Here is a 56289-nt window from a genome sequence, read left to right as displayed (position 1 = left end):
AGCAGCGAGGAGTGGCCGCCGGAGACCAGCAGCGCGATGGCGGGCTCGGGCAGCGGGCCGTGTTCCAGCGTGTCCACCGCCACGTGCGCGGCGAGGTGGTTCACCCCGTACACCGGCTTCTCCGCCGCCACCGCGTACCCCTTGGCGGCGGCGACCCCGACGAGCAGCGCGCCCGCGAGCCCCGGCCCGGCGGTCACCGCGATCGCGTCGATGTCGGCGAGGGTGACGCCCGCCTCGCGCAGCGCCCGGTCCATGGTCGGCACGATCGCCTCCAGGTGGGCGCGGCTGGCCACCTCGGGCACCACGCCGCCGAACCGGGCGTGCTCCTCGACGCTGGAGGCGAGCGCGTCGGCGAGCAGCGTGTGCCCGCGCACGATGCCCACACCGGTCTCGTCGCAGGAGGTCTCGATGCCGAGGATCAGGGGTTCGTCAGCCATGCTCGTCAGTCCTCGTTGCGCTGCATGACCAGCGCGTCGGTGTTGCTCGGTTGGTAGTAGCCGCGCCGTACGCCGATCGGCTCGAAGCCGTAGCCGGCGTAGAGCCGCTGCGCCGGGGCGTTGTCCGCGGCGACCTCAAGCAGGGTGCTGCGGACGCCGCGCCGGGCGGCCTCGGCGAGCAGCGCCTCCAGCAGCAGCCGGCCGATCCCCCGGCGGTGGGCGTCCCGGCGGACCGCGACGTTCTGCACCCACGCCTCGTCGGGCGGGGCCACGGCCAGCCCGGCGTAGCCGAGCACGACGCCGTCGTCGTCGGTGGCGACCAGGTAGAAGTGGCCGTTGGCGAGTTCGTTCCAGAACATCGCCGCCGACCACTGCTCGGCGCCGAACAGGTCCGCCTCGATGGGCAGCACCTCCTCGACGTGCCACCAGCGGAACCGGCTCAGCCTCATGGCAGGACCGGCTTGTGGCCGGTGGCCGCGACCGCGTCGGGGCGACGCAGGTAGAGCGGGGTCAGCGTCTCGCCGGGCGCGCCCGCGCGGATCCGCGGCGCGGCGAGACCCGCCAGCGCCAGCGGGTCCGGGTAGCGCGGCTCGTCCCGCACCGGCAGGCCGAGCACGTCCGCGTACCGGTGCGCGCCGTCGCCGACCGCGGCGGTGACCGCCAGGTCGCGCGCCCGCTGCGCGACCACGGCCGGGGCGGCGACCTCCGGCCCGACGAGGCGCTGGCCGGCGCCGTCGTAGACGGCCCAGTAGATTTCCCGCCGCCGCGCGTCGCTCGCGGCCAGCACCGGCTCGCCGGCGGCCGCCGGGTGGCCGAGCCCGTCGAGCGAGCAGACACCGTACGTGGGGACGCCGAGCACCTGACCCATGGCGGCGGCGGTGACCAGCCCGACCCGCAGCCCGGTGAACGGGCCCGGGCCCAGACCGGCGACGATCGCGGCCAGGTCGGCGGGGCGCGCGCCGACGTCCGCGAGCACGGCGTCGACCTGCGGCGCGAGCAGCTCGCCGTGGGCGCGGGCGTCGACTGTGCACCGGGACGCACGAACCGCGACGCCGTCCGCCGAGACCTCGGCCAGCGCCGCGGTCACCGCGGGCGTCGAGGAGTCCACCACGAGTACGAGCACGGTAAGCCAGCCTAGCCGTCCGCTCCGCCCGCCCCCGGCACGCCCTCGCCGCTCACCCGGTCACGGTGCGTAGCGCCCGGATCAAAGAGAAGAGTTGAGAGCGTTATGCCTCTGGGTCATATTTATGACTCAGAGGCATAACGCTTGAAAGAGGACTGCCATTCTCCGGAGATGACGGAGAGTCGCCTGGTTCGGGAGGTCGCCCGCACCCTGCGGTGTGAACGCGAACAAGCTGGGCTCACCCAGCAGGCGCTGGCCGCCCGGTCCGGGCTCAGCCAGGCCGCCATCGCCCGGATCGAGCGTGGCGACCGGCTGCCCAGCCTGACCACGGCGGAACGCCTGCTCGCCGCGCTCGGGCGGCAGCTGCGGATCGAGATCGAGCCGCTGGACAGCCACTTGGACGCGGCGCTGGACAAGATGGCCGGGACCGCGCTGACCGAGCGGATCGATCATCTTCGGCTGGACCGGATCATGGACGCCCTGGGCGACCTGCCGTACGTGCTGTCGGGCGGCATGGCGGCACTGCTGCAGGGCGCGCCGCTGCCGGTGGACGCGGTCGAGATCGCGGTGCGCTGGCGGGATTCGCCGCAGTTCAGCGCACTCCTCGATCAGATCTACGCGCAGCGCTGGGACGCCCGGTGGCAGGTGTGGGGCGGCATCCACACGGAGCCTGAGGAGCCGGGCGAGCATCGCTGGCGGACCCGCTACGGCGAGCTGCGGGCCCGGATGTGCGAGGAACTGCCCGAGCCCATCGAGGTCCGCGTCGGTGACCGCACGTACCCGGTCGAGCCGCTGGTCGAGGTGGAGGTGACCGACCGGCGCGCGGCCGAGCTGCTGTCCCGGTACCGCCGGCGCCTCGCCGCGGCGGGCGAGGCGCCGGACGGGTCAGCCGGCTGAGCGCTCCCAGTCGATGGTGGGCAGCCCCGCGTCGGCCAGTGCCTTGTTGGCCGCGCTGAACGGGCGGCTGCCGAGGAAGCCGCGCGGGTTCATCGGGCTCGGGTGCCCGGCCTCCAGCACCACGTGCTGCGGGTTGGTCACCAGCGCCGCCTTCTTGCGGGCGTAGCCGCCCCACAGCAGGAAGACCACCCGCTGGTCGAGCGCGTCCAGGGCCCGGATGGTGGCGTCGGTGAACTCCTCCCAGCCCTTGTTCGCGTGCGAGCCTGGGGTGGCCTGCCGGACGGTCAGCACCGAGTTGAGCAGCAGCACGCCCTGCGCGGCCCAGCCGTCCAGGTTGCCGCTGCGCGGCTTCGACACGCCCAGGTCCTCGCTCATCTCCTTGAAGACGTTGCGCAGCGACGGCGGGACCGCCACCCCCTCACGCACGCTGAAGCTCAGCCCGTGCGCCTGACCCGCCTTGTGGTACGGGTCCTGCCCGAGGATCAGCACCCTCGTCTCGGCCGGCCCGCACTGCCGGTAGGCGGAGAACAGGTCCTCCAGCGGCGGGAAGACAGTGGCGGTCGCGTACTCCCTGGTGACGAACTCGGCCAGCGCGGCGGTGCGGGCCGGGTCGAGGTGGGGGGTGAGCGCGGCACGCCAGGCCTCCGGCAGCAGCGCCGGCAGGTCCAGGGTGGGGGCGTCGGGCATCGGCAACCTCTCCTCGTCGGGTCGCCATCTTCTTACCAGCCGCAACCGACACTCCGGTGCTGCGGCAGTGCCGGGCACTGGACGGGAAAAGTTACCGGAGCGTAACCTACTGGCAAGTTACTTACGCCACACCGCCACTGCTAGCTTGCATCCACCACCATCGATGCTCGCTAGGAGTGCCCGTGAGCAGGAGAAACACCCGTCCCCGCACGCCCTCCACCGCTCTCTCCCCCCGCCGCGCGATCGGCCTCCGGATGCTTGCCGTCGCCGCGGCGGCCGCCACCTACCTGGCCGGCTCCGGTGCCGCCGCGGCCGCCGACACCACGCCGGTGGTCTCCCGCGGCGTGACCATTCCCGCCTTCTACCACCCGCCCGCCGACCTGCCCGCCACCAACGGCACGCTGATCCGCACCGAGCCCCTGCCGCTCGGCCTGAGCATTCCCGGGCTCGACGGCCGGCCGATGCCCGGCACCGCCACCCGGCTGATGTACCGGTCCACCGACTCCAACGGCCGGCCCGTCGCGGTGACCGGCGCCTACATCGAACCGTGGACGACGTGGCGGGGCGCCGGCCCGCGCCCGCTGGTGGCCGTCGCCTCCGGGACCATGGGGCAGGGCGACCAGTGCGCGCCGTCGTTCGCCCTGCAACATCCGCTGACGCTCACCGGCGACACGGTGTCGGTCGGCTACGAGGCCCTCGCCGTCTACCGCCTCCTCGCCACCGGCGCGGCGGTCGTCGTCACCGACTACGTCGGTCTGGGCACGACCGACCGGCTGCACACCTACGTCAACCGCCTCGACGGGGGACGCGCCCTGCTCGACGCGGCCCGCGCCGCCCGCGCCGTACCCGGAGCGTCGGTCACCGCGCAGTCCCGCGTCGGCCTGTACGGCTACAGCCAGGGCGGGGGCGCCAGCGCCGCAGCCGCCGAACTTCACTCCACCTACGCGCCCGACGTGCCGGTCTCCGGAACGTACGTCGGCGCGCCGCCCGCCGACCTGACCGCGGTCATCGGCGGCATCGACGGCAGCGCGCTGGTGGGGGCGCTGGGGTGGTCGCTGAACGGCTTCGCCCAGTCCGACCCCGCGCTGCGGGACGTCATCGACGCCGCCCTCAACGACGCCGGCCGGGCCGCGCTGAAGGACACCTCGACCATGTGCGTCGGCGACGCGATCTTCCGGTACGGGTTCAAGAAAAGCACCAGGTGGTTCACCGGCGGCCGATCCCTGACCACTGTCATCGCCGCCTCGCCCGAGGCCCGGGCCGTCCTCGAACGGCAGCGCATCGGCACGCTCAAGCCCACCGGCCCGGTACGCGTGGCGACCGGCATCCAGGACGACATCGTGCCCCACCGGCAGGCCCGCCAACTGGCTGTCGACTGGTGCCGCAAGGGCGGCAACGTGACCTACCAGGCGATCAGCCTGCCCAACCTCGGGGACAAGATCCTCACCAACCACCTGGTGCCGCTCATCACCGACCAGGGCGACGCGGTGGCCTGGCTGACCGACCGGCTCACCGGGCGGACGGCCCACTCCAACTGCTGGACGATGCCCCTCCAGCCCTGACTCAGGACAGTTCGGCGACCCGGGCGGCCCAGTCCCCACCCACCGGTTCCAGCGTGACCGCCCGGGTGTCGTCGTCGCGGCGGTCGATGCGTACCCGCAGGTGCGCGTCGACCAACTGCTCGACCATTCCCTCGCCCCACTCCACCACGGTGACCGCCTCGTCCACCGAGGCGTCCAGGTCAAGGTCGTCGATCTCCGCCCGCGGGTCGGCGGCCTCACCCAGGCGGTACGCGTCGGCGTGCACGAGCGTCACCCGGCCGCCCCGATCCGGGTCGGGCCGGTGCACCCGGGCGATGACGAAGGTGGGTGAGGTGATGTCGCCGCGTACGCCCAGGCCGGCGCCGATGCCCTGGGTCAGCGCGGTCTTGCCGGCCCCGAGCGGGCCGCTGAGCAACAGCAGGTCACCGGCGCGCAGCACCCCGGCCAGCCGCCGCCCGAACTCGTGGGTGTCGTTGACGGTCTTCAGCTCCACGATCACCGTCACAGCGACTCCAGGAACCTCTCCAACGCGGCGTTCACGTCGTCGGCGTGCTCCAGCATCACCACGTGCCCGCTGTCGTGGATCTTCACGAACTCGGCGTGCGGCAGCCGCCGGACGATTTCCTCGGAGTGCGTCACCGGCGTGATCATGTCCTTGTCCCCCACGATCACCAGCACCGGCGAGCCGGCCAGCGCCGCAAGCGCCGGGAACCGGGAGTGGGTGGCGATCGTTCGCAGATAGCGGGTGACCGTGTCGGCCGAGGTGCGCGAGTTCATCATCTCGACGTACGACACCAGGGCCGGGCTCGGCGTCGAGGTGCCGAAGCCGTACCTGCGGGTGAGCAGCCAGGCCACGTTCGAGGTCGACCGGCGCGCCCTGTCGATCACGGTGCCGCCGTACCGCGTGGCGTTGCTCATCATGTAGAGCACCGGCGCGCCGACCCGGCCGAGCAGCGCGGGCGCCACCAGCTTCGTCTCCGCCGCGAGGCCCCCGGAGGTGGCCATCAGCACGGTGCCGACCACGCGGTCACCGAACATCTCCGGGTACAGCTCGGCCAGCGCCATGATCGTCATGCCGCCCATCGAGTGCCCGACCAGCACCAGCGGACCGTCCGGGGCCACCTCGTCGAGCACCCGGCGCAGCGTGTGGCCCAGCGCGGTCAGGTCGTACTCGCCGCTCTCCAGCCGGCCGGACCGGCCGTGCCCCGGCTGGTCGTACGCGACCACCCGGTAGTCGCCGCGTTCGGCGAGCCGCTTGCGCTGGAAGTGGAACGTGCCCATGTCCAGGCAGAAGCCGTGCACCAGCACCACCGTCGGGTGCCCGGCGACCGGCCGCGTCGGCTCGACCACCTCCACGTGGATGTCGGTGCCGTCCGGCATCTCCAGCCGGTACGCCTCGTCGTAGCGCTGCTCGCCGAAGACCTCGTCGGCGTACCGGTCGGTGGGGTCGTTCTTGAGCCGGCGGACCAGCACCCGCTCGCTGACCACGCCCGCCGCGAGCCCGGCGGCGGCCACGCCGACGGCTGCGCCGACCAGGCCGGCGACCTTGCCTGCGGCGGTACGCGGTCGCGGCAACCGGACGCTCATGCGCGCTCGCCGTCGTAGACGCGGGGCACCCGCACGCCGCCGAAACGGGTCACGATCTCGTAGTTGATGGTGCCGACCGCCTCGGCCCAGTCGTCGGCCGTGGGCCCGCCGTCCGCGCCGTCGCCGAACAGCGTCACCACGTCACCGGCGGCCACCTCGTCGTCGCCGCAGTCGATCACGAACTGGTCCATGCAGACCCGGCCGGAGATGCTCCGGCGCTTGCCCGCGAGATGCACCGGGCCGGTGTTGGAGGCGTGCCGGGGCACCCCGTCGGCGTAGCCGAGCGGCACCACCGCGAGGTTGGCCTCCTGCTCGGTGAGGTAGGTGTGCCCGTAGGAGACGCCGGTCCCGGCCGCGACCCGCTTGGTCAACATCACCCGGGCGCGGGCGGTCATCGCCGGGCGCAAGCCGAACCGTTCGCCCGCGACCGGCGACAGGCCGTAGACGGCGATGCCGGGCCGGACCAGGTCGAAATGGGTGTCCGGCCGGGTGAGCGTGGCGGCCGAGTTGGCCAGGTGGCGATAGCGGGGGCGCAGACCGGCGCGCGTCACCATCTCCAGCCCTTCGTGGAAGACGGCGAGCTGGCGATCGGTGGTGGGATGCCCGGGCGAGTCCGCGTACACGAAGTGGCTCCACACGCCGACCACCTCGACCAGGCCGTCGGCCTGCGCCTTCGCGGCGGCCTCCAGCAGCGCCGGCCAGTCGGCGACTGTGGCGCCGCCCCGGGCCAACCCGGTGTCGATCTTGAGGTGCAGCCGGGCCGGGCGGTCCGCGCGGCGGCTCGCCTCGATCATCTCGTCGAGCTGGGTGAGGCTGGCGCAGCCGAGGTCGACGCCGACGGTGATCCCGTCGTGCAGCGGCAGGCCGGGCGTGAGCAGCCAGGCCAGCACCGGCGCGGTGATGCCGTCCTGGCGCAGCCGCAGCGCCTCGTCCAGCGTGCAGACGCCGAGCTGATCCGCCCCCGCGTCGAGCGCCGCACGGGCGGCGGGCACCATGCCGTGGCCGTAGCCGTCGCCCTTGACCACCGCCATCAGCTCGGCGCTGGTGCCGGCCTTGAGCCGGGACACGTTCTCCCGGATCGCGTCCAGGTCGACGCGCACCTCCGACTGCCACATGCTCCCCAGCCTACTTCCGTCAGTGATCATCGGCGCCGTGAGCCGTGCGGGCGGTGCCCGTCGCCACCCGGACGTCGCCGCCCGGATCAGCCCAGTCGGGCCAGTACCGGACGCAACGCCGTGGCCACGTCGGGCGCGGTCACCGGACCGCCGCGCGCCGCCTCCCGGCCGGCCAGCCCGTGCAGGTACGCCGCGGCGGCCGCCGCCCGCTCCGGCGCGAGCCCGGCGGCGAGCAGCGAGCCGAGCAGCCCGGCCAGCACGTCGCCGGTGCCACCGGTGGCCAGCGCCGGGGTGCCGGTCGGATTCACGTACGCGCGGCCGTCCGGCGTGCCGATGATCGTCCGGTCCCCCTTGAGCAGCACCACCGCGTTCATCCAGGCGGCCAGCCGCAGCGCCGCGGCGACCCGGTCCTCCCCCGGCATCTCGCCGCAGAGCCGGGCGTACTCCCGGTCGTGCGGCGTCACCACGATCGGGGCGTCCCGGCCGCGCAGCCGGTCGGCCAGCTTGCCGTCCACGAGCAGCGTCAGCGCGTCCGCGTCGAGCACCACCGGCACCGGCGCGGCCAGCACCGCGCGCAGTTCGGCGGCGGACTCCTCGCCCGTGCCGAGGCCGGAGCCGCAGACCCACGCCTGCACCCGGCCCGCGTCCGCGACCCGGCCGGTGGCGATCACCGACGGGTGCTGGTGCAGCACCTCGCCCCGGGCGCTCCCGGCGTAGCGGACCAGGCCGGTGGGCCCGGCGAGCGCACCGGCGACCGAGAGCACCGCAGCGCCCGGGTAGGTGGCCGAGCCGGTGGCCACACCGACCACGCCCCTGGTGTACTTCTCCGACGACGCGCCCAGCGCCGGCCACCAGTCGACCACGTCCGCCCGCTCGATCACCTGGAGCGCCGGCGTGCCGCGCAGCCACGAGGTCAGCCCGATGTCGACCAGCTCGACCTCTCCGGCCAGCTCGGCGGCCGGCCCGACGGCCAGCGCCGGCTTGAGCGCGCCGAAGGCCACCGTCACATCGGCTCGGACCGCGCGGGGCCGCCCGGCGTCGGTCAGCGGAACGTGGCCGGTGTCGACCTCGACACCGCTGGGCACATCGACGGCGACCACCGTGGCGCGCCTGCCGTCCCTGCCGAGGTGCCCGGTCAGGCTCGCGGCGAGCTGCTCGGCCGTGTCCCGCAACCCGCCCGTGCCGCCGATGCCCACGATGCCGTCGAGCACCAGGTCGGCTCCGGTGGGTGGCCGGTCGACGACGCGCCCGCCGGCGGCACGCAGAGCGGCCAGACCCTTCGCGTGCGCCCGCCCAGGGCTCAGCAGCAGCGCGGCCACCGCCGCGCCCCGGCGGGCCAGGTGCGCGCCAGCGAAGAGCGCGTCGCCTCCGTTGTCGCCGGAGCCGACAAGCAGCAGCACCCGGGCGCCGTAGACCCCGCCCCGGTCACCGAGCAGCAACGCGCAGCGCCGGGCCAGCCCTGCCGCGGCCCGGTGCATCAGCGCCCCGGGCGGGAGGGTGGCCATCAGGCCAGCTTCCGCCGCGCGAACGTCCGCGACGCGCCATACCGGTCTCATGCCACCCCGTCCCGTTCGTCGCGCCGGCTCAGCACCCGCCCGCGGCTCCCCCGATCACGGCCTCACCCTACCGGCGGTACGCGCCTCCGACCGGCTGGCGAACAAGCCCTGTGGATAACCCGGACCGTTGTCCACAGGGGCCCGCGGCGGGACCGCCGGGCGGCCTAGCGTCCCGGTGTCCGGGGCCGGCGGGTGGCGTCGGGCGACGCGGGGAGGTCACGTGGTGGAGAAACCGTTCGACGTCGACCCGGAGCTGCTGCGCGCGGTCGCGCGGGAGTTGGCCGACGACGCGTACCGGCTGGCCCGGGGCCCCGGGGCGGCGGCGGAGTCGCTGCTGGTGGCGACGCCGGACGGCTGGCGGGCCGGGGCGGCGCTGGCCGACCTGGAGTCGGCGGTGCGGCGCTGGTCCGGCACGCTCGGCGCCCGGGTGGCCGACACCGCCGGGGCGCTGCGTCGCGGTGCGGACGGCTACGAGGCGGTCGACGAGCGCGCCGCGCGCCGTCTCACCGGGGTGCTGCGGTGAGCGGCGGCGCTCCCGGGCGGTCCGGCGAGGGGTCGGCGGACGTCCCGGTCGGTTACGCGCAGCTCTGGCGGGCCGATCCGGGCGCCTGGTCCACCGCCGGGGTGGCCTGGCGAGGGCTCGCCGGGCCGGTACGCGGTCGCGCCGACGCGCTGACCGCCCGGATCGGCGCGCTCCGGCCCGGCTGGTCGGGCGCGGCCTCGGCGGCGGCACAACGGCGGATCGGGGACCTGCGCACCGACCTCACCGACGTGCTGCCCGCCCTGTTCGAGGCCGACCAGGTGCTGGCCGAGTTCGGCGCCCGGCTGGGCGCGGCGAAGGCCCGGCTCGGCGCCGAGGTGGCCCGCGCCGAGTCCGGCGGCCTGCTCGTGGACCGCTCCGGCGCGGTGCGACCCGATCCGGCCCGGCCGGTGTCGCAGGCCGGGCCGGCGGTGGTCGACGCGCGAGCCGGGATCCGGGGCGCGCTGACACTCGCCGGCGCCGCCGACCGGGAGGCGGCTCGCCGCCTGGCGGAGCTGACCACCGCCACGGTGACCGGCTGGGTCAGCGTCCCGCCCACGTGGCGGCCCGGCCCGGGCGCCGGGCCGGCCGAGGTGAGCCGCTGGTGGGCCGGGCTGAGCGCGGCCGAGCGGCGCTGGCTGACAGGGCGTGAACCGGATCGGATCGGCCGCCTCGACGGCGTGCCGGCCACCGCCCGGGACCAGGCCAACCGGCTGCTGCTCGGCGACCGGCGGGAGCAGTTGCTCGTCCGGCGGCTCGCGCTGCTGCGGCCGCTGCCGGCCGGACCGCTGGAGGCGTCCCGGCGGATCCGGCTGGCCGGCGTCGAGGCGGCGCTGCGCGGACTGGACCGGCTCAGCGAGCGGCTCGCCGCGCCCGGGCTGCCGCGGGCGTACCTGCTGGGGCTGGACCCGGGCGGCGACGGGCGCGCGGTGGTGGCGCTCGGCAACCCGGACCGGTCCGCCGCGGTGCTGACCTACGTCCCGGGCATGACCTCGGACCTCGCCGACGCGCCGGACGAGCTGGGCCGCGCCGCCCGGGTGTTGCAGCGCTGCGCGGCGCTGGGACCGGGCGAGGAGTCGGCGGCGGTCCTCTGGCTGGACTACGACGCGCCCGACTTCCTCACCGAGGCGGCCGGCGCCCGGCAGGCCGAGGACGCCGGGCCGGCCCTGCACCGGTTCCAGGAAGGGCTGCGCGCCGCGCACGAAGGTCCGCCGGCCCGGCAGACGGTGCTCGGGCACAGCTACGGCTCGCTCGTGGTCGGCGCCGCCGCCCGGGACCACGGGCTGAGCGCGGACGCGCTGGTCTTCGTCGGCTCGCCCGGCGTCGGCGTCGACCACGCGACCGGGCTGCGGATGCCCGCCGGTCAGGTCTGGTCGTCGACAGCGCCGGACGACGTGATCCGGCTGGCGCGTCCGCCGGACGACCTGGCCCGCCGCGCCCTGCTCGCCGGTACGCCGCTCGGCCCGGCGCTCGCGCTGCTCGACCCGCACGGCGAGCGGCTCTGGTTCGGCGCCGATCCGAGCGCGCCGGGTTTCGGCGGGCGACGGTTCCCGAGCGCCCCACGCGGCCACACCGGCTACTGGGATCCGGACAACCCGGCGCTGGACGGCATGGCCCGGATCGTGCTGGGCCGATGACCTGCCCGAGGCCGTCCGGGGCTGCCCGAGGCCGTCCGGCGCGACCGTTCGAGGCCGCTCCGCGGCCGGCCGCGAGGCGGGCCGGAGACGGCACGGTCCCTCCGCCCGGACGACGGGCGGAGGGACCGTGGACGAGAACGGGCTACTCGACAGTGACCGACTTGGCCAGGTTCCGGGGCTGGTCCACGTCGTGCCCCCGGGCGGCGGCGATCTCGGCGGCCAGCACCTGCAACGGCACGGTGGTCACCAGCGGCGCCAGCAGCGTCGGCGTACGCGGCACGTAGATGAGGTGATCGGCGTAGCGGACCACCGCCTGGTCGCCCTCCTCCGCGATCACGATGGTACGGGCGCCGCGGGCGCGTACCTCCTGGATGTTGGAGACGACCTTGTCGTGCAGCATGCCCCGGCCGACCGGCGACGGCACGATGCAGATCACCGGGGTGCCCTGGTCGATCAGCGAGATCGGGCCGTGCTTCAGCTCACCGGCGGCGAAGCCCTCGGCGTGCATGTACGCCAGTTCCTTGAGCTTCAGCGCGCCCTCCAGCGCCACCGGGTAGCCCACGTGCCGGCCGATGAACAGCACCGTCGGCTCGGACTTCAGCTCGCGGCCCAGCTCGCGGACCGGCTCGATGCGCTCCAGCAGCTCCCGCAGCTTGCCCGGCATCTCCTGGAGCTGGGCGACGACCGCGCCCACCTCGTCGGCGAACTTGATGCCGCGCACCTGGGCCAGGTGCAGGCCGATCAGATAGCAGGCGACAACCTGGGTGAGGAACGCCTTGGTGGAGGCGACGGCGATCTCCGGGCCGCCGTGGGTGTAGAGCACGGCGTCGGACTCGCGCGGGATGGTGGAGCCGTTGGTGTTGCAGATCGCCAGCACGCGGGCCTTCTGCTCCTTGGCGTGCCGCAGCGCCATCAGCGTGTCCATCGTCTCGCCGGACTGCGAGATCACCACGATCAGCGTGGACCGGTCCAGCACCGGGTCGCGGTAGCGGAACTCGCTGGCCAGCTCCACCTCGCAGGGGATGCGGGTCCAGTGCTCGATGGCGTACTTGGCGACCAGGCCGGCGTGGTAGGAGGTGCCGCAGGCGACGATGAAGATCTTGTCGACGTCGCGCAGGTCCTGCTCGCTGAGGCGGACCTCGTCGAGGGCGATCTCGCCGGTCTCGGTGAGCCGGCCCAGCAGCGTGTCGGCGATGGCCTGCGGCTGCTCCTCGATCTCCTTGAGCATGAACCAGTCGTAGCCGCCCTTCTCGGCGGCCGACGAGTCCCAGTCGATGTGGAAGTCCGTGCCGCTGGCCGGCTGGCCGTGGAAGTCGGTGATGTCGATGCTGTCCGGCGTGATCAGGACGATCTGGTCCTGCCCCAGCTCGACCGCGTCCCGGGTGTGCTCGATGAACGCGGCTACGTCGCTGGCCAGGTAGTTCTCGCCGTCGCCCCGGCCGACGACCAGCGGCGAGTTGCGCCGGGCGCCGACCACCGCGCCGGGGATGCCGGCGTCAACGGCGAGCAGCGTGAACGCGCCCTCCAGGCGACCGCAGACCACGCGCATGGCGGCGGCGAGGAGCTGCGGGCTGTCGGTCTCACCGGCCGAGCGCAGGTCGGCCAGCGCGCGGGCGATCAGGTGCGCGGCGCACTCGGTGTCGGTGTCGCTGGCGAACTCGACGCCCTCGTCCTCCAGCTCGGCGCGGAGCTTCGCGAAGTTCTCGATGATGCCGTTGTGGATCACGGCCACCCGGCCGTCCGGGGAGAGGTGCGGGTGGGCGTTGCGGTCGGTCGGGCCGCCGTGCGTGGCCCACCGGGTGTGGCCGATGCCGGTGGTGCCGTCGCCGATGCCGATCGGGCTGGCCGCGCAGTCCTCGGGGTTGTCCGCCGCCCGCTCGGAGAGGACCTTCTCCAGATTCGCGAGCTTGCCGGCCTTCTTCTCGGTCAGCAGCTCGTCCTCGCAGACCACGGCGACACCGGCCGAGTCGTAGCCGCGGTATTCGAGCCGCCGCAGTCCGTCAAGCACGATGCCGAGCGCCGGGCGCGCACCGGCGTAACCCACGATTCCACACATGGTCCGCAGCCTAACCGAGTTTCGCTCATCGCGCGTGCTCGGAAACCCGGTTAACGATCACTGAATTTGAGCGAACCGAACGCCGGGGCTGCTATGTCGGACAAAGCGCCAGCCGGGCTCATCTGCCGCGTGCGTACCGGTTCAGGACGCGGCACGCCCGGCCGGACCGGGTCCACGCGGGGTGGGCGCCAGGGCCTACATTGGGGCCGGGCTCCGCCCCCGGGCCCATCGTTCCGCGGGCGTCCGCGCCGTACCCCCTGTGAGCTGACTCGATGTCCGAGACGACCCCCGCCCCCGAGCCGACCCCCGGACCGGTCGACCCGACCGCCACGCCGGTGACCCCGCAGCCGTCCACCTGGACGCCGCCGGACCCGTTGGCCGCTCCGCAGCCGTGGACGCCGCCCGAGCCCTGGTCGCCGTCGTCGTCGGCCCCCTGGAGCGCCCCCGGCGCCGAGGGCGGTCAGCCCGCTCCGGCGGGCGGCGCCGAAGGGCGGCCCGCGGGCGAGCCGGGCCGGGCCGATCCGGCCGGCACGCCGGGCGCCGGCGATCAGGGACAGCCCGGAGCGCCGGGCGGGTGGCCGTCCCCGCCCGCGAGCATCGGCGCACCGCAGTGGACGGGCCCGCCGGGAGCGCCGGACTGGTCGGCACAGCCGGGCAACCCCGGCTCGCCGCCACCGCCGGGCGCCTACCATCCCGGCGCCTATCCGCCCGGGCCGTACCCGCCCGCCGCCTACCCGCCCGGGCCCTACCCGCCGCCGTACGCGTACCCGGGAATGCCGCCACGCCGCAGCGGCGGCGGCTGGGCGGTCGGCGTGGTGGTCGGCATCATCACCGTCCTGGCGCTGATCGTCTGCAGTTGCGCCGGGCTGGCCGTCATCGGCAGCACCATGGACGACGGGACGGCAGCCGGCAGCGGGTACGAGGAGCCGATCTACGGCGAGCCCGGCGAATGGACCGACGAGTCGAGCGCACCTCCGGCGGGGCCGGCGACCACCCCGTCGGGCGGCCCCGGCAAGTACACCGTCCTGTACGAGGTGACCGGCTCCAAGGGCGACGCGGAGGTGCAGTACTACGACGCGAACGGCGACTTCCACCAGTTCAACCTGGTGGACTCGTCCTGGCGGCTGAGGTTCACCACGAACAACCGTGAGCGGGTCCAGATCGTCACCCTTCCCGGAAGCGCTGCTGGGTTGACCTGCCGGATAACCATCGACGGCAAGGTCGTCTCCCAGAAGTCGGGAAGGTGGGGCGTGACCTGCTTCGGCTGGTGAGCCCGTGGTGGCGGGCCGTAGGCTCGCAGCCGTGACGACGACCGATCCCCTGGTGGCCCGGATGCGGCCGTTCGGCACCACCGTCTTCGCCGAGATGTCCGCGCTGGCCGTGCGTACCGGCGCGGTCAACCTCGGGCAGGGCTTCCCGGACACCGACGGTCCGCCGGAGATGCTCGCCGCCGCGGCCGAGGCGCTGCGTACCGGCCACAACCAGTACCCGCCGGGCCCGGGGATCCCCGCGCTGCGCGCCGCCGTCGCCGCGCACCAGCGCCGGTTCTGGGGCCTGCAGTACGACCCGGACGGCGAGATCGTGGTGACCGCCGGGGCGACCGAGGCGATCGCGGCGAGCATCCTCGCGCTGTGCGAGCCGGGTGACGAGGTGATCTGCTTCGAGCCGTACTACGACTCGTACGCCGCCTCGATCGCGCTGGCCGGAGCGGTGCGCCGCCCCGTGACGCTGCGGCCCGGCCCCGACGGCCGGTACGCGTTCGACCCGGACGAGCTGCGCGCCGCGTTCGGGCCGCGTACGCGGCTGGTGCTGCTGAACTCGCCGCACAACCCGACCGGCAAGGTCTTCACCGCCGACGAGCTGGCGGCGGTCGCCGAGCTGTGCCGGGAACACGACGTGTACGCGGTCACCGACGAGGTGTACGAGCACCTGGTCTTCACCGACGCCACCGCGCCGCACGTGCCGCTGGCCACGCTGCCCGGCATGCGGGAGCGGACGCTGCGCATCTCGTCGGCCGGCAAGACGTTCTCCTGCACCGGCTGGAAGGTCGGCTGGGTGAGCGGGCCCGCGCCGCTGGTGTCGGCGGTGCTGCGGGTGAAGCAGTTCCTCACCTTCGTCAACGCCGGACCGCTGCAACCGGCGGTGGCGGTGGCGCTCGGGCTGCCCGACGCGTACTTCACCGGGTTCCGGGACGACATGCAGCGCCGCCGGGACCAGCTCGTCGCCGGGCTCGCCGACGCCGGGTTCGGCGTGCTCGCGCCGGAGGGTACCTACTTCGTCACCGCCGACGTCACGCCGCTGCGCGGCCGGGACGGGGTGGAGTTCTGCCGGGCGCTGCCGGAGCGCTGCGGCGTGGTGGCGGTGCCCACGCAGGTCTTCTACGACGACGTGGAGGCCGGCCGCCGGCTGGTCCGGTTCGCGTTCTGCAAGCGGCCGGAGGTGCTGGCCGAGGCGGTGACCCGGCTGCGGCGGCTCCGGGAGAACTGATGAGCGACGGGCAGGCCGCGCGGCTGCGCCGGTTCGCCGCCCAGCGCGGCTGCGACACGATGCTCTCCGGCGTACGCCCGGCCTCCGTACGGGAGCAGCTCGCCGCGCTCGGCGCGGCGGGCGGGGACGACCTGCCCGACCTGTACGGCGAGGGCGGGCCGGTGGCGGAGCTGGAGCTGCGGGTCGCCGAGCTGCTCGGCGCGGAGGCCGCGGCGTTCTTCCCGTCGGGCACGATGGCGCAGCAGGTGGCCATGCGGCACGGTGCGGAGCTGACCGGCCGAGCCGGTGTCGGGCTGCATCCGCTCAGCCATCCGCTGACGCACGAGCGGGACGCGTGGGCGCTGCTCACCGGCGTACGCGCGGTGCGCACCACGAACGCGCCGCGCAATCCGACGGCCGACGAGGTGGCGGCGCTCGACGAGCCGATCGGCACGCTCTTCCTGGAGTTGCCGCTGCGCGACGCCGGGTTCGTGCTGCCGACCTGGGACGAGCTGGTGGCGGTCGTCGCGGCGGCGCGCGCCCGCGGCGCCCGGGTGCACTTCGACGGAGCCCGGCTCTGGGAGTCGACGGTCCACCTCGGATATTCGCCGGCCGAGATCGCGGCGCTGGCCGACAGCACGTACGTCTCGTTCTACAAGTCGCTGGGCGGCATCTCCGGGGCCGCGCTGGCCGGCGACGCGGAGCTGATCCGGTACGCGCGTGCCTGGCGGCACCGCTACGGCGGCACGTTGTTCCAGCAGTGGCCGGCGGCGCTGGCGGCGCTCACCGGGCTGACCCGGGAGTTGCCCCGCCTTCCCGGATACGTGGCGCACGCGAGGGTGGTGGCCGAGGCGCTGGCCGCCCTGCCCGGCGCCCGGGTCCACCCGACGCCGCCGCACACCCATCAGTTCCGGTTCTGGCTGCCGTACCCGGCGGCCGCGCTGGACGCGGCGAACCTGGCGCTGGCCGAGGAGGAACGCGCGTGGTTCGTCGGCGGCTGGCGGGACACCGAGGTGCCGGGGCTGGCGCTGGCCGAGGTGACTGTGGCCGGGCCGGCTCGGGAGCTGGACGCCGACGCGGTGGCGGATCTGGCCGCCCGCTTCCTGCGCCGCGTCGGTACGAGCTGACCGGCGGGGAGTAGGAGCAGGCGGCCGGACGGGTTCAGGCGACCGGGCTGGCGGTGCGGACCTGCTCGGCGATGCGCTCGGCGACCTCGCGCGCGGTGTCCTCGGTAGCGGCCTCGACCATGACCCGCACCAGCGGTTCGGTGCCCGACGGGCGCAGCAGCACGCGGCCGGTCTCGCCCAGCTCGGCCTCGGCGCGCTCCACCTCGGCGCGGACGGCGGGTGCGGCGGCGCCGACGGTACGGTCGCCGACCGGCACGTTGATCAGCACCTGGGGCAGCTTGGTGACCACGGCGGCCAGCTCGGCCAGCGAGGTACCGGTGGCGGCCATCCGCGCCATCAGGTGCAGGCCGGTCAGCACGCCGTCGCCGGTGGTGGCGTACGCGGGCAGCACGATGTGCCCGCTCTGCTCGCCGCCGAGCGCCAGGCCGGAGGCACGCAGCTCCTCCAGCACGTACCGGTCGCCGACCTTGGTCTCGACCAGCCGGATGCCGTGCTCGGACATGGCCAGCCGGAGACCGAGGTTGCTCATCACGGTGGCGACCAGGGTGTCCTGGGTCAGCTCGCCGGCGTCCCGCATGGCCAGCGCGAGGATCGCCATGACCTGGTCGCCGTCGACCTCGTCGCCGTCGGCGGTGACCGCCACGCAGCGGTCGGCGTCGCCGTCGTGGGCGATGCCGAGGTGGGCGCCATGCTCGACCACTGCGGCACGCAGCGCGTCGATGTGGTTGGAGCCGCACTCGTCGTTGATGTTGAGCCCGTCCGGCTCGGCGTGGATGGCGATCACCTCGGCGCCGGCTTCCCGGTAGGCGACCGGGGCGACGTCGGCCGCCGCGCCGTTGGCGCAGTCGACCACCACTTTGATCCCGTCGAGGCGGTGCGGCACGGTGCCGACCAGATGCTGCACGTAGTGGTCGGCACCGTCGAGCAGGTCGTTGACCCGGCCCACGCCGGCGCCGATCGGGCGCTTCCAGGCGGTGGTGGCGTTGGCTTTCACCGCCTCCTCGATCCGCATCTCGATCTCGTCGGGTAGCTTGTGCCCGCCGGCGGCGAAGAGCTTGATGCCGTTGTCCGGCATCGGGTTGTGCGAGGCGGAGAGCATCACGCCCAGGTCGGCCTTGATCTCGGCGGTGAGGAACGCCACGGCCGGGGTGGGCAGCACGCCGACCCGGACCACGTTGGCACCGGCACTGGTGAGGCCGGCGACCACCGCCGCCTCCAGCATCTCTCCGCTGGCCCGGGTGTCCCGGCCGACCACCGCGAGCGGCGGATGGCTCTTGTCGGTCTCGGCCAGCGTGTGGGCCGCGGCCACCGCGACCGCCAGCGCCAACTCCGGGGTGAGATCCGCGTTCGCCCGCCCGCGTACGCCGTCCGTGCCGAACAACCGGCCCATACCCGCCAACCTCCGTGGAACTGCCGATGAGAGGAGAAACGCGGAACGGCCGGTCCGCCTCCCGCGAAGGGGAAGCGGACCGGCCGTCCGTCAGAAGTACAAGGCGCTTGTGATGATCAGCGCTTCGAGTACTGAGGAGCCTTGCGGGCCTTCTTGAGGCCGTACTTCTTGCTCTCCTTGACCCGGGCGTCACGGGTCAGGAAGCCGGCCTTCTTCAGGGCCGGGCGGTCGTCGGGCTCGCTGACGATCAGCGCCCGGGCGATGGCGAGCCGCAGCGCGCCGGCCTGGCCGGTGGTGCCGCCGCCACGCAGGTTGGCGATCACGTCGAACGCCTCGGGCTTCTCGGCGGTGACCAGCGGGTCCTTGATGAGCTGCTGGTGCACCTTGCTCGGGAAGTAGGCCTCGAGGTCGCGGCCGTTGCAGGTGATCTTGCCGGTGCCCGGGACGATCCGGACCCGGACGATGGCTTCCTTGCGCCGACCCACGGTCTGGATCGGGCGGTCACCACGGGGCGCGCGCGCGACGGGCGCCGGCGCCTCGGTGGCCTCGGGGGCGACCTCGGTGGCGGTGATGTCGGTCATGCTGCTTCCTTCGCCCGCGCTCACTGCGCGATCTGCTTGATCTCGAACGGCACCGGCTGCTGCGCGGTGTGCGGGTGCTCGGCACCGGCGTAGACCTTCAGCTTCTTGAGAAGCTGACGGCCCAGCTTGTTGTGCGGGAGCATGCCCTTCACGGCCAGCTCGATGGCCCGCTCGGGCCGCTTGGTGAGCAGCTCGTCGTAGCCGACCCGCTTCAGACCACCCGGGTAACCGGAGTGGCGGTAAGCAACCTTGGTCTGGCGCTTGTTGCCGGTCAGCGCGACCTTGCCCGCGTTCACGATGACGACAAAGTCGCCCGTGTCGACGTGCGGCGCGAAAGTCGGCTTGTGCTTGCCACGCAGGAGCGTGGCGGCGTGGGTCGCCAGGCGGCCCAGCACGACATCAGAGGCGTCGATGACGTGCCACTGACGCTCGATCTCACCCGGCTTCGGGCTGTACGTACGCACAGGTCTACCTTGTCTCGTCGTCGGTCTGGGGTCGCGCGCCGAGGTGACCAGGAGTACCCAGCCGGACCAGCGCGCACGAACGACCAAGCGTACCTGATGCGGCACGCCTAAGAATGTCGTACAACAGCAGGCAACGATACCCGGCCGCCCTGCGGCAGGTCAAAACGGGGTCGCACCCCGCGTGGCCTGCGCGTTCGCCATGGCGCAGCTCACACGCCGACCAGCGTACGCGGTCCGGGACGCAGGTAGACCACCCAGGTCACCAGGAAGCAGAGCGCGTACCAGGCGATGAATGCCAGGTAGGCGGCATCAGCCGTGCCGGAGGTCAGGAACGACTGCCGGAACGCCACGTTCACCAGCACCCCGCCCGAGGCCCCGACCGCGCCGGCGATCCCGATCACCGCCCCGGACAGGCGCCGGGCCCGCCGCTGCGCCGCCTCCGGGTCGCCGGTCAGCTCGCTCTCCGCGACGGCCCGGGCCCGGAAGATCGCCGGGATCATCTTGTACGTCGAGCCGTTGCCGATGCCGGAGAAGACGAACAGCGCCAGGAACCCGGCCAGGTAGAGCGGGAACGACCGGTCCCGGGCCGCGTACAGCACCAGCCCGGCACCGGCGGCCATCGCCACGAAGTTCCAGAACGTCACCCGCGCACCGCCCAGCCGGTCGGCGAGCTGACCGCCCACCGGCCGGATCAGCGAGCCGATCAGCGGGCCGAGGAAGGTCAGCCAGGCCGCGTCGACGGGCGTCGGGAAGCGGTCGTGGAACTGGAGCTGGAGCACCTGGCCGAAAGCGAAGCCGAATCCGATGAACGAGCCGAACGTGCCCACGTAGAGCAGCGACATCACCCAGGTGTGCGGGTCGCGGGCCGCCGCGCGCAGCGCGCCCGGCTCGTTGCGGGCCCCCGGCACGTTGTCCAGCCAGCGGGCCGCGGCCAGCGCGGCCAGCACGATCAGCGGCAGGTAGACCGCCGGCACCAGCCGGGGGTACGCGGCGCCGGCGGTCGCCAGCACCGCCAAGCCGACCAGTTGCACAGCCGGTACGCCCAGGTTGCCGCCACCGGCGTTGAGCCCCAGCGCCCGGCCCTTGAGCCGCTCCGGGAAGAACAGGTTGATGTTCGCCATCGAGGAGGCGAAGTTGCCGCCGCCGACGCCGGACAGGCAGGCCAGCACCATCAGCGTGGCGTACGACACCCCGGGCTCGATCAGCAGCGCCATCGGCACCGCCGGCACCAGCAGCAGCAACGCGCTCACGATGGTCCAGTTCCGGCCGCCGAAGCGGGCCACCGCCAACGTGTACGGCAGCCGCAGCACCGCGCCCAGCGCGGCCGGTACGGCGGTGAGCAGGAACTTCCCGGCCGGGTCGATGCCGTACTCGGGGCCCAGGAACAGCACCGTCACCGACCAGAGGCTCCACACGGAGAAGCCGACGTGCTCGGCGAAAATCGACACGTACAGGTTGCGCCGGGCGATCCGGGCGCCCCCGGCGGCCCAGAACGCCGGGTCCTCCGGCCGCCATTCGGTGAGCCGCCCGGCGGTGGTGGCCGGCGGCGAGGTCGGTGCGGAAACGAGCGTGCTCACGGGCGACTCCTCCTCGTCGATGACGAGGCGACGCTCTCAGCCGGTGGTTTCCCCGGCGTGCCCCGCTCGCGTCGGCGCGGCAACGGAGATCGCACGTCCGCCCGACGGCGCCGGTGAGGCGGTCACAGCTCCTGGAGGATCCGCAGGGCCCGGCCGACCCGCTGCATGGTCTCGGTGTCGGCCACGTCCACGCACTCGGCGAACCACTTCTTCATCGGTGAGGAGATCCGGTCGGGCATCACCACGTACGCGCCCATCCGCACGGCCAGCGGCGAGTCGCGCAGCAGCGACTCCTCGACCACCTCGGCCACGATCACGATGGGTACCGCCGTGGCGTTGTAGACGTCGGAGCTGATCACCAGACCGAACCGCTCCCGGGCGCCGGAGATGCGCCAGACCTCACCCCTACGCAGCACGCGGACGCCCGCCGAACAGGGCGTCGTCGACGAGCGCGACCTCCTGGGCGTCGGCCAGGGCGGCGGCTTCCAGGTCGAGACCGGCGCGGCCCACCGCGTCGGCGTGCGCGGTGAAGACCTCACGCAGCGCCTTCTCCCGGGCGGCCTGGTCCATCCAGGCGGAGAGGGAGAGCCCTTCCCGCTTGGCGAACCGGCGCGCCTCCTCGATCGTCTCTTCGGAGAACGACAGTGTCACCTTGGCGGTCATACCGGGAAGACTACCCAGCGGTATGACCAGTAGTCATCCTCGTTCGCGCCGACCAGGCAATCGGACACCTTCGATCACGGACGGGCGCCGCCGAAGACGGCGAAGCGCCACTCCTTGAAGAAGCAGTCCACGTCCACCAGGCCCGCCTCGGCCAGCCACCGGCACTGGTCGGCCACCGTGGCCGGCCGGTCGTGCCGCATCCGCTCCCGGGCGCCGGCGATCTCCTCGGCGTCGGAGCCCAGTTCGGTGATGCGCGCCGTCCACACCTCGTCGTAGCGGCGGTCCAGCGCCGGGGTGGGCCCGGCCACCTGCTCGGCGTTGACGAACACCCCGCCCGGCGCCAGCGCGTCCGCCGCCCGCTTGTACAGCGCCCGCTTGCCGGAGTCGTCGAGGTGGTGGATGGCCAGCGCGGAGACCACCGCGTCGTACCGGCCGGCGGGCAGCGGGTCGGCCAGGTCGGCGTGCACGGTGCGGTGCGCCACGCCGCGTTCTGTCAGGTGTCCGGCGGCCACCGCGAGCATGCCGGGGGCGCCGTCGACGAGCGTCAGGCGTACGCCGGGGACGGCCGCGGTCAGCAGCAGGGACAGCAGGCCGGTGCCCGCGCCCAGGTCCAGCACCTCGGGGGTACGCCCGGCGGCGAGCGCGGCCCGCAGTGGCGGCGCGGCCACCTCGACGGCGGCGCCGTAGAAGGCGTCGAAGCAGGGCACCAGGCGGCGTCGGGCCTGGTCGTAGCTGCCGGCCACCGCGTCGAACGCGTCCGCCACGCTCATGTCGCCTCCTAATATATGAGATTGTTGTCCCACATTCTAAACCCCACGGACGACTCCGTCACCTGCGTGCGGTGTGAAGCGCTCGTGACAGGACCGAAACAGAGCAGACCCGGACCGGAAACTGCCCGACGGCACGCTTTTCCGACATGACAGACGGTGCACGCACGGCGACGCGAAGGGGTTCACGCCCCGAACAGGTCGCCACGCACTGCCCGTACTGCGCCCTGCAGTGCGGGATGCTGCTGCGCGCCACCGGCGACGGCGTCGAGGTCGGCGCCCGGGACTTCCCCACCAACCGGGGCGGGCTGTGCCAGAAGGGCTGGACCGCCGCTGACCTGCTCGACCACCCGGACCGGCTCACCACCCCGCTGCTGCGCGACCGGCCCGGCGGCGAGCTACGCCCGGCGAGCTGGGACGAAGCGCTCGACCGCGTCGCCGCCGGGGTGCAGGACGTGCAGCACCGCCACGGGCCGGACGCGGTGGCCGTCTTCGGCGGCGGCGGGCTGACTAACGAGAAGGCGTACGCGCTGGGCCGCTTCGCCCGGGTGACGCTGCGGACCCGGCACATCGACTACAACGGACGCTGGTGCATGTCCTCGGCCGCCGCGGCCGGCAACCGGGCGTTCGGGATCGACAGAGGGCTGCCGTTCCCGCTCGCCGACCTCGGCCGCGCGGACACGCTGCTGCTCGTCGGCGCGAACCCGGCCGAGACCATGCCGCCGCTGATGCGGCACGTCACCGACCAGCGGGATCGCGGCGGCCGCCTGATCGTTGTCGACCCTCGGGCCACGGCCACCGCCCGCCAGGCCGACCTGCACCTGCAACCGCTGCCCGGCACCGATCTCGCGGTGGCGAACGCGCTGCTGCACATCGCGCTCACCGAGGGCTGGCTGGACCGGACCTACGTCGCGGAGCGGACCACCGGCTTCGACGAGGTCCGGCGGACGGTCGCCGGCTACTGGCCCGCGGAGGTGGAACGGCTCTCCGGCGTGCCGGTCGCCGACCTGTACGCGACCGCACGCGCGCTGGCCACAGTGGACCGGGCGATCATTCTCACCGCGCGGGGCGCCGAGCAGCACGCCAAGGGCGTGGACACGGTCACCGCCTTCATCAACCTGGCGCTCGCCCTGGGCCTGCAGGGTCGCCCCGGCTCCGGCTACGGCTGCCTGACCGGGCAGGGCAACGGGCAGGGCGGCCGGGAACACGGGCAGAAGGCCGACCAGTTGCCCGGCTACCGGCGGATCGACGACCCGGCGGCCCGCGAGCACGTGGCCGGCGTGTGGGGCGTCGACCCGGACACGCTGCCCGGGCCGGGCGTGCCGGCGTACCAGCTCCTGGACGCGCTGGGCACGCCGGCGGGCGCGCGGGCGCTGCTGGTGTTCGGCTCCAACCCGGTCGTGTCCGCGCCCCGCGCGGCGCGGGTCGAGTCCCGGCTGCGCGACCTGGACCTGCTCGTGGTGGCGGACTTCGTCCGCTCCGAGACGGCCGAGCTGGCCGACGTGGTGCTGCCGGTCGCCCAGTGGGCCGAGGAGGACGGCACGATGACCAACCTGGAGGGCCGCGTGCTGCGCCGCCGGGCGCTGCGTGAGCCACCGGCCGGGGTCCGTACCGAGCTGGAGATCCTCGCCGCGCTCGCCGGACGGCTGACCGACGGCGCGCCACTGCCGACCGACCCGCGTGAGGTGTTCGCGGAGCTGGGCCGGGCCTCGGCCGGCGGGCCGGCCGACTACGCCGGGATCACCTGGGACCGGATCGACACCGACACCGGCGTCTTCTGGCCCTGCCCGGACCGGGACGGCCCGGACACCCCCCGACTCTTCGCCGACCGCTTCCCCACCCCGGACGGCCGGGCCCGGTTCCACGCCGTGACCCACCGGCCGGCCGCCGAGCCGGTGTGCGCCGACTACCCGCTGCACTTCACCACCGGCCGGGTGCTGGCCCAGTACCAGTCCGGCGCGCAGACCCGGCGGGTGGCCGCGTTGCGCCGGGCCGCGCCGGGCGGGTTCGTCGAGCTGCACCCGGACCTGGCGGCCCGGCTCGGCGTGACCGAGGGAGCGCCGGTACGTGTGGTCTCCCGCCGGGGCGAGCTGCTGGCGCCGGCCCGGCTCAGCACGGCGATCCGGCCGGACACCGTCTTCGCGCCGTTCCATTGGCCCGGAGCGCAACGCGCCAACTCGGTCACCAACGACGCCCTCGACCCGGTCTCCGGTATGCCCGAGTTCAAGATCTGCGCGGTCCGGGTGGAGCCGGCATGAACGAACGCTTCGTCGTCGTCGGCTACGGCATGGCCGGCGCCCGGCTCGCCGCCGAGCTGCACGCACGCGGCGGGGACCGGCGGATCACAGTGCTCGGGGCGGAGCCGCACCGCGCGTACAACCGGATCATGCTCTCCACGCTGCTCGCCGGGCGCATCGGCGAGCCGGACGTGGAGCTGGTCGAAGCGGTCGGGCCGGGCGTCGAGGTGCGCACCGGCGCGGCGGTCACCGCCGTGGACCGGGCCGCCCGGGAGGTGGTCACCGCCGACGGCGGCCGGCACGGGTACGACCACCTGGTGCTCGCCACCGGCAGCCGGGCCGTCGTGCCGCCACTGCCGGGCCTCACGCCGCTGCCCGATCGGGTCGTCCCGTTCCGCACGCTCGGTGACTGCCGGCGGATCCTCGCCGCCGCCGAGGGCGCGCGCCGCGTGACGGTGCTCGGCGGCGGGCTGCTGGGCCTGGAGGCGGCCCGGGGGCTCGCCGCGCGGGGTCTCGACGTGACTGTGGTCCACCCGGTCGGGCACCTGATGGAACGCCAGCTCGACCCGTCGGCCGGCGCGGTCCTCGCGGGCACGCTCGCCGGACTGGGCGTCCGGTCCCGGCTCGGGGCGGCGGCCACCGCCGTGACCGCCGACGCCTACGGCGTCCGCCTGCACCTGGGCGACGCCGAACCGCTCGACGCCGACCTGCTGGTGCTCTGCTGCGGGGTACGCCCCGACACCGCGCTCGCCGCGTCCGCCGGGCTCGCCGTCGAGCGGGGCGTGGTGGTGGACGACCGGATGCGGACGAGCGACCGGCGGATCTCCGCCATCGGCGACTGCGCGCAGCACGACGGGACGCTGACCGGGCTTGTGGCGCCGGCCTGGGCGCAGGCCCGGGTGGTGGCCGACGTGCTGACCGGCGCGGATCCGCTGGCCCGCTACCGGCCCCGGCCGGCGGTGACCCGGCTCAAGGCGGCCGGCATCGACCTGGCCGCGATGGGTGACGTGGCCGGGACCGGCGACCCGGGCGGCCCGGTCGAGGAGCTGACCTTCGCCGACCCGGCCCGGGGCACCTACGCCCGGTTGCGCATCCGGGACGAGCGGCTGACCGGCGCGATCCTGCTGGGCGACAACCCGGCGGTCGGCACCGTGGTGCAGCTGTTCGACAGGGGCGCGCCGGTGCCCGCGGACCGGCGTTCGCTGCTGCTCGGCCGCGCGTTCGGCGAGACGCCGTCCGGGCCGGCCGCGTCCCCGGCGCTGATGCCGGACGCCGCGACCGTGTGCCGGTGCAACGACGTGACCAAGGGCGCGCTGGTGGCGTGCTGGCGGGAGGGCGCCCGGACGGCGGCGGCGCTGTCCGCGGCGACCCGGGCCGCCACCGGCTGCGGCGGCTGCCGGGACGCGGTTGCCGGCATCGCCGCCTGGCTCGCCGAGGCCGACCCGCAGGCAACCGACGAGGTACGCGAGACGGTGGAGGTGGCGTCATGAGTGAGCGAAGCGAGCGAATCAGCAGGCTCAGCGCGGAGGTGCCTCATGGCGCCACGCAGCGAAGCGGAGTGGCGTCATGAGTGAGCTGGTCGTCGTCGGGAACGGCATGGTGGGGCAGCGCTTCGTCGAGGCGCTGCGGGCCCGGGACACCGGCGGGCGGTGGCGGGTCACGGTGCTGGCCGAGGAGGGGCGTCCGGCGTACGACCGGGTGCGGCTCTCGGCCGTCTTCGACGGGGTGGACGCCGACGAGCTGACCGTGCACACCCCCGACGACGGAGTAGACCTGCGGCTGGGCGAGCCGGCCACCGGCGTCGACCGGGCACGGCGCGTGGTGACCACGGCGGCCGGGGAGTACCCGTACGACGCGCTGGTGCTGGCCACCGGCTCGTACGCGTTCGTGCCTCCGGTCGACGGCACTGATCTGCCGGGCGTCTTCGTCTACCGGACGCTGGACGACCTGACCGCGATCCGGGAGCACGCCCGTGGGCGGCGTACCGGCGCGGTGATCGGCGGTGGGCTGCTCGGGCTGGAGGCGGCGAACGCGTTGCGGCTGCTCGGGCTCACCACGAGCGTGGTCGAGTTCGCGCCCCGGCTGATGCCGGTGCAGGTGGACGAGGCGGGCGGGGCGATGCTCCGCCGCTACGTCGAGGAGCTGGGCGTCACGCCGTACCTCGGGGTGGCCACCACGGCGCTGCGCCCCGGGCCGGACGGCACGGTGGCCGCGCTCGACCTGGCCGACGGGCGCACCGTCGACGCGGAACTGGTGGTGGTGGCCGCCGGGATCCGGCCGCGCGACGAGCTGGCCCGGGCGGCCGGGCTGCCGCTGGGCCCGCGCGGGGGCGTGCTGGTGGACGCTTCCTGCCGCACCGCCGACGAGCGGATCTGGGCGGTCGGCGAGTGCGCCGCGGTGGACGGGGTCTGCCACGGGCTGGTCGCGCCCGGGTACGCCACCGCCGAAGTGGTCGCGGACCGGCTGCTCGGCGGCGCGGCCACGTTCCCCGGCGCGGACACCGCGACGAAGCTCAAACTGCTCGGCGTGGACGTGGCCTCGTTCGGTGACGCGCACGGCGTCACCCCCGGCTGCCTGGACGTGACGTTCACCGACCCGGCCACCCGCGCGTACGCGAAGCTGGTCCTGTCCGACGACGCGCGGACGCTGCTCGGCGGCGTGCTGGTCGGGGACGCGAGCGCGTACCCGACGTTGCGGGCCAGTGTCGGCGGGCCGCTGCCCGCTCCCCCGCTGGCGCTGCTGGCGCCGGCCGGCGGCGCGGGCGCCGGCGCGGGCGCGCTGCCGGCCGCCGCGCAGGTCTGCTCCTGCAACGCGGTGACCCGGGGCGACCTGGACGCGGCGATCGCCGGCGGGGCGACCGACGTGCCGGCGTTGAAGGCGTGCACCCGGGCCGGTACGAGCTGCGGTTCCTGCGTGCCGATGCTCAAGCAGCTGCTGGACGCCGCCGGGGTGCGCCAGTCCACCGCGTTGTGCGAGCACTTCGACCTCAGCCGGCAGGAGCTGTTCGACCTGATCCGGGTGCGCGGCATCGGCACGTTCTCCCGGCTCGTCGCCGAGCACGGGCGCGGGAGCGGCTGCGACATCTGCAAGCCGGTGGTGGCCTCCATCCTGGCCTCGCTCGGCGCCGGCCACGTGCTCGACGGCGAGCAGGCGTCGCTGCAGGACACGAACGACCACTTCCTGGCCAACCTGCAACGCGACGGCAGCTACTCGGTGGTGCCCCGGATTCCCGGCGGGGAGATCACCCCGGAGAAGCTGATCGCGATCGGCGAGGTGGCCCGCGACTTCCAGCTCTACACGAAGATCACCGGCGGGCAGCGGATCGACCTGTTCGGCGCGCGGGTCGACCAGTTGCCGCAGATCTGGCGCCGGCTCGTCGACGCGGGCTTCGAGTCGGGCCACGCCTACGGCAAGGCGCTGCGCACCGTGAAGTCCTGCGTCGGCGACACCTGGTGCCGCTACGGCGTCCAGGACTCGGTCGGGCTTGCGATCGCGCTGGAGCTGCGCTACCGGGGGCTGCGCGCGCCGCACAAGCTCAAGTCGGCGGTCTCCGGCTGCGCCCGGGAGTGCGCCGAGGCCCGGAGCAAGGACTTCGGTGTCATCGCCACCGAGGGCGGCTGGAACCTGTACGTCGGCGGCAACGGCGGCTTCCGGCCCCGGCACGCCGACCTGTTCGCCACCGACCTGAGCACCGCCGAGCTGGTCACGATGATCGACAGGTTCCTCATGTACTACATCCGCACCGCCGACCGCTTGCAGCGCACCGCCGCCTGGATCGAGGCGATGGACGGCGGCCTGGACCACCTCCGGGCGGTGCTCGTGGACGACTCGCTCGGCCTCTGCGCCGACCTCGACGCGGCCATGGCCCGGCACGTCACGAGCTACTCCGACGAGTGGCGCGACGTGCTGGAGGACCCGGAGCGGCTGCGCCGCTTCACCTCGTTCATCAACGCGCCCGGCGTACCCGACCCGTCCATCTCGTTCACCCGGGAGCGGGGCCAGCCGGTGCCGGCCCGCGACGCCGGGCACCGCCGTCAACCCGTCGTGCTCGGACTGCCGGAGGTACGCCGATGAGCCCCGTCGTCACGCTGGACTGGACGCCGGTCTGCCCGCTGGACCGGCTCGACCTCGACCGGGGCGTGGCCGCGCTCGTCGACGGCGTACAGGTGGCTGTCTTCCGCACCACGAGCGGGCTGTACGCGGTGGACAACCTCGACCCGGTCGGCGGCGCGTACGTCATGTCCCGCGGTCTCGTGGGCAGCCGGGGCGGCGTGCCGACGCTCTCCTCGCCGCTGCACAAGCAGGTCTACGACCTCGCCACCGGGCGGTGCCTGGACCTGCCCGGCGTGACGTTGACGCGGCACCGGGTGCGCTGCCGGGACGGCCAGGTCGAGGTGCGGTTACGGCAGGAGCAGTGATGCGGGACGAGCTGGCCGGTTTCACCATCGGGGTCACCGCGGACCGGCGGCGCGACGAGCTGGCCGCCCTGCTCCAGCGGCGCGGCGCGCGGGTGGTGCTCGCCCCGGCGCTGCGGATCGTCCCGCTCGCCGACGACACCGACCTGCGTGAGGCCACCCGGGCCTGCCTGGAACATCCGCCGGACGTGCTGATGGCCAACACCGGCATCGGCATGCGGGGCTGGCTGGAGGCGGCCGAGGGCTGGGGGCTGGCCGAGCCGCTGCGCGCCACGCTCGCCCGCGCGTACGTGGTGTCCCGGGGACCCAAGGCGACCGGGGCGATCCGCGCCGCCGGGCTGCGCGAGCACTGGTCGCCGGGATCGGAGAGCTGCGACGAGGTGGTGGAGCACCTGGTCTCGCGCGGCGTGGCCGGCCAGGTGGTGGCGATGCAACTGCACGGCGAGCGGCAACCCGAGTGCACCGACGCGCTGGTGGCGGCCGGGGCCACGGTCATCGAGGTGCCGGTCTACCGGTGGGCGCCGCCGGCCGACCCGGCGCCGCTGCACCGGCTCATCGACCTGGTCGCCGGGCGGCTCGTGGACGCTGTCACGTTCACCTCGGCCCCGGCGGCCGAGGCCCTGCTGCGCGCGGCCGGGGACCGTACCGAGACGGTGCTGGAGGCGCTGCGCGGCGACGTGCTGGCCGGGTGCGTGGGCACCGTCACCGCCGAGCCGCTGGTGCGGCGCGGGGTGCCGGTGAGCGCGCCGAGCCGGGCGCGGCTGGGCGCGCTGGTCCGCACCATCGTCGAGGAGCTGCCCCGGCGCACGGTCTCGGTGAAGGCCGCCGGGCACGTGCTGACGCTGCGCGGCCACGCCGCGGTGGTGGACGGGGAACTGCGCCAGCTCGCGCCGGCCCCGATGGCCGTGCTGCGCGCGCTCGCCGCGTCACCCGGCAAGGTGCTCTCCCGCACCGCGCTGCTGCGTACGCTGCCGCGCGGAGCGGACGAGCACGCGGTGGAGATGGCTGTCGCCCGGCTGCGGGTCGGGCTGAAGGCGCCCCGCGTGGTGCAGACAGTCGTCAAGCGGGGGTACCGCCTGCGGGTCGACTGACCCGCAGGCGGTCAGCCGACCGAGGCCGGGTAGCCGTGCTCGGCCTGGAGGCGGAGCATCGCGTGCTCGACCACAGTCACCAGCACCTGCTTGACCGAGTCCCGCCGGCGCGCGTCGCACAGGACCATCGGCACGTCCGGGGAGATGGCGAGCGCCTCCCGGACCTCCTCCAGCTCGTAGTGCGGCGCGTCTTCGAAGCGGTTCAACGCCACGACGTACGGCAGTTTGCGGTTCTCGAAGTAGTCCAGCGGCGCGAACGCGTCGGTGATCCGGCGGGTGTCCACCAGCACCGCCGCGCCCACCGCGCCCCGGATGATCTCGTCCCACATGAACCAGAAGCGGGTCTGGCCCGGTGTGCCGAACAGGTAGAGGATCAGGTCCTCGGCCATTGTGATACGGCCGAAGTCCATGGCGACCGTGGTGGTCTCCTTGCCCGGTACCTTCGACGCGTCGTCGATGCCCACGCCGGCCGCGGTCATCAGCGCCTCGGTGGTCAGCGGCTGGATCTCGGAGATCGCCCCGACCAGGGTGGTCTTGCCCACGCCGAAGCCGCCCGCGATCACGATCTTCGCGGAGATGATCTCCCGGCCGCGGTTCACCCCGTCGGGGTCATAGTTCGCGAAGTCCACTTAGCACCCTTCCAAGCAGGTTCATCCGCGCCGCGAAACCCGTCGCGGGAGCGGCAGTGTGTAGCGTCAGCAGGCCCTCGGCCACCATGTCGGCGACCAGCACCCGGGTGACGCCCAGCGGCATCCGGGTGTAAGCGGCGATTTCCGCCAGCGACTGTGCCCGGCCTTCACAGACCGAGGAGATGCGGTACTTGTCGTGCCCGGCGAACCGCGCCTCGGCCGACTGCGTGGGCGTGCTCGACAGCACCGCCTCGAGCGCGATGTTCTGCAACGGCTCGGTGCGGCCCCGGGTGACCGCGTACGGTCGCACCAGCGCGCCACGCGGATCACGTCGCGGTTCCATCTCGCGATCACCTCCCCTCGTACGGAGCGCAGCGGCTCCGGCTCATGTCGGCGGCCCGGTCAGGACCGGACGGCGTCCCTCGGCAGCGGGACCAGCGCCTGGCCGACCCGTTCCACAAGCAACGCCATCTCGTAGCCGACCTGGCCCACGTCGCAACTGCGCGCCGCGAGCACGGCCATCGAGGAGCCGTCGCTGATGGACATCAGGAACAGGTAGCCGCTGTCCATCTCGATCACGGTCTGCAACACCCCGCCGGCGCTGAACATCCGCGCCGCGCCCTCGGTCAGGCTCACCACGCCGGAGGTGATCGCGGCGAGCTGGTCGGCCCGGTCCCCGGGCAGGTCCCGGGAGGAGGCGAGCAGCAACCCGTCCGCGGAGACCGCCACCACGTGGGCGATGCCCGCCACGCTGTCGGCGAAGTTGGTGAGAAGCCAACCCATGTCCTGCATGGCCGCCGGCCTGTTCATCGGTTCGTCTCCTTGGTCGAGGTGCTGTTCGGGTCGGCGCCGGCCGTACGGCCCCGCTGGACGCCACGGTGGTAGGCGGAGAGCAGCCCCCGTACCTCGTCCGGCGTGCGCCGGCTGCGGTCCCGGCCGCTCTTCGGCTCGATCCCGCCGGGCACGAGCTGGGCCTGCGGCACCCGCTTGGGCAGGCCCGAACGGGTGGTGCCGCCGGTGGTGGGCTCCGCGGCCTGGCTGGCCCGCGTCCAGCCCTCGTCGGCCGCCGTACGCCAGGCGCTCGGGTCGATGGCGGGTGCGGGTTCGGCGGCGGGTGGTGGCGCCGGGGCGGCCGGTGGCGGCGACGCGGCCGGCGGGAACGACGGGGCGGCGGCCGCGGGTGGCGCGGACGGCACGGCCGGTGCGTTGTACGCGGCCGGCGTGGTCAGCCCCGATGCCTGCGCGCCCGGGGTACGGGTGGGCAGCGGCGGACGTGTCGACGCCGTGGGCGGCGGCACGGCCGGCTGGGCCGGCGCGGGCGGCTCGTCGAAGGTGGGCCGGGTGAAGATGGTGGTCTCGTCCTCTCCGTGCGAGCGGAACCAGACCGCCTCCATCTCCCGGAATATCGGGGCCTCGGCCCGCTGCTCGGGACGGGCCACCACGGGCGTCGCCGGGGTGGTCTCCACCGCCGGCGCCGCGGCGAGCGGCTGGTAGGCCGGAGGCGCCACCGGCTGCGCGGTTTCGGTGCCGGGCGAGCGCTTGGGCAGCGGGTCGAGCGCGGGGTACGCCACCGTCGGCCCGCCGGCCGACCAGCCCGCTCCGGAGACCGGGGCCGGCGCGGCCGGGGCCGCCGCGGTCACCGGGGCCGCCGGCAGCGTGCCGGTCGCCCCGCCGAACTGGACGGCGGGAGTGGTGTCACGCACCTCGGCGGGCGTCTGCCACCTGGTGGGCGGGGCGGTGGTCGCTCCGCGCCACCCGTCGGCGAGCGTCGCGGTGGCAGCGCCCCGCCCGGCGCCGGCGAGCGCGTCGGCGACGCCGGCCTGGCTCAGCGGCGACTGCTCGACGGCCAGCGGCTGACGCGGCCGGGTCAACGGGGCCTGGCCCCGGTTGGCGGGCAGCACCACAGTCGAGTTCGGCAGCGTGACCTGGGCGACGGTGCCGCCCTCGACGTTGCGGCGCAGCTCGACCCGGATCCCGTACCGGGAGGCGAGCCGGCTCACCACGGCCAGACCCATCAGCCGGAACGCGGCCACGTCGACGGTCGGCGGCGCGGCCAAGCGCCGGTTGAGCGAGTCGAGCTGCTCGTCGCTGAGGCCCAGGCCCCGGTCCTCGATCTGGATCAGCACGTAGTCGCGGATCCGGCGGCCGTCGGCCACCACCGAGGTGTTAGGCGGCGAGAAGCGGGTGGCGTTGTCGAGCAGCTCCGCGACCAGCCGGACGACGTCGTTGACGGCGTGGGCGGCCACCGAGATGTCCGTGTCGACGGTGCCGAACTCGATCCGGTTGTAGAGCTCCACCTCGGACTGCGCGGCGCGCAGCACGTCGACAAGGAGCGCGTCGTCGCGACGCGGCACCGCCGAGTCGGCGCCGGCGAGCACCAGCAGGTTCTCGTCGTTGCGGCGCATCCGGGTGGCCAGGTGGTCCAGCTCGAACAGCTGCGCCAGCCGCTTCGGGTCCTCCTCGGACCGCTCGATCGCGTCGAGCTCGCCGATCATGCGGTCGACCAGGCTCTGCGAGCGGCGGGCCAGGTTGAGGAACATCGCCGAGACGCTCGTACGCAGCGCGGCCTGTTCGGCCGCCACCCGCACCGCCTCCCGGTGGACCACGTTGAAGGCGACTGCGACCTGGCCGACCTCGTCGCGGTTGGTCAGCTTGATCGGGTCCCGGACCTGCTGGACGATCTCGTCCACGCCGCCGTCGCCGATGGCGTTGATGTTCTGCAGCCGGCTCACCGCGTCCGGCAGGTCGTGGTTCGCCACCGCGAGCGCGCCCTCACGCAGCCGGCGCAGCGAGTCGTTCAGCGACCGGGCGAGCACCACGGCGAGCGACACCGCGACGGCCAGCGTGATCAGCACCAGCAGGCCCTCCACGACCGCCTGCCGGATCACGTCGGCGCGTACCTCGTCGGCGTCGGCGAGCAGGTCGTCCAGGAGCTGGATCTCCGCCCACCGCATCAGCTCGTCAACAGCGCCGATGGCGTCGGCCGCCTCCTGCCGGGTGACGAGCGCGGGGCGCCCGACCGAGCGGGACAGGTCGGCGGCGACCCGGTCGGCGAGCTGGACGGCGTCGCCGGAGACGGTGCGGTCCACCAGGGCCCGCTGGGCCGGCGTCGCGGACCGGGAGAAGGTGAGCAGCGCCTCCTGCTGACCGGTCAGGGTGGCGACGAAGGAGGAGAACTGCTCCTCGTCGATCCGGCCGGCGCCGAGCGCGGTGAAGGCGACCGCCTGCTCCTCGGCCACCTGGGCCTTGGCGTGGGCGAACGCGGCCACCGCGCGGCGGGCGTCGGCCAGGCTTTCCGCGCCCGGCTGCTGGGCCAGCGCGTCGCTGTACGCGACCAGGTCGTCCAGGACGATGCCGTAGCGCAGGCTGGCCTCGGCGACCGGCATCTGCGACCGGTCCAGCACCTCCTGGCGCGTGCCGTTCAACGTGGACAGGTGGGCGTCGATGACCTTGAGCTGGGTGCTGACCGCGCCCGGCACGTCACCGAGCCGGCGCCGCTCGTCCTGGTACGCCGCGATGCGCTCGTCGGTCTGGCGCACCCGCAGGTTGTACGCGTCCGGCTTCTGGTCCGGCTGGGCCAGGAAGACCGCCGCCGCCATCCGCTCCTTGTGGAGGTCCTGGGTGAGCGCCGAGATGTCGACCGACACCGCCGTCAGCGACCGGACCCGGTCCGCCTCGTACGCGCCCTGGCCCACCGAGACGAGTCGGATAGTTGCCAGTGCGATGACAGCCGCGACCGGAACGACCAGGATGAGGGCGAGTTTCGAGCGGATCCGCGCGTCGCGCAGCCTCGGCAGGCGCCGTCGCCGGTTCCGCTGATCGGCGTTGGGGCTCCCGGGCAGGGTCGTAGGTCCGGTGCTCACGACATCGCCTCCGTCGTTTCTTCCACGCGCGACCCGCTGACCCGTGCCTGGTGCAGCGGCCAGCGCCGCGCGCGGCACGGCCGCGATTTCATCAGACGAGATCGTGTTTGGGAAGCCGCACGGAGGCAGGAAACGGTCGGGGTCGACGCAACCCGTGATCCGATCACCTAATACCTTCTTTTCTCCAACCCCCTGATCAGGGGATGTCACTCCAGAGTGGTCACGCGCTTCTGTGCAGTAATTGTCAGTTAATGTTCCGTGTCCCCAGCATGTGGGATGGCTGTCCCGAAACAGCACTCGAGATCCCGGCTTGACCACAGGCCCCGGCATTGGCAAGGTTTTGCAGGCTTCGCGCACACCGTACGGCACACCAATCCCGTTCCTCCACTGAGGACGGACTAGCGGCGGTGATCGGGCGTCGGCCCGCGCCGCACCTGGAGGACTGAGTTGAGCCCCATCCGCTCCGCGAGCGTCGCGGCGCTCGCATCGGCCGTGCTGGCCACCACGCTCACCGGCTGCGGGATCGGCGGGGAACCGCAGGACACCAGCCCCATCGTCATCGCCGCCGACCTGGAACTCTCCGGCGCGTCGGCGCCGGTCGGCAAGGTGTACCAGCGGGCGCTGGAACTGAAGGTCGAGCAGTTGAACTCGTCCGGCGCGCTCGGCGGCCGGAAGATCGAACTGAAGGTCAAGGACAACCGCTCCGACGCGGCGGAATCCTTGCGGAACATCAATGATTTCAGCGGCGACTCACGGGTCAGCGCCGTCATCATGGGCGGCTGCAACGAATGCGCCGTCGGCGCGGCCCGCACCATCGGCGAGAAGCGCATTCCGACGATCGCACTGGCCTCGTCGAGCGCGGTCACCGAACCGGTGGACCAACGACGATATGTCTTCAGGCTCGCCCCGAACGCCGCCGACAGCGCCGCCGCGCTCGCCACCGAACTGGAGCGGCGCAACATCCGCAAGGTCGCGCTGCTGCACAGCGCCGACGGCTACGGCCAGGAAGGGCTCACCGCGCTGCAGCGGGAACTGGAAAAGACCACTGTGCGGATGGTGGGCAACGAATCGGTGCGGCTCACCGACACCGAGGTCGGCACGCAGGTCAATGACCTGATCGCCGACAAGCCGCAGGCCCTGATCCTCTGGACCACGCCGGAGCAGGCGACGCTGGCCGCCACCACGGCCCGGCAGAGCAAGTTCCGCGGGTCGCTGTTCTTCGACGCCGCGGCCGCCGGCGACCTCTTCCTGGGCCCGGCGGCCCGCTCCACCGAAGAGGCCACGCTGATCTTCACCCAGACCATGGTGATCGACGACGTGATCGCTACCACCCCGGCGAAGGCCGCACGCCGGCAGTGGTTCCAGGACTACACCGCCCGGTTCGGCGGCTACAACGGCTTCTCCTCGTTCGCCGCGGACGCGGTCCAGCTGATCGCCGACGCCGAGCTGCGCTCCGGCGGCGAAGCGGGCAAGGTCGACCGGGACGCGCTGCGCGACGTGCTGGAGACCTCGCAGCTGGACGGGCTGTCCGGGCCGATCCGGATGACGCCGGACAACCACTCCGGGTTGATGCCGCAGGCGTTGACGACGCTCGTGGCTCGTGGTGGTCGTTGGCGGCTCGCCGGCTAGTCACTGTGGGGGTGTCGCCCCCGGCACAACCGGCTCCGGGCGGTCAGGCTTGATCCCTCCGCCGGTTGCGCCGGGGGCGACACCTTTCGTGGTCGGCCGCGACCCGTGGGTTGAGGTTTCCTTCTGGGTTCTCGGTCGACGTCGGGTTACCTGGTTGTGGTCAGCGGGCTGAGGTGGTGGCTCGCACCCAGGGCAGGGCCAGGCGCTCGATGAGGCTCAGAGCGGCGTAGAGCACGATGCTCATCAGGGCCACCAGCACGATCGCGGCCCAGGCGGTGGCGGTGTCGCCGACGCCGTTGTACTGCAGGATCTGGTAACCCAGGCCGGGACGATCCGAGTAGAACTCCCCGATCACCGCGCCGATCGCGGCCAGCGGCATGGCCACCTTGAGCCCGACGAAGATCTGCGGCAACGCGGACGGGAAGCGCACCTTGCGGAACGACTGCCACCACGAGGCGTTCAGCGACCGGCCCAGCTCCGCCAGGTCCGCCGGGGTGGTGGTCAGGCCGGTGGCGGTGGAGAGCACGATCGGGAAGAAGCAGAGCAGGAACACCATGGTCAGGATCGGTTTCTGACCCCAGCCGACGGCCACCACCAGCAGCGGCCCGAACGCGATCTTCGGGACCGCGTTCACGGCCACCAGCAGCGGCGCGAACATCCGCTCCACCCGGCGGGAGGCGGCCAGCGCCATCCCGATCAGCACCCCGGCGGCCGACGAGAGCAGGAAGCCGAGCAGCGTCATCCAGGTGGTGATGCCCAACGCGGGCAGCAGCACGTCGGTGGCGTTCGCGAGGGACTCCCCCACCGCCTGCGGCGGCGGCAGCGCGGCCGGGTGCACCAGGTTCAGCCCCGAGGTGACCAGCCACCAGGTGGCCACCGCGATCACCAGGCCGAGCGCCGGCAGCCCGACCGCGGCCGGACGTACGGCGAAACCGCGCCGGACCGCCGGGCGCGGCTGCGGCGCCTCCGGCCGGGCCTCGGTCAACTGTGTCAACGTGTCCTCCTCTCTGCGCCGGTCGGTGCGACCGGCACGGGAAGGGGGTGCGCCCCACCGGGTGTCCGGCGGGTCGCACCCCCGTTGGCCCGAGCGGACCGGTCAGGCCTTCGGCGCGAGGTTGAAGTCGATGATCTGGTCCGGGGTGAGGTCCTGCTTGAGCGCGCCCGCGCCCTTCAGCAGGGCGATGCTCTTGGCCACCCGGCCGCTGTCCAGCGTGCCGATCGCGGTGCCGGAGTTGCTCGACCGGACGTACGCGGCCATCAGCTGAAGCTCGGCGGAGGCGGCGGCCGGGACGGCGGCCGGCACGTTCTTCTTCAGGATCTCGGCGGCCTCGTCCGGGTTGGCCAGCGAGTACTCCAGGCCCTTGAGCAGCGCGGCGGTGAACTTCTTCACCATCTCCGGCTTCTCCTTGGCGAGCTTGGTGGAGGTGATCAGCGCGTTGCCGTAGAGGTCCTGCATCACGTTGCTGTACGGCAGGACGACCGGCTTCTTCTTGGTCACCGTCTCCACCGTCGGCTGGCCGACGACGAACTGGCCGATGCCGTCCACCGAGCCGGAGCCGAGCATCGGCATCAGGCTCTGCGCCTCACCGTTGACCCAGGTCACCTTGCTGCCGTCGATGCCGGCGAGCCGCGCGTACGTGGGGAACAGGTTACGCACGACGGAGCTGGGAGTGTCGGCGAGCTTCTTGCCCTCCAGGTCCTTCGGGGTGGCGATGTTCTTGCCCTCGACCGTGACGATCGCGGCCATGGTGCGCTGCTGGATCGCGGCCACCGCCACGAAGTCCTTCGCCTGGCCGTTGCCGAGCTGGAGGATGCCACCGGTCAGGTCGATCGGGCCGAACTGGGCCTGGCCGCCGGTGATGGTCTGGATGACGGAGCCGGTGCCCTGGCCGGGCTTGATGTCGACGTCGAAGCCGGCCTCCTTGAAGAAGCCCTTGTCCTTCGCCACCCAGGCGTAGGAGTCACGGCCGAAGTTGCCGAACGAGGTGAGGTACGTCACCTTTTCCAGCGCGCCGCCGTTGCCGCCGCCGCTCTCGGACTTGTCCGAGTCGCTGCTGCAGCCGCCCACGAGGGCGAGGGCGGTAGCCAGAGCCGCGGCGGCGACCGTACGGGTCAGCCTTCTCATCAGTGCACCATGTCCTTTCCGACCAGGACTTCTTCGCCGGTCGGGTCGTGGGTCCGACGGGGTCGGCAGGAGGGGTTGGGCCGACTGGACCGTCGTGAGGGGACTCTTCGCGCGCAACAGCGTACGAGAAGGCGGATGGTGCGCCCCCTCCGTCCCGGTTGCGGAACGGAAACGAAGTTGCGTGACGGAAAGTGGACTGACGTCCACCCCAGACAGTGCTATACGCACCTCCCCCGCTACGCTAGCCCGGCTCGCATTCGCCCGACGACGTGGAAGGAGCCGGCGAGATGATCCGACTGTCCGGAGTGTCCCGCACCTTCGACGGCCGGTCCGGGCAGGTGGAGGCGCTGCGCGGCATCGACCTCGACGTCGCCGAGGGTGAGTTCGTCGCCGTGCTCGGCCGGTCCGGCTGCGGCAAGTCCACCCTGCTGCGCATGATCGCCGGCCTGCTCCCGGTCAGCGGCGGTGAGATCACAGTGGCCGGCACACCGATCACGAAGCCCCGCCGGGACGTGGCCATGCTGTTCCAGCGGCCGGCCCTGCTGCCCTGGCGCACGGTGCTGGACAACGTGCTGCTGCCGGTGGAGATCTTCGGCTGGCGCCGTGCCGAGCACCGCGACCGCGCCCGCCAACTGCTGGAGATGGCCGGGCTGGGCGGCTTCGAGAAGCGGCTCCCGCATGAGCTGTCCGGCGGCATGCAGCAGCGCGTCTCGCTCTGCCGGTCGCTCATCGGCTCACCCCGGGTGATGCTCATGGACGAGCCGTTCTCCGCGCTCGACGCGCTCACCCGCGAGGAGCTGTCCGGCGAACTCCAGCGGGTGCACATGGAGACGAAGGCCACGATCGTCTTCGTCACCCACTCGATCGACGAGGCGGTGCTGCTCGCCGACCGGGTCGTCGTGCTCAGCCCGCGCCCCGGCCGCATCCGCGAGGTGGTCGAGGTGAACGTCCCCCGGCCCCGCACCCTCGGCCGGCACGCACATCTGGCCGACGTCGCGCGGATCAGCGCCGAGCTGCACGAACTGCTGATGGAGCGGGACGCCCTGGGCGCGCCCGCGCCGACCGGACCGGCGCAGCCGCCGGCCGCGTCGGCCGAGACGCCGCCGCGGACCGCGGCGGCGGGAGGACGGTGACCATGCGGGTCTCGGTCTTCACCGAACCCCACCGCGGAGCGGACTACGACGACCAGCTCCGGTTCGCCCGGCTGGTCGAGGAGACCGGCTTCGAGGGCTTCTTCCGGGCCGACCACTACCGGGCCATGGGGGACGAGCCGGCGCTGCCCGGCCCCACCGACGCCTGGCTGACGCTCGCCGCGCTGGCCCGGGAGACCTCCCGGATCCGGCTCGGCACGCTCGTCACGTCCGCCACGTTCCGGCTCCCCGGGCCGCTGGCGGTCATGGTCACCCAGGTCGACCGGATGAGCGGCGGACGCGTCGAGCTGGGCATCGGCGCCGGCTGGTACGAGCGTGAGCACACCGCGTACGGCATCCCGTTCCCGCCGGTCGCCGAGCGCTTCGACCGGCTCGCCGAGCAGCTGGAGATCGTCACCGGCCTGTGGCGCACCCCGGCCGACGAGACGTACAGCTTCACCGGTGAGCACTACCGGCTGGCCGACGCGCCGGCGCTGCCCAAGCCGGTGCAGCAGCCCGGGCCGCCGGTGATCGTCGGCGGCCGGGGACCGAAGCGCACGCCCGAGCTGGCCGCCCGCTACGCCGACGAGTTCAACATGCCGTTCAAGAGCGTGGCCGAGACCGCCACCGCCTACGACCGGGTCCGGGAGGCGTGCGACCGCACCGGCCGGGACGCCTCCGGCCGGGCCCCGCTGACGCTCTCCGCCGGCATCGTGGTGGCCATCGGGCGCACCGACGCCGAGGCGCAGCGCCGGGCCGCGCCGCTGCACGTCACCAGCGCGCTGCCGCCGGAGGACCCGGTGGTCGGCTCCCCCGCGCAGCTCGTCGACCGGATCGGCGAGTTCGCCGCGATCGGGGCCACCCGGGTCCACCTGCGCCTGATCGACTTCGACGACCTCGACCACGTGGAGCTCATCGCCGCCGAGGTGCTCCCCCAACTGGACGGACCACGATGACCGAACTCTCCGCCGACCTCGAACTCGGCCCGGTGGGCCAGGAGATCGTGTACGAGAACGACCGGGTACGCGTCTGGCACATCCGGCTGGAGCCGGGTGAGCGGCAGCCGCTGCACCGCCACGACCACCCGTACCTGGTGGTGGCGATCCAGGGCGCGAAGAACGTCGTGCAGACGATCGACGGCGCCACCATCGACGCCGACGAGCCGACCGGCGGCGTCGTCTACCGGGATCCGGGCGCGGTGCACATGCTGACGAACGTCGGCGACACCACCTACCTCGCCCGCCTGGTCGAGCTGAAGTAGCCACGCCGACAGGTTCGCCGCGCCGCGCGGCGGCAAGGTGGCGATCGGGGGCACCGGGCCGTAACGTGCCGGACATGGCCTTTCGGACGTGGGGCAGGCTGCTGCTCACGGCGCTCGGAGTGAGCGTACTGGCCGGGGCCGGCCAGTTGGGCATCGCGTACGGCTTCGGAGTCGTCCGCCTCGACGGCGCGTTCGTCGACGCCTCGGTGAACCGGTGGCCCGCCCAGCTCGTCTGGGTGGGCTGGTTCGCCGTGGTCGCCACGGTCGCCGGAGCCGTCCTCACCGAGCGCTTCGCCCGCCGCGACGACCTCCCCGGCGGCACCACCGAACTGCTCTCCGTCGCCGGCGTCAGCGCGCTGGGCGCGACAGTGGTCGCCCCGCTGTGCATGCAACCGGCACGCGCGGCCGAGCTGGCCGGGTCCGTCGACCCGGTCTGGGCCGCCGGCGTCTGCGCCGCGCTCGGCGCGGTGGTCGGGGCCGGCGCGGCGATCGCCGTACTGCTGAAGCCGCCGTTCGGCTGGGGCGTGGCGATCACCGCCGGGATCGTCTGGCTGCTGGCACTGCTGTCCGTCGCGCCCACGATCGTCTCGGACCGTCCGCTGGCCACCGTCCGGCTCGGTGTACTCGAACCGTCCTGGCTGGATGCGGCGGCCGCGCAGCGCCTGTCCATGCTGCTGCTGCCCACACTGGCCCTGCTCGCCGGCGGCGCGGTCGGCGTGCTGGCCCGTCGCGCCGGGTGGCCGCCGCTGGTCGGTGGCGCGGCCGGTGCGGCCGGTCCGGTGCTCGTCGCGTTCGCCTACCTGACCGCCGGTCCCGGCGCGGCGACCGACAGGTACCAGGTCGCGCCCTACTACGGCGCGCTGATCGCTGTCGTCGCCGGGGCGCTCGGCTCGACCGCCACCACGATGCTGCCCCGGCCGGTCACCGCCGGTGGCGATCCCGATGCCGTCGAGGCCACCGACATCCTCGCGCCGCTGCCGCCGTCGTCCGCCGCGTCGTCGCCGGGCGCCGCGCTCACGCCTTCGGTGACCAGCGGCGCCGCCGCCCCGGCGCACTGGACCTGGCCGGAGGCCGGCGGTTCGGCCGCGACTCCGGCCGCGCCGGGCGGTACTGAGCTTCCCGCCACGGCCGCACTGGGCAGCGCCGACCTGCCGGCCACAGCCGCGCTCAGCAGCGCCGAGCTACCGGCCACAGCCGCGCTCAGCAGCGCCGAGCTACCGGCCACAGCCGCGCTCAGCAGCGCCGAGCTACCGGCCACAGCCGCGCTCAGCAGCGCCGAGCTACCGGCCACGGCCGCGCCGGGCGGCGCCGACCTTTCGGCCGCCGATCAGCCCGCCGGCACGAGCCGGCCCGGCGCGGGCCGGCGTGCCCTCGGCGAAGCGGCGCCGGGCGACCGGCCCACCACCGACCCGACCCACGGCCAGCCCATGCCAGGGCTGTTGCCCCCGGGGCGACGGACCTCGGCCATCGACGTCCTCGCCGCCGGCCGTCCCGACCCGTACCCGGCTACAGACCTCGCATCGCCCGGCGCGGACACCGTCGACGGGACTGCCGACCGGGCGGCGACGGGCCAGGCGGCAGCCACCGGCCAGGCGGCGGACCCCGCCGGGCCCGAGCCCGCAGCCGGCGTGTCCGGGCCGGTGACCGGTGCTACGTCCGTCGAACCGACCTCCACCGGACCGGCCGCGAACGGACCGGCCGCCGGCACGCCGGGCGTCCTCGCCGCCGGAGCCGTGTCGAGCGGACCGGAGAAGGCGGACCCGCCCGCGGCCCCCGTCGGCGGTCCGGCCGCCACCGGCACGCCCGAGCCGGATCGCAGCGCCACGGCCGGGACCGCTGATGCGGCGAAGACGGCCGAGGCGGCATCCGAACCCGCCCCGGAACCGGCGGCGACCACGCCACGGGTGACCCGGCCGCGCCGGACCCGCGCCCGCGCCACCGAGGCCGCACCGGCCGACGGCACCACCGCGTCCCGCACCGCCGGGGCCGCGTCCCCGGCCGCCGTCGGCGGCACCGACGAGCAGAGCCACGTTCCCGGCCCGCGTACGGACAGCGGCCCCGCCGGATCCGCCACGTCCACCGGGACGGTCACCTCCGACGGCAGGCACACTCCCACCGCAGCGGTCACGCCCGACGGGCCGATCGCGTCCGACGGCGCGCACAAGCCCGCCGCAGCGGTCACGCCCGGGCCGGTCCTCCCAGGGGACGCCCCGGGCAGCAAGACCCCCGGCGAACCGCCGGCCGAGGCCGCCGGGACCGCCGACACCGGGACCGGCCGCGCCACCCGGGCCCGGCGCACCCGCGCCCCGAAGGCCGGGCAGCGCGACACCGGCACGGACTCACCCGAGTCCGCCCCGGCCGACGCCCGCCCGCCCGCGACGGGGAGCCAGACCGGTCCCGCCCCGGATGCCGCTGGAAACGCCGACCTCGGCTCCCCCACCGGCGACGTCGCACCGCCCGCAGAGCGCCCCACCCGCGGCTTCTTCTTCGACGACCCGGCGCCGGCCACATCGCCCCGGCCACGGTTCCCGATGTTCGAGGACGCCGGCGGGCAGGCGGGCGACGTACGCCCGGCCTGGCCGATCACCCCGGCCGCCCGCCCGCACCGCGTCACCAGCGGACCGGACGCGCCGACGCGGGACGGCGACGAGACGACCGCCCCGGCCGAGCCGACGCCGCGTCCCCGCCACCGGGGTCTGCCCGAGCCGGGCGCGAGCAGCGGATGGGACGCGCTCGCCACGAACGCCCGCCCGGCCGGGCCGGTCCAGTGGCCGGAGCCGGAGACCGCCGTACCGGCGGGTGCGGCGCTGCCCGAGGCGGCATCCGGGACCGGCGAGCCGGACCCCGGTACGCGACGCGGGCGGCACGCCGGGCCGGACGACGCCGACGCGCCCGCCGGGAAGCCGAAGGCCCGGCGCGGCCTGTTCCGGCGCAACCGGGCGAAGGAGGAACCGGAGCCGGCGGAGCGTACGGCCGAGCCCGTCGACGCGGCCGACGACGAGTACGTGGACTGGGTGGCCGGTCTCGCCTCGGACGACAACGCCGACGACGCCCGCTCGCTGCGTACCGGGCGGCACCACCGCGCCTGAGAGTCGGCCGGGGCGGGCATGGACAGCCCGCCCCGGCCCCCGCTCACGCCAGTGGCAGGTAGACCCGTGAGCCGCCGGCGACGAACTCCTCCGACTTTCCGCGCATGCCCCGCGCCGCGTACTCCTTCAGCTCCTGCGTGATCTTCATGGAGCAGAACTTCGGGCCGCACATCGAGCAGAAGTGCGCGGTCTTCGCGGGTTCGGCGGGCAGCGTCGCGTCGTGGTACGACCGCGCGGTCTCCGGGTCGAGCGCCAGGTTGAACTGGTCCTCCCAGCGGAACTCGAACCGGGCCTTCGAGAGCGCGTCGTCCCACGCTTGCGCGCCGGGGTGCCCCTTGGCCAGGTCGGCCGCGTGCGCCGCGATCTTGTACGCGATCACGCCCGCCTTCACGTCGTCGCGGTCCGGCAGCCCGAGGTGCTCCTTCGGGGTGACGTAGCAGAGCATGGCGGTGCCGAACATGCCGATCATCGCCGCGCCGATCGCGGAGGTGATGTGGTCGTACGCGGGCGCGATGTCGGTGGTCAGCGGCCCGAGCGTGTAGAACGGCGCCTCGTGGCACCACTCCTGCTGGAGGTCCACGTTCTCCTTGATCTTGTGCATCGGCACGTGCCCGGGGCCCTCGATCATCACCTGGACGTCGTGCTCCCAGGCGATCTTCGTCAGCTCCCCGAGCGTGCGCAGCTCGGCGAACTGCGCCTCGTCGTTGGCGTCGGCGATGGAGCCGGGCCGCAGGCCGTCGCCGAGGGAGAACGTCACGTCGTACCGGGCGAGGATCTCGCACAGCTCGGCGAAGTTCGTGTAGAGGAAGTTCTCCTCATGGTGCGCCAGGCACCAGGCCGCCATGATCGAGCCGCCCCGGGACACGATGCCCGTGACCCGGTCCACCGCCAGCGGCACGTACGGCAGCAGCACCCCGGCGTGCACCGTCATGTAGTCGACGCCCTGTTCCGCCTGCTCGACGACGGTCTCGCGGAACACCTCCCAGCTCAGCTTCACCGGGTCGCCGCCGACCTTCTCCAGCGCCTGGTAGATCGGCACCGTGCCGATCGGCACCGGCGAGTTCCGCACGATCGCCTCGCGCGTCTCGTGGATGCGCTTGCCGGTGGACAGGTCCATCACGGTGTCCGCGCCCCACCGGGTCGCCCAGGTCAGCTTCTCCACCTCCTCGGCCACCGACGAGGTGACAGCCGAGGTGCCGATGTTCGCGTTGACCTTGACCAGGAACGCCTTGCCGATGATGGCCGGCTCGCACTCCGGGTGGTTGACGTTGAGCGGCAGCACGGCCCGCCCGGCGGCGATCTCGTCCCGCACCAACTCGGGCGACACCGACTCCCGGATCGCCACGAACTCCATCTCCGGCGTGACGATCCCGGCCCGCGCGTACGCGAGCTGAGTCGGACGGGTTCCGGCCAGCGGCGTGCCGGCGCCGCATACCGGGGCGACGTCGCCGCGCTCGGCGATCCACGGCCCGCGCAGCGCGGGCAGCCCCACCTCCGGGTCGGAGCCGGGACCGGAGGTGTCGTAGAGCCGTACCGGCGGGTTGTCCCCGGTCAGCGGCACCTCGGCGAACGGCACCCGGATGTACGGGCGTGACCCTTCCACGTACACCTTGCGACGTGCCTGCATGTGAGCCTCCCTGTCGCTCATGCGGACCAGCCGAAGTGGTCCAGCGGGCCGCGTCCCGCGCCCAGCTCCCAGGTCCGCGCGCCGGTCAGCGCGCGGGTGACGTACTCCTTGGCGGCCTCCACCGCGACCGGCACCGCGTCGCCCGCGGCGAGCCGGACCGCGACGGCGGCCGAGAACGAGCAGCCGGTGCCGTGGTTGTGCCGGGTGTCCACCCGGGGCGCGCGCAGCAGGCGCGTCGTCCCGCCACCGGCCAGCACGTCGACCGACTCGCCGTCGTCGTCCACGTCGCCGCCGGTCACCACCACGAACGCCGGGCCGCGCGCCGCCAGCGCCTCGGCCGCTGCCACCATTTCCTCGACGGTGCCCACCGGGCCTCCGGTGAGGGCCGCGGCCTCCGCGCAGTTCGGTGTCGCCACTTCCGCGTACGGCAGGAGCCGCTCGACCGCCTCCACCACGCCGAGCCGGTGTCCACTGGTGGCGACCAGCACCGGGTCGACGACCAGGTGCGGCAGGCGCCCGGCGCGGGCCGCCTCGGCCACCGCGTCGGCGACCGCAGGGGTGCCGAGCATTCCGGTCTTCACGGCGCGGACGTCGAAGTCGCCGAGCACGCTGTCCATCTGCTCGCGCACGGTCTGCGGCGGCAGCGGCAGTACGGCGTCCACGCCCCTGGTGCTCTGCGCGGTGACGGCGGTGAGCACGCTGGTGCCGTACGCCCCGAGCGCGGCGAACGTCTTGAGGTCGGCCTGGATGCCTGCTCCTGCTCCGGAGTCGGATCCTGCCACTGTGAGAACTGTTCTCGGCGTCACTTGTCTTCTCCGGTGGTTGCTGTGAAGGCTGCGGCCGACGGTGGTTGCGGTTGGGGCTGCGGCCGACCGTGCCCACTCCGGGCGGTCAGGCTTGATCCCTCCGTGGGCACGGTCGGCCGCCGCCCTGTCGCGTGCGGGCCTCCGTCGGTGTCTGCCGGGTGGGGGCGCGCCACACGGGTGGCCGCCTCTTCGAAAGCTCTGCCCAGCGTGGTGGCGGTTTCTCTCGGGTCATCCGCGCGCATCATCGCGCCCAGGACTGCTACTCCTGTTGCGCCTGCCTCTACGCATGCGGTGACCTGAGCTGTGGTTTCGATGCCGCCCAGTGCCAGCACCGGCACGGGGCTGACCGCGATCAGCTCGCGTAGGCCGTCGGGGTGCAGGGGTGGGCCGTAGCCGGGTTTGGTTCTCGTCTCGTAGACCGGGGACAGCGTGGCGTAGTGCTCGGTGGTGAGCCGGGCCAGCTCGGCGGTGTCGTGGCAGGAGCGGCCGACGAGCCCGACGGCGGGCGGCGGGTACGGGCCGGCGGCCGGCAGGTGCACCGCGTCCCCGTCGAGCGGATCGGGTCCGGCGACGACGAGCGTGCCGCCCGCCTCGGCGAGGATCGCGCGCAGCTCGACGGCGAGGGCGAGGCGTTCGGCGCGCGGCAGATCCTTCTCCCGCAGCACCACCCACCGCACTCCCCCACCCACGGCCCCCGCCACCACGTCGACGAGCGCCCCCCGAGCCACCCGCCGATCGGTCAACACCACGATCCCGGTCGGCCCTCGGGGGATCTTGGTACGCGGCCGCCCTCCCAGGGGCGACTTCGTACCAAGATCGCCCGCGACGGGGGTGCGGACGCCGGGAGCGGCGACGTGGGCGGCGGTCACAGGTCGGGTCGTCCGTCGTCCGGGGTGGACGCCTGGGCGTGGAAGCGGCGGGTGATGCGGCCCGCGCCGTACGCCAGGCGGCCCGCCTCGACCGCGTACCGCATCGCCGTGGCCATCGCCACCGGGTCGGCGGCCCGGGTCACGGCGCTGGCGAGCAGCACCGCGTCGCAGCCCAGCTCCATCGCGAGCGCCGCGTCGGAGGCGGTGCCGATGCCCGCGTCGAGCACCACCGGCACGTCGACGGCCTGCCGGATCAGCCGGATGTGGTGCGGATTGCCGATGCCCAGCCCGGAGCCGATCGGCGACCCGGCCGGCATCACCGCCGCGCAGCCCACGTCCGCCAGCCGCCGCGCGAGCACCGGATCGTCCGACGTGTACGGCAGCACTGTGAACCCGTCCGCCACCAGCTCCTCGGCGGCGCGCAGCAACTCCACCCCGTCGGGCAGGAGCGTGCGCTCGTCGCCGATCACCTCCAGCTTCACCCAGTCGGTGTCGAACGCCTCCCGGGCCAGGTGCGCCGTCTTCACCGCCTCCACAGCGGTACGGCAGCCGGCCGTGTTCGGCAGCAGCCGTACGCCGCACCGATCCACCAGGTCGAGCAGGCCGCCCGACCCGCCGGGCGTGGTGTCCACCCGGCGCAGCGCCAACGTCACCAGCTCGGTGCCGGAGGCCCGGATCGCCTGCTCCAGCACGTGCAGGTTCGCCGCGCCGCCGGTGCCGAGGATGAGCCGGGAGCCGAACTCGCCCCCGCCGATCTCCAACGTGGACATGCTGCTCACCCGCCCTGGGTGGCGCTGAGCACCTCGACCCGGTCGCCGTCGCGCAGCACGCTCGCCGACCAGCCGCCGCGCGGCACCACCTCGCCGTTCACCGCCACCGCGAGCCCGCGCTCCCGGTCGGTGACGGTGCGGACCACCTCGGCGACTGTGACGCCCTCGGGCAGCGTCCGGCCGGTGCCGTTGACGATCAGTTCCACGTGCGCTCCTTCCCGAAGCGGTCCGGGGTGAAGGGGGCGAGCGCGGGATCCGGCTCGCCGGTGACGATCAGCTCGGTGACCAGGTCGGCGGTGACCGGGGTGAGCACGATGCCGTGCCGGTGGTGCCCGGTCGCGGCGAGCACGCCCGGTCGCCCGGGCAGCGGCCCGATGATCGGCGCGTTGTCCGGCGTACCGGGGCGCAACCCGGCGACGGCCTCGGCCAGCTCGTACTCGACGAGTTCCGGCACCAGCTCCGCCGCGGCGCGCAGCAGTGTCAGCACGCCACCGGCGGTCACCTCGGTGTCCGCGCGCTCCTCGACTGTCGCCCCGAGGACGACCTCACCGCTGTCCCGGGGCACCAGGTAGACCGACTCGCTGTCCGCGTACCCCCGGATCACGTGCCGGAAGCCCGGCGGACCGCCACCCGGCGCGCGCAGCCGCAGCACCTGGCCCTTCACCGGGCGGACCGGCAGGCCGGTCAGCGCCGCCGCGCCGCAGCCGGCCGCGACCACTGTGACCCGGGCGTCCACCTCGGACAACGCGCCGACGCGGGCCGGGCGCAGCTCCACACCGGCCCGTTCCGCGGCAGTGCGCAGCGCGGCGACCAGCCGGCGCGGGTCGACCTGGTGGTCGCCGGGGGCCACCGCGCCGCCGCGCACACGCGGCGCCAGCGCCGGTTCGCGGTCGCGCAGCTCCGACGGCCGCAGCGGCGTGATCGGCAGTCCGAGACCCTGTTGGTACGACCACAGCCGCCCCGCCTCGGCCAGGTCGTCGGCGGTGAGCCCGACGACGAGCGTGCCCTCGGTGCGGTACCCGATGTCGACGCCGCTCGCCTCGGCCAGCTCGGCCGCGAAACCGGGCCAGCGTGCGGCGGAATCGACCAGGAACGCGGTCAGCTCGCGCTCACCGAAGTACGCCTCGGCGACCGGCGACAGCATCCCGGCGGCCACCGACGAGGCGCCCGACCCGGGCCGGTCGTCGTGCACCACCACGCGCAGTCCGCGCTGCGCGCACCGCCACGCGATCGCCCACCCAATCGGCCCGCCCCCCACCACCGCCACGTCGGTAAGGAAGGGCCCCCTGTTAACGCCTCCGGTAGAGGAAGGGCCCCCTCTTAACACGTCAGCGCCCGCATCAGCTCGGCGGTCGCGTGCGCGGGATCGGCGGCCAGGCTGAGCGCGCCGACCACCGCCACCCCGTACGCCCCGGCGGCCCGCAGCGCCGGCACGCTCGCGGCGGTCACCCCGCCGATCGCGATCACCGGCACGGTCACCGCCTCCGCGACCGCGCGTATCCCCTCGGGGCCGATCGGTTCCGGCAGGCCGGACTTGGTGGTGGTGACGTGGCACGGGCCCACACCCAGGTAGCTCGCGCCCTCGTCCACGGCCGCGCGGGCACCCACCGGTTCCCGGGCGGTCGCGCCGAGCACGGCGTCCGGGCCGAGCACCCGGCGCGCGGCGGCCACCGGCAGGTCGTCCGCGCCGACGTGGCCACCGGCGGCGTCCACCGCGAGCGCCACGTGCAGCCGGTCGTTCACCAGGCACCGCGCCCCGTACGGCCGGCAGGCGTCGACCACCAGCCGGGCCAGCTCGTACGCCTCCCGGTCGGTCGCGTCGTCCTCGACGCGCACCTGCACGACGAGTTCGGCGCCGGCCACCGGCAGGGCGGCACGCAGCACCGCGAGCGGGTCACGCCCCGGCCGGGTGTCGGTGATGAGATGCAGTCGTCCCAGGGACAGCACGGCAACGCTCCTCCCTGCGCCGGCATTACCCGGATCAGGTTCAACGGTCGGGGGCTCCCAGCCCCCCTCTCAGCCCGGTCCGCACCGGGCTCCCGTGGGTCACTTGCGGCCTACCGTACGACGCCTCCCGCCCGTACGGAAGCCCCCCGTAACGTTCGTCCCACCGCAACGCGCGCCGATCTTGCAGTTCCAGCCCCGACAGATGCCACGAACCAGACATCCGAGGGGCCCCGACTGCAAGATCGGCGCGCGCGAAGAGGGGGTGGGGGGTTAGAGGATGGCGTCCAGGGCGTCCAGGTCCTCTTCTGTGGGCTGCCATGTTCCGGCCTGGGCGTTCGCCTTCACCTGGTCGGGGGTGGTGGCGCCGGCGATCACCGACGTCACGGCGGGACGCGCCGCCAAGCCGCCGATGGCCACCTGGAGCATGCTGATTCCGCGCTCGGCCGCGTACGCCTCGATCGCCTCGATGACGTCCCAGCGCGCTGCGGCCAGCCGCTCGGCGTACCGGCCGCCACCGGCCAGGCGGCTGCCCGACGGGGGCGCCTCGCCCCGCTTGTACTTGCCGGTGAGCAGCCCGTTGGCGAGCGGGAAGAACGGCAGCATGCCGAGGCCGAAGCGCTCGCACGCCGGGATCACCTCGTCCTCCGCTCCGCGCTCCACCAGCGAATAGTGGTTCTGCGCGGAGATGAACCGGGTACGCCCCTGCGACGACGCGGTCCAGTCGGCGTCGGCGATCTGCCAGCCGGCGAAGTTGGAGTTGCCGAGGTAGCGGACCTTGCCGGCGGTCACCAGGTCGTCGAGCGCGGCGAGCGTCTCGTCGATCGGGGTGCCCGGGTCGGGCTCGTGCATCTGGTAGAGGTCGATGTGGTCGGTGCCGAGCCGGCGCAGCGACGCCTCGACGGCGCGGGCGATGTAGCGGCGGGCGCCCCGGGCGTCGTGGTCCGGCCCGTTCGCGCCGTGCATGTCCATGCCGAACTTGGTGGCCACCACCACGTCGTCGCGGCGGCCCTTGAGCGCCTGGCCGAGCAGTTCCTCGGAAGCGCCCTGCGGCTCACCGTAGATGTCGGCGGTGTCGAAGAAGTTGATCCCGGCGTCGAGGGCGGCGTCCACGACCGCCCGGGTGCCGTCGAGGTCGAGTTTGCGGCCGAAGTTGTTGCAGCCGATGCCGACCACGGAGACCACGAGCCCGGAGTCGCCCAGCCGGCGATAGGTCATCTCACTCACGAGATCCACCCTATGCCCGCTCCCCGGGGCGCACCCTCGGGTAGCAGCTCAGCCCACATCCCAGACCGGTTCCGGCGTCTCCACCACGTCGCCGTCACCCCGGAAAAGCACGAACCGGTCGAAGGTACGGGTGAACCACCGGTCGTGGGTGACGGCGACCACCGTTCCCTCGAACGCGGTCAGCCCGGCTTCCAGCGCCTCGGCCGAGGCCAGGTCGAGGTTGTCGGTGGGCTCGTCGAGCAGCAGCAGCGTCGCCCCGGACAGCTCCAGCAGCAGCACCAGGAAGCGGGCCTGCTGGCCGCCGGAGAGCGTGCCGAACCGCTGGTCGCCCTGACCGGCCAGCTCGTACCGGGACAGCGCCGCCATGGCGGCGTGCCGGTCCATGCCGGCCCGGTGCTCGTCGCCGCGCCACAGCACCTCGACCAGCGTCTTCGCCATCAGCTCGGGGCGGTCGTGGGTCTGCGAGAAGTGCCCGGGACGCACGCGCGCGCCGAGCCGGACCACGCCGCCGTGCGCGACCGGCGCGAGCGCGGCGGCGCCGTCGACGGGGGTGTTGCCCGGCTCCGGGTCGGTGCCGCCCCGGGCCAGCAGGCGCAGGAAGTGGGACTTGCCGGTGCCGTTCGCGCCGAGCACCGCGACCCGGTCGCCGTACCAGAGTTCCAGGTCGAAGGGGTACGTCAGGCCGTCCAGCTCCAGCTGCTCGGCGATGACCGCGCGCTTGCCGGTCCGCCCGCCGGTCAGGCGCATCCGGATGTCCTGGTCCTTCGGGGGTACGGGCGGCGGCCCGGCCTCCTCGAACTTGCGCAACCGGGTCTGCGCGGCCTGGTAGCGCGACGCCATCCCGTCGTTGTACGCGGCCTTCTGCTTGTACATCAGCATCAGCTCGCGCAGCTTCTGGTGCTCCTCGTCCCAGCGTTTGCGCAGCTCGTCGAGGCGGGCGTGGCGGGCCACCCGCGCGTCGTGCCAGCTCGCGAAGCCGCCCGGGTGCACCCAGGCGCTGCCGCCTTCCACCGCGACGACCCGGTCGGCGGTCTGGGCCAGCAGTTCCCGGTCGTGCGAGACGTAGAGCACCGACTTGGCCGACTCGCGCAGCCGCGCCTCCAGCCAGCGTTTGCCGGGTACGTCGAGGAAGTTGTCCGGCTCGTCGAGCAGCAGCACCTCGTCCGGGCCGCGTAGCAGCAGTTCCAGCGCGAAGCGCTTCTGCTGGCCGCCGGAGAGCGTGCGTACCGGCCGGTCGCGGACGCTGTCCCAGGGCAGGTCCAACACGATCGTGGCGACGGTGTCGAAGAGCACCTCGGCGTCGTACCCGCCGGTCTCGCCCCAGGCGCCGAGCGCTTCGGCGTACGCGAGCTGGGCCTTGGCGGCGGTGGAGCTGTACTTGCCGCGGACCTCGGCCGCCCGCATGGCCGCCTCGGTCTCGGCGAGCCGCCGCCCGGCGTCGCGCAGCGCCGGCGGGGCGAGGGAGAGCGCCAGGTCGGCGAGCGTGGACTCGTCCCCGATCATGCCGATGAACTGCCGCATCACGGCGAGTCCGCCGGAGCGGGCGACAGCGCCGGTCTTCACCGGCAGGTCACCGGCGACCATCCGCAGCAGCGTGGTCTTGCCGGCGCCGTTCGGGCCGACGAGCGCCACCTTGGCGCCTTCGCCGACGCGGAACGACACGTCGGCGAACAGCTCCCGTCCGTCCGGGAGGATGTGCCCGACCCCTGCCACGTCCACGTATCCCACGCGGGCATCCTGCCCGAGCGGGGCCGGTGGACGACACCGGATTACCGGGTGACCCGCAGCACCCGGTAGCCCTTCTGGCTGGCGTGCCGCTCGACCGACCAGCCCTGCTCGACGAGCCAGCGGTGCAGCGAGTCGCCGCCGAGGTGCCGGGCGACGACGAGCCAGGCCACGCCGTCCGGGGTGAGCCGCGGCAGCCAGCGCAGCAGCAGGGCGTGCAGCTCGGGCTTGCCGATGTGGATCGGCGGGTTGGACCAGATCTGGGTGAAGGTGACGTCGTCGGGCAGTTCGTCGGGCGCGACGGCGTGGACGCGGTCGGCGGCGTCGACCCGGGCCGCGTTGGCGGCGGTGAGGGCGCGGGCCCGCTCGTTGACGTCCACCGCCCAGACCGTGGCCTTCGGCGCGTTCGTGGCGAGGACGCAGGTGATCGGGCCGAAGCCGCAGCCGATGTCGAGCAGCGCGCCGGTGACGTCGGCGTGCGGCAGTTCGGCCTTGCGCAGCAGCACGGCGGTGCCGGGGTCGAGCCGGCCGGCGGAGAAGACGCCTCCGGCGGAGCCGAGCGTGTAGTCCCGTCCGCCGACTGTGAACTCGACCTCGCGCGGACGGGCCGGGGCCGTTGGCTCAGCGGTGAAGTAGTGGTCGCCGGTCACGTCGGCATTGTCGCACCGGGCCGGAACGGTTCCGGCGACGGTGTCGTGGGCGGAGTGGGACGCCACTTCGCCAGAATTTCCCGATATTACCCCTGAAAGGGACAATCAGTCCTACTCTATGCCACATGGTGTACCGGTACGAGTCCGATGAGGACGCCTTCCTGGAGTACCCGAAGCCCGGGTCGGCCCCGACCGGGCCCGCAGCCACGACGCCCCCGCCCGCGGGTCCGTCGCGCTCCCGCTTCCCCACGCCGTCGCTGCCGCCACCGGCCCGTCCCGCCGCGCAGCCGGCGCTGCCGCCGGCCGGAGCGCCCGAGCAGCAGGCGCTGCCACCGGCCGGACCCGACGGGCAGCAGGTGGCCGACGACGCCCGCGCCCCGGCCCCGGCGCCCCCGGCCCCGACACCGGGACGGCCCGCGCCACCCCCGGCGCCTTCCCCGGTGCCGCAGCCCGCACCGCCCGCGCCCGCACCCGTGCCGGCGGCCGCGACCCGGCAGACCGTGCCGATCCCCGCCAGCCCGACCACCCGCGCCGGCGACGTCTCTGAGCTGCCCCGGACCCGGCGCGCCGACCGCCGTACCGGCGGCAGCCGGTTCTGGCAGGCGCTCGTCGGTGGCGCCGCGGTGCTGCTCCTGCTCTCACTCACCGGGCTCGCCGTCGCCGCGCTGCTCGACGAACGCACCGCCACGCCTCCGGCCGCTCAGCCGACCCCGCAGGCGAGCGAGTCGAGCGCCCCGTCCGGCGGGACCGACCTGGACTCCCGGGACACCGACCAGGCGACGCTCACCGCCAAGGAGGTCTTCCCGGCCAAGGACCTGGTGGTCACCGACGGAAAGCCGGCCTACCGGGTGCTCAAGACCCAGGCCAGCACGAAGTGCCAGGTCGCGGCCACCGGCGAGATCGCCGACCTGCTGGTCCGGCTCGGCTGCAACCAGGTCGTGCGGGGGACGCTCCGCTCCCCCGACGGCGACCACCTGGTCACCGCCGGCCTGTTCAACCTCACCGACGTGGCCACCGCCCAGCGGGTACGCGACCGCATCCGGCCGCTGCTCGACCAGCGGCAGGGACGGTTCCGTGGCATGGCGGCGGGCGACGACACCGAGGCGGTGGAACGGGCCGCGGCCCGGGTCGCCTGGCAGGTACGCGGCCACTACGTCGCCTTCTGCCTGGTCACCCGCGCCGACGGGGAACGCATTGGCAGCGACGACGCCACCGCCCGCGAGATCATGTACGACCTGATCGAGCTGCACCTCAACCGGGGCGTGCTCGACCGTCGCGCGGCGAGTGGAACGGCCGGACAGCCCGACGCCGACTCGGCCGAGGACAGCGGTCAGCGGGGCTCCGACTGACCTCCGGTCAGCCCTCGGCCACCGGCACCCGCAACCGGCGGGTCGCCTCGGCGCGGCGGGCGTACCCGGCCGGGTCGGCCGGGTAGCCCACCTCGACCAGCGCCAGGCCGTGCGCGGGCGCCACTGTCACCTCGCTGGACCGCTCCCGGCGGGTCAGCAGACCGGCCGGCCACTGGACCGGCCGCCGCCCGTCCCCGGCGACAAGCATCGCCCCGACCAGGCTGCGCACCATGTTCTGGCAGAACGCGTCGGCCTGGACGGTGGCGACCAGGATCCCGTCCGGGTCGCGCCGCCAGTCCAGCCGGGTCACCTCGCGCAGCGTGGTGGCGTTCTCCTTGCGCCGGCAGTACGCGGCGAAGTCGTGCTCGCCCACCAGACCGGCGGCGGAGGCGTTCAGCGCCGCCAGGTCCAGCGGCTTGGGCCAGGCGAGGGTGTCCCGGCGGCGCAGCGGCTCGGCGCCCCACGGGGCGTCGGTGACCCGGTACTCGTAGCGCCGGAACGTGGCCGAGAACCGGGCATCGAAGTCGCCCGGCACCTCGGTCATGGCGCGTACCCGCACGTCCGGCGGCAGGAGCCGGGCCAGCCGGCGCAGCAGGCGCCCCTCGTGCTCCCGCCACACCGGGTCCGGCAGGTCGAGGTGGCAGACCTGCCCGGTGGCGTGCACCCCGGCGTCGGTACGCCCGGCCACTGTGAGGCCGGTCGCCGTGCCCGCGCCGAGCACCAGGTCCAGCGTCTGCATCAGCACGCCGGCCACTGTGCGCCGGGTCGGCTGGGGCGCCCAGCCGGAGAAGTCCGTGCCGTCGTACGAGACGTCCAGCCGCAGCCGGATCCGCTCGTCCACCTCGTACCTCCTGTCGACGGCGACGGGCCCGGCACCCCCGAGGGGATGCCGGGCCCGGTCGAGCCTGATCTCAGGCCTTGTCGTTCTCGGTGGCCTCGTCGCTGTCCTCGCGGGCGGCGGCGGTGTCACCCGACGCGGAGACCGGAGCCTCGGCGTCCTGGTCACCCTCGCTGGAGCGCGGCTTCTCCTCGGCCGGGGCCAGGGCCTCGACCTTGTCCTGCTGCGCGGCCTTGCGGGCGGCGGTCTTCTTGTTCGCCTTCGGCTCGGCGACCTGAAGCTCCTCCACCAGCTCGATGATCGCCATCGGAGCGGCGTCACCCTTGCGCGGACCGGTCTTCACGATCCGGGTGTAGCCACCGTTGCGGTTGGCGTACCGGGGCGCGATCTGGTCGAACAGGGCGTAGACCACGTCCTTGTCCTTGACGACGCCCAGCACCCGGCGGCGCGAGGCGAGGTCGCCACGCTTGGCCTTGGTGATGAGCTGCTCGGCCAGCGGACGGAGCCGCCGGGCCTTCGTCTCGGTGGTCTGGATCTTGCCGTGCTGGAACAGCGCAGTGGCCAGGTTGGCCAGCATCAGCCGCTCGTGCGCGGGGCTGCCGCCGAGGCGGGGGCCCTTGGTGGGCGTGGGCATGCTTGGTGCTCCTCAGGTGTGGCGGCAGCGCGGACTAGAGCTGCTCGGTCTCGCGGTAGTCGTCGGTGTCGTAGTCCGCCTCACCGAAGGCGTCCACGACGTGCGCCGGGTCGAAGTTCGGAGCCGAGTCCTTCAGCCCCAGGCCCATCCCGGCGAGCTTCATCTTGACCTCGTCGATCGACTTCTGGCC

The 56289-nt window shown here is 74.0% G+C and carries 53 protein-coding genes and 1 riboswitch (2 of these 54 running past the window's edge); of the genes, 18 read left to right on the top strand and 35 right to left on the bottom strand.

Features of this window, described 5'->3' with window-relative positions; all coding sequences use genetic code 11:
- The 3 genes in view from tsaD to tsaB are tightly spaced (at most 5 nt apart) and all read right to left on the bottom strand, a layout consistent with a single transcriptional unit that may run on beyond the window.
- Positions 1-437 carry the 5' end (the start) of a tRNA (adenosine(37)-N6)-threonylcarbamoyltransferase complex transferase subunit TsaD gene (gene tsaD, locus ACSDG8_RS21330; RefSeq protein WP_439427185.1) on the bottom strand. It extends 610 nt beyond the left edge of the window, so only the first 437 of its 1047 coding nucleotides appear in the window; it begins with the start codon at positions 435-437; its stop codon lies beyond the left edge, outside the window.
- A gap of 5 nt (positions 438-442) precedes the next feature.
- Positions 443-886, bottom strand: a complete 444-nt coding sequence (gene rimI, locus ACSDG8_RS21325) for a ribosomal protein S18-alanine N-acetyltransferase (protein WP_439427184.1) — start codon at positions 884-886, stop codon at positions 443-445.
- Positions 883-1560: a tRNA (adenosine(37)-N6)-threonylcarbamoyltransferase complex dimerization subunit type 1 TsaB gene (gene tsaB, locus ACSDG8_RS21320; RefSeq protein WP_439427183.1), complete on the bottom strand. Its 678-nt coding sequence runs from the start codon at positions 1558-1560 to the stop codon at positions 883-885. The genes rimI and tsaB overlap by 4 nt, the downstream gene beginning before the upstream one ends.
- A 171-nt stretch (positions 1561-1731) precedes the next feature.
- Between tsaB and ACSDG8_RS21315 the strand changes: the two genes are divergently transcribed.
- A complete protein-coding gene (locus ACSDG8_RS21315) occupies positions 1732-2457 on the top strand; it encodes a helix-turn-helix transcriptional regulator (RefSeq protein WP_439427182.1) in 726 nt (241 codons plus the stop codon).
- Here the strand turns inward: ACSDG8_RS21315 and ung are convergent.
- Positions 2446-3144 carry a uracil-DNA glycosylase gene (gene ung / locus ACSDG8_RS21310; protein WP_439427181.1) on the bottom strand — a complete coding sequence of 233 codons (699 nt, stop codon included), beginning with the start codon at positions 3142-3144 and terminating at the stop codon, positions 2446-2448. The two genes, ACSDG8_RS21315 and ung, sit on opposite strands and share 12 nt — an antisense overlap.
- Positions 3145-3326: 182 nt before the next feature.
- On the opposite strand from ung, the gene ACSDG8_RS21305 reads away from it, so the two are divergent.
- The gene (locus tag ACSDG8_RS21305; RefSeq protein ID WP_439427180.1) at positions 3327-4706 is read left to right on the top strand and encodes a lipase family protein; all 1380 of its coding nucleotides are present in this window, start codon (positions 3327-3329) and stop codon (positions 4704-4706) included.
- A 1-nt stretch (position 4707) separates the two neighbouring features.
- Here ACSDG8_RS21305 and tsaE read toward each other — a convergent pair whose 3' ends face one another.
- The 4 genes from tsaE to ACSDG8_RS21285 form a co-directional block, all read right to left on the bottom strand.
- Positions 4708-5190, bottom strand: a complete 483-nt coding sequence (tsaE, locus tag ACSDG8_RS21300; protein ID WP_439427179.1) for a tRNA (adenosine(37)-N6)-threonylcarbamoyltransferase complex ATPase subunit type 1 TsaE — start codon at positions 5188-5190, stop codon at positions 4708-4710.
- The gene (locus tag ACSDG8_RS21295) at positions 5187-6272 is read right to left on the bottom strand and encodes an alpha/beta fold hydrolase (RefSeq protein ID WP_439427178.1); all 1086 of its coding nucleotides are present in this window, start codon (positions 6270-6272) and stop codon (positions 5187-5189) included. Before ACSDG8_RS21295 ends, tsaE begins: the two co-directional genes overlap by 4 nt.
- Positions 6269-7387 (bottom strand): alanine racemase, encoded by a 1119-nt coding sequence (gene alr / locus ACSDG8_RS21290; RefSeq protein ID WP_439427177.1) that lies wholly within the window; start codon positions 7385-7387, stop codon positions 6269-6271. The genes ACSDG8_RS21295 and alr overlap by 4 nt, the downstream gene beginning before the upstream one ends.
- A gap of 86 nt (positions 7388-7473) precedes the next feature.
- Entirely contained in the window at positions 7474-8943 is a 1470-nt protein-coding gene (locus tag ACSDG8_RS21285; protein ID WP_439427176.1) for an NAD(P)H-hydrate dehydratase, read from the bottom strand.
- A gap of 223 nt (positions 8944-9166) precedes the next feature.
- Between ACSDG8_RS21285 and ACSDG8_RS21280 the strand changes: the two genes are divergently transcribed.
- Both ACSDG8_RS21280 and ACSDG8_RS21275 read left to right on the top strand, forming a co-directional pair.
- On the top strand, positions 9167-9466 hold the full coding sequence (locus tag ACSDG8_RS21280) for a type VII secretion target (RefSeq protein ID WP_439427175.1): 300 nt from the start codon (positions 9167-9169) through the stop codon (positions 9464-9466).
- Positions 9463-11100 (top strand): alpha/beta hydrolase, encoded by a 1638-nt coding sequence (locus ACSDG8_RS21275; RefSeq protein ID WP_439427174.1) that lies wholly within the window; start codon positions 9463-9465, stop codon positions 11098-11100. Before ACSDG8_RS21280 ends, ACSDG8_RS21275 begins: the two co-directional genes overlap by 4 nt.
- A 142-nt stretch (positions 11101-11242) precedes the next feature.
- On the opposite strand, the gene glmS is transcribed toward ACSDG8_RS21275, so the two are convergent.
- Positions 11243-13156: a glutamine--fructose-6-phosphate transaminase (isomerizing) gene (gene glmS / locus ACSDG8_RS21270; protein ID WP_116508652.1), complete on the bottom strand. Its 1914-nt coding sequence runs from the start codon at positions 13154-13156 to the stop codon at positions 11243-11245.
- 272 nt (positions 13157-13428) lie between these two features.
- On the opposite strand from glmS, the gene ACSDG8_RS21265 reads away from it, so the two are divergent.
- Genes ACSDG8_RS21265 through ACSDG8_RS21255 form a run of 3 tightly spaced genes read left to right on the top strand, consistent with a single transcriptional unit; the run spans position 13429 to position 16749 of the window.
- Complete coding sequence (locus tag ACSDG8_RS21265; protein ID WP_439427173.1) at positions 13429-14427, top strand: MmpS family transport accessory protein; 999 nt, start codon at positions 13429-13431, stop codon at positions 14425-14427.
- A 31-nt stretch (positions 14428-14458) separates the two neighbouring features.
- A complete protein-coding gene (locus ACSDG8_RS21260; protein ID WP_439427172.1) occupies positions 14459-15643 on the top strand; it encodes a pyridoxal phosphate-dependent aminotransferase in 1185 nt (394 codons plus the stop codon).
- Entirely contained in the window at positions 15643-16749 is a 1107-nt protein-coding gene (locus tag ACSDG8_RS21255; RefSeq protein WP_439427171.1) for a threonine aldolase family protein, read from the top strand. The genes ACSDG8_RS21260 and ACSDG8_RS21255 overlap by 1 nt, the downstream gene beginning before the upstream one ends.
- A 34-nt stretch (positions 16750-16783) precedes the next feature.
- Here the strand turns inward: ACSDG8_RS21255 and glmM are convergent, their stop codons facing one another.
- The 7 genes from glmM to ACSDG8_RS21220 all read right to left on the bottom strand — a co-directional run bounded on the left by glmM (position 16784) and on the right by ACSDG8_RS21220 (position 22194).
- Positions 16784-18139, bottom strand: a complete 1356-nt coding sequence (glmM, locus tag ACSDG8_RS21250) for a phosphoglucosamine mutase (RefSeq protein WP_073828911.1) — start codon at positions 18137-18139, stop codon at positions 16784-16786.
- A 116-nt stretch (positions 18140-18255) separates the two neighbouring features.
- Positions 18256-18720, bottom strand: coding sequence for a 30S ribosomal protein S9 (gene rpsI, locus ACSDG8_RS21245; protein ID WP_018784602.1), 465 nt, complete (start codon positions 18718-18720; stop codon positions 18256-18258).
- Between the two features lie 20 nt (positions 18721-18740).
- A complete protein-coding gene (rplM, locus tag ACSDG8_RS21240) occupies positions 18741-19184 on the bottom strand; it encodes a 50S ribosomal protein L13 (protein WP_013288574.1) in 444 nt (147 codons plus the stop codon).
- Positions 19185-19393: 209 nt separating this feature from the next.
- Positions 19394-20761, bottom strand: a complete 1368-nt coding sequence (locus ACSDG8_RS21235; RefSeq protein ID WP_210896444.1) for an MFS transporter — start codon at positions 20759-20761, stop codon at positions 19394-19396.
- A 122-nt stretch (positions 20762-20883) separates the two neighbouring features.
- Positions 20884-21177 (bottom strand): type II toxin-antitoxin system PemK/MazF family toxin, encoded by a 294-nt coding sequence (locus ACSDG8_RS21230; protein ID WP_210896446.1) that lies wholly within the window; start codon positions 21175-21177, stop codon positions 20884-20886.
- Positions 21167-21424 (bottom strand): DUF6364 family protein, encoded by a 258-nt coding sequence (locus tag ACSDG8_RS21225; protein WP_210896448.1) that lies wholly within the window; start codon positions 21422-21424, stop codon positions 21167-21169. Before ACSDG8_RS21225 ends, ACSDG8_RS21230 begins: the two co-directional genes overlap by 11 nt.
- A 74-nt stretch (positions 21425-21498) precedes the next feature.
- Entirely contained in the window at positions 21499-22194 is a 696-nt protein-coding gene (locus ACSDG8_RS21220) for a class I SAM-dependent methyltransferase (protein ID WP_439427170.1), read from the bottom strand.
- A gap of 146 nt (positions 22195-22340) precedes the next feature.
- Here ACSDG8_RS21220 and ACSDG8_RS21215 point away from each other — a divergent pair, with 146 nt between their 5' ends.
- From ACSDG8_RS21215 to ACSDG8_RS21195, 5 genes are all read left to right on the top strand, one after another.
- Positions 22341-24449 (top strand): molybdopterin oxidoreductase family protein, encoded by a 2109-nt coding sequence (locus ACSDG8_RS21215; RefSeq protein WP_210900227.1) that lies wholly within the window; start codon positions 22341-22343, stop codon positions 24447-24449.
- The gene (locus ACSDG8_RS21210) at positions 24446-25918 is read left to right on the top strand and encodes an FAD-dependent oxidoreductase (protein WP_210900229.1); all 1473 of its coding nucleotides are present in this window, start codon (positions 24446-24448) and stop codon (positions 25916-25918) included. Before ACSDG8_RS21215 ends, ACSDG8_RS21210 begins: the two co-directional genes overlap by 4 nt.
- 76 nt (positions 25919-25994) lie before the next feature.
- Positions 25995-28502 (top strand): nitrite reductase large subunit NirB, encoded by a 2508-nt coding sequence (nirB, locus tag ACSDG8_RS21205; protein WP_210900232.1) that lies wholly within the window; start codon positions 25995-25997, stop codon positions 28500-28502.
- Positions 28499-28846 (top strand): nitrite reductase small subunit NirD, encoded by a 348-nt coding sequence (gene nirD, locus ACSDG8_RS21200; protein ID WP_210900235.1) that lies wholly within the window; start codon positions 28499-28501, stop codon positions 28844-28846. The genes nirB and nirD overlap by 4 nt, the downstream gene beginning before the upstream one ends.
- Positions 28846-29934 carry a uroporphyrinogen-III synthase gene (locus tag ACSDG8_RS21195; protein ID WP_210900238.1) on the top strand — a complete coding sequence of 363 codons (1089 nt, stop codon included), beginning with the start codon at positions 28846-28848 and terminating at the stop codon, positions 29932-29934. The genes nirD and ACSDG8_RS21195 overlap by 1 nt, the downstream gene beginning before the upstream one ends.
- Before the next feature lie 11 nt (positions 29935-29945).
- Here ACSDG8_RS21195 and ACSDG8_RS21190 read toward each other — a convergent pair whose 3' ends face one another.
- From ACSDG8_RS21190 to ACSDG8_RS21175, 4 genes are read right to left on the bottom strand one after another with little or no spacing between them, the layout of a single operon-like run.
- Positions 29946-30563, bottom strand: a complete 618-nt coding sequence (locus tag ACSDG8_RS21190) for a GTP-binding protein (protein WP_116508677.1) — start codon at positions 30561-30563, stop codon at positions 29946-29948.
- Positions 30544-30906 (bottom strand): DUF742 domain-containing protein, encoded by a 363-nt coding sequence (locus tag ACSDG8_RS21185; protein WP_030501578.1) that lies wholly within the window; start codon positions 30904-30906, stop codon positions 30544-30546. Before ACSDG8_RS21185 ends, ACSDG8_RS21190 begins: the two co-directional genes overlap by 20 nt.
- A 59-nt stretch (positions 30907-30965) precedes the next feature.
- Complete coding sequence (locus tag ACSDG8_RS21180; RefSeq protein ID WP_013288588.1) at positions 30966-31373, bottom strand: roadblock/LC7 domain-containing protein; 408 nt, start codon at positions 31371-31373, stop codon at positions 30966-30968.
- Positions 31370-34426, bottom strand: a complete 3057-nt coding sequence (locus ACSDG8_RS21175; protein WP_210942524.1) for a sensor histidine kinase — start codon at positions 34424-34426, stop codon at positions 31370-31372. The genes ACSDG8_RS21180 and ACSDG8_RS21175 overlap by 4 nt, the downstream gene beginning before the upstream one ends.
- 447 nt (positions 34427-34873) lie before the next feature.
- Here ACSDG8_RS21175 and ACSDG8_RS21170 point away from each other — a divergent pair, with 447 nt between their 5' ends.
- Positions 34874-36055: an ABC transporter substrate-binding protein gene (locus tag ACSDG8_RS21170; protein WP_210900244.1), complete on the top strand. Its 1182-nt coding sequence runs from the start codon at positions 34874-34876 to the stop codon at positions 36053-36055.
- Between the two features lie 160 nt (positions 36056-36215).
- On the opposite strand, the gene ACSDG8_RS21165 is transcribed toward ACSDG8_RS21170, so the two are convergent.
- Positions 36216-37049, bottom strand: coding sequence for an ABC transporter permease (locus ACSDG8_RS21165; RefSeq protein ID WP_210900247.1), 834 nt, complete (start codon positions 37047-37049; stop codon positions 36216-36218).
- Positions 37050-37151: 102 nt separating this feature from the next.
- Positions 37152-38180 (bottom strand): ABC transporter substrate-binding protein, encoded by a 1029-nt coding sequence (locus ACSDG8_RS21160; RefSeq protein ID WP_210900250.1) that lies wholly within the window; start codon positions 38178-38180, stop codon positions 37152-37154.
- A 287-nt stretch (positions 38181-38467) separates the two neighbouring features.
- Here ACSDG8_RS21160 and ACSDG8_RS21155 point away from each other — a divergent pair, with 287 nt between their 5' ends.
- From ACSDG8_RS21155 to ACSDG8_RS21140, 4 genes are all read left to right on the top strand, one after another.
- Complete coding sequence (locus ACSDG8_RS21155; protein WP_247679708.1) at positions 38468-39313, top strand: ABC transporter ATP-binding protein; 846 nt, start codon at positions 38468-38470, stop codon at positions 39311-39313.
- A gap of 2 nt (positions 39314-39315) precedes the next feature.
- Complete coding sequence (locus tag ACSDG8_RS21150; protein WP_210900253.1) at positions 39316-40266, top strand: LLM class F420-dependent oxidoreductase; 951 nt, start codon at positions 39316-39318, stop codon at positions 40264-40266.
- Positions 40263-40571 (top strand): cupin, encoded by a 309-nt coding sequence (locus tag ACSDG8_RS21145; RefSeq protein WP_073828925.1) that lies wholly within the window; start codon positions 40263-40265, stop codon positions 40569-40571. Before ACSDG8_RS21150 ends, ACSDG8_RS21145 begins: the two co-directional genes overlap by 4 nt.
- Before the next feature lie 74 nt (positions 40572-40645).
- Positions 40646-43660, top strand: coding sequence for a hypothetical protein (locus tag ACSDG8_RS21140; protein WP_210900255.1), 3015 nt, complete (start codon positions 40646-40648; stop codon positions 43658-43660).
- A gap of 43 nt (positions 43661-43703) precedes the next feature.
- Here ACSDG8_RS21140 and thiC read toward each other — a convergent pair whose 3' ends face one another.
- The 10 genes from thiC to ACSDG8_RS21090 form a co-directional block, all read right to left on the bottom strand.
- Complete coding sequence (gene thiC / locus ACSDG8_RS21135; RefSeq protein ID WP_210942525.1) at positions 43704-45287, bottom strand: phosphomethylpyrimidine synthase ThiC; 1584 nt, start codon at positions 45285-45287, stop codon at positions 43704-43706.
- 17 nt (positions 45288-45304) lie between these two features.
- A complete protein-coding gene (gene thiD / locus ACSDG8_RS21130; protein ID WP_210900259.1) occupies positions 45305-46093 on the bottom strand; it encodes a bifunctional hydroxymethylpyrimidine kinase/phosphomethylpyrimidine kinase in 789 nt (262 codons plus the stop codon).
- Positions 46090-46890 (bottom strand): thiamine phosphate synthase, encoded by an 801-nt coding sequence (locus tag ACSDG8_RS21125; RefSeq protein WP_210942590.1) that lies wholly within the window; start codon positions 46888-46890, stop codon positions 46090-46092. The genes thiD and ACSDG8_RS21125 overlap by 4 nt, the downstream gene beginning before the upstream one ends.
- A 68-nt stretch (positions 46891-46958) precedes the next feature.
- Entirely contained in the window at positions 46959-47732 is a 774-nt protein-coding gene (locus ACSDG8_RS21120) for a thiazole synthase (protein ID WP_210900261.1), read from the bottom strand.
- A gap of 5 nt (positions 47733-47737) precedes the next feature.
- Positions 47738-47938, bottom strand: coding sequence for a sulfur carrier protein ThiS (thiS, locus tag ACSDG8_RS21115; protein WP_013288601.1), 201 nt, complete (start codon positions 47936-47938; stop codon positions 47738-47740).
- Entirely contained in the window at positions 47929-49059 is a 1131-nt protein-coding gene (thiO, locus tag ACSDG8_RS21110; RefSeq protein WP_210900264.1) for a glycine oxidase ThiO, read from the bottom strand. Before thiO ends, thiS begins: the two co-directional genes overlap by 10 nt.
- Complete coding sequence (gene thiE, locus ACSDG8_RS21105; RefSeq protein WP_210900265.1) at positions 49053-49679, bottom strand: thiamine phosphate synthase; 627 nt, start codon at positions 49677-49679, stop codon at positions 49053-49055. The genes thiO and thiE overlap by 7 nt, the downstream gene beginning before the upstream one ends.
- A riboswitch (TPP riboswitch) is annotated at positions 49674-49785 on the bottom strand. It overlaps the preceding gene by 6 nt.
- A 164-nt stretch (positions 49786-49949) precedes the next feature.
- Entirely contained in the window at positions 49950-50912 is a 963-nt protein-coding gene (locus ACSDG8_RS21100; protein ID WP_439427169.1) for an aldo/keto reductase, read from the bottom strand.
- Positions 50913-50951: 39 nt separating this feature from the next.
- Entirely contained in the window at positions 50952-52631 is a 1680-nt protein-coding gene (locus ACSDG8_RS21095; RefSeq protein ID WP_210942526.1) for an ABC-F family ATP-binding cassette domain-containing protein, read from the bottom strand.
- Between the two features lie 41 nt (positions 52632-52672).
- Positions 52673-53278 (bottom strand): class I SAM-dependent methyltransferase, encoded by a 606-nt coding sequence (locus ACSDG8_RS21090; RefSeq protein ID WP_210900642.1) that lies wholly within the window; start codon positions 53276-53278, stop codon positions 52673-52675.
- A 125-nt stretch (positions 53279-53403) separates the two neighbouring features.
- Between ACSDG8_RS21090 and ACSDG8_RS21085 the strand changes: the two genes are divergently transcribed.
- Positions 53404-54627 (top strand): hypothetical protein, encoded by a 1224-nt coding sequence (locus ACSDG8_RS21085; RefSeq protein ID WP_247679762.1) that lies wholly within the window; start codon positions 53404-53406, stop codon positions 54625-54627.
- 7 nt (positions 54628-54634) lie between these two features.
- Here ACSDG8_RS21085 and truA read toward each other — a convergent pair whose 3' ends face one another.
- The 3 genes from truA to ACSDG8_RS21070 form a co-directional block, all read right to left on the bottom strand.
- Positions 54635-55468, bottom strand: a complete 834-nt coding sequence (truA, locus tag ACSDG8_RS21080; protein ID WP_210942527.1) for a tRNA pseudouridine(38-40) synthase TruA — start codon at positions 55466-55468, stop codon at positions 54635-54637.
- A 70-nt stretch (positions 55469-55538) separates the two neighbouring features.
- A complete protein-coding gene (gene rplQ, locus ACSDG8_RS21075) occupies positions 55539-56099 on the bottom strand; it encodes a 50S ribosomal protein L17 (protein ID WP_030501600.1) in 561 nt (186 codons plus the stop codon).
- Between the two features lie 34 nt (positions 56100-56133).
- Positions 56134-56289, bottom strand: the end of a protein-coding gene (locus ACSDG8_RS21070) for a DNA-directed RNA polymerase subunit alpha (protein ID WP_007073009.1). It continues 867 nt past the right edge of the window; only the last 156 of its 1023 coding nucleotides appear in the window; its start codon lies off the right edge, out of view; its stop codon occupies positions 56134-56136.

It is taken from the genome of Micromonospora sp. LA-10, assembly GCF_051853095.1.
In the GTDB taxonomy this organism is placed as follows: Bacteria; Actinomycetota; Actinomycetes; order Mycobacteriales; family Micromonosporaceae; genus Micromonospora; species Micromonospora echinospora_A.
Note: the sequence above shows the minus strand (reverse complement) of the source record. Positions and strands in the feature narration are given on the sequence as shown.

Excerpts from the sequence above, each read along its gene's own strand:
- rimI (WP_439427184.1), bottom strand. The coding sequence starts at position 886 with ATGAGGCTGAGCCGGTTCCGCTGGTGGCACGTCGAGGAGGTGCTGCCC.
- ACSDG8_RS21315 (WP_439427182.1), top strand. The coding sequence starts at position 1,732 with ATGACGGAGAGTCGCCTGGTTCGGGAGGTCGCCCGCACCCTGCGGTGT.
- ung (WP_439427181.1), bottom strand. The coding sequence starts at position 3,144 with ATGCCCGACGCCCCCACCCTGGACCTGCCGGCGCTGCTGCCGGAGGCC.
- ACSDG8_RS21295 (WP_439427178.1), bottom strand. The coding sequence starts at position 6,272 with ATGAGCGTCCGGTTGCCGCGACCGCGTACCGCCGCAGGCAAGGTCGCC.
- alr (WP_439427177.1), bottom strand. The coding sequence starts at position 7,387 with ATGTGGCAGTCGGAGGTGCGCGTCGACCTGGACGCGATCCGGGAGAAC.
- ACSDG8_RS21285 (WP_439427176.1), bottom strand. The coding sequence starts at position 8,943 with ATGAGACCGGTATGGCGCGTCGCGGACGTTCGCGCGGCGGAAGCTGGC.
- glmS (WP_116508652.1), bottom strand. The coding sequence starts at position 13,156 with ATGTGTGGAATCGTGGGTTACGCCGGTGCGCGCCCGGCGCTCGGCATC.
- ACSDG8_RS21265 (WP_439427173.1), top strand. The coding sequence starts at position 13,429 with ATGTCCGAGACGACCCCCGCCCCCGAGCCGACCCCCGGACCGGTCGAC.
- ACSDG8_RS21255 (WP_439427171.1), top strand. The coding sequence starts at position 15,643 with ATGAGCGACGGGCAGGCCGCGCGGCTGCGCCGGTTCGCCGCCCAGCGC.
- glmM (WP_073828911.1), bottom strand. The coding sequence starts at position 18,139 with ATGGGCCGGTTGTTCGGCACGGACGGCGTACGCGGGCGGGCGAACGCG.
- rpsI (WP_018784602.1), bottom strand. The coding sequence starts at position 18,720 with ATGACCGACATCACCGCCACCGAGGTCGCCCCCGAGGCCACCGAGGCG.
- ACSDG8_RS21225 (WP_210896448.1), bottom strand. The coding sequence starts at position 21,424 with ATGACCGCCAAGGTGACACTGTCGTTCTCCGAAGAGACGATCGAGGAG.
- ACSDG8_RS21220 (WP_439427170.1), bottom strand. The coding sequence starts at position 22,194 with ATGAGCGTGGCGGACGCGTTCGACGCGGTGGCCGGCAGCTACGACCAG.
- ACSDG8_RS21215 (WP_210900227.1), top strand. The coding sequence starts at position 22,341 with ATGACAGACGGTGCACGCACGGCGACGCGAAGGGGTTCACGCCCCGAA.
- ACSDG8_RS21210 (WP_210900229.1), top strand. The coding sequence starts at position 24,446 with ATGAACGAACGCTTCGTCGTCGTCGGCTACGGCATGGCCGGCGCCCGG.
- nirB (WP_210900232.1), top strand. The coding sequence starts at position 25,995 with ATGAGTGAGCTGGTCGTCGTCGGGAACGGCATGGTGGGGCAGCGCTTC.
- nirD (WP_210900235.1), top strand. The coding sequence starts at position 28,499 with ATGAGCCCCGTCGTCACGCTGGACTGGACGCCGGTCTGCCCGCTGGAC.
- ACSDG8_RS21195 (WP_210900238.1), top strand. The coding sequence starts at position 28,846 with ATGCGGGACGAGCTGGCCGGTTTCACCATCGGGGTCACCGCGGACCGG.
- ACSDG8_RS21185 (WP_030501578.1), bottom strand. The coding sequence starts at position 30,906 with ATGGAACCGCGACGTGATCCGCGTGGCGCGCTGGTGCGACCGTACGCG.
- ACSDG8_RS21180 (WP_013288588.1), bottom strand. The coding sequence starts at position 31,373 with ATGAACAGGCCGGCGGCCATGCAGGACATGGGTTGGCTTCTCACCAAC.
- ACSDG8_RS21160 (WP_210900250.1), bottom strand. The coding sequence starts at position 38,180 with ATGAGAAGGCTGACCCGTACGGTCGCCGCCGCGGCTCTGGCTACCGCC.
- ACSDG8_RS21155 (WP_247679708.1), top strand. The coding sequence starts at position 38,468 with ATGATCCGACTGTCCGGAGTGTCCCGCACCTTCGACGGCCGGTCCGGG.
- ACSDG8_RS21150 (WP_210900253.1), top strand. The coding sequence starts at position 39,316 with ATGCGGGTCTCGGTCTTCACCGAACCCCACCGCGGAGCGGACTACGAC.
- ACSDG8_RS21145 (WP_073828925.1), top strand. The coding sequence starts at position 40,263 with ATGACCGAACTCTCCGCCGACCTCGAACTCGGCCCGGTGGGCCAGGAG.
- ACSDG8_RS21140 (WP_210900255.1), top strand. The coding sequence starts at position 40,646 with ATGGCCTTTCGGACGTGGGGCAGGCTGCTGCTCACGGCGCTCGGAGTG.
- thiC (WP_210942525.1), bottom strand. The coding sequence starts at position 45,287 with ATGCAGGCACGTCGCAAGGTGTACGTGGAAGGGTCACGCCCGTACATC.
- ACSDG8_RS21120 (WP_210900261.1), bottom strand. The coding sequence starts at position 47,732 with ATGTCCACGTTGGAGATCGGCGGGGGCGAGTTCGGCTCCCGGCTCATC.
- ACSDG8_RS21085 (WP_247679762.1), top strand. The coding sequence starts at position 53,404 with ATGGTGTACCGGTACGAGTCCGATGAGGACGCCTTCCTGGAGTACCCG.
- rplQ (WP_030501600.1), bottom strand. The coding sequence starts at position 56,099 with ATGCCCACGCCCACCAAGGGCCCCCGCCTCGGCGGCAGCCCCGCGCAC.